The following is a 57,671-nucleotide window of genomic DNA, read 5'->3' as shown; positions in this document are numbered from 1 at the left end:
GTGCCTTGACGGCCCGCTTGCAGGACCTGGTAATCAGCTTGTCGATGACGATGTTATTTTTCATCTGATCTGCCCGTCCCGGGTCGGCTCCTGTCTGGTCCAGAAAATCTTTTGCAAAATCCTCCGCCTCGGAAATGGACATGAAGGCCGGGATTTCGCTGATTTTATAAGTATCGGGACCAAAGCCTTCAATCGTGTATCCCATATCTTCGAGAGGATGCCGCCAGGAAGCTTCCGCGGCCGTAACTGCAGGCTCCGTATCCAGAATAATCGGCGTCAGGATCGGCTGGCGGACTTTCTTTTCCGTCAGATAGGCACCGACCAGTTCTTCATAGAAACAGCGTTCGTGAGCCGCATGCTGGTCGAAGAGATAGAATCCATCCGGACCTTCGGCCATGATGTAGGTATTGAAAATACAGCCCTTTAATGTCAGGTCGGAAAAGGAAAACGGCGCCGGACCTTCCGGCTGCAGGTCAAAATCCAGAAGTGGATCCTGAGACTTTTCTTTCTTCGTGGACGCCGCGTCCGCAGAATTCTTCTCCTGCTTTTCAATCTGCTCTTCTTTTTCTTTCCGTCTTTTTTGGAGAATCTCTTTCAGATCCAGCTGGGAGGCGTAATTCTGCCAGGATTTCAGGGCGGCAGAATCTCCTGCCTTTTCATATTTTCCGTTTTCTGAACCGGAAGAACTCCGTGAATTCTGTGGACCGGACTTCTGACTGCTGCCTTTTTCTCCAGAAGAGACGGAGAAACTCTCCTGAACGTTGTCTGCAGTGAAATGAAGGTCAGTCTGCCCGGGCCGTCCGCTGCCAGAAGACCCGTCAGAAAACATATTTCCCTGTGTCATGCTTTTGTATGACTCTGATGTGCCCTCCTGCCTCAGATAGTAGTCCTGCACATCGACGGCGGCGTCCAGTGTCGCAAGTGTCTGCTTTACAGCGTGTGTCACGGCATCCTGAATCAGCCGGTCATCGTGGAAGCGGACTTCCTTCTTGCTCGGGTGGATGTTGACGTCCAGACTGCCCGGATCGCTCTCCACGAGGAGAAAGATGACCGGATAGCGACCGTCGAACATCCTCCGTTTATAGCCTTCAGTCACTCCGCGCTCTAAAACTCTGCTCTTTACGACTCTGCCGTTCACGAAATAGGTCTGATTCCGGCGGCTGGGCCGGGTCAGGGACGGCCGGGAAATGCAGCCGCTGATGCGGATGCCGTTTTCCTCGTATTTCACCGGAATGAGGTGTTCATAGTCTTTCTGGTGGTAAACGGAGATGATCGTCTCCTTCAGGTTTCCGCTTCCGGATGTTGCAAAGACCAGACGCCCGGAATTGACGACCTGAAAGCGGATTTTACAGTAGGCGATGGCAAGCTCAGAAAGCAGTTCGATGATGCGGCCGCTTTCTGCAGAATCGGATTTCAGAAACTGTTTTCTGGCAGGAGTGTTGTAAAAGAGGTCGCTGACGACCATGGAGGTCCCCACCGGGCAGCCGACCGGGTCATTGCTCAGAACTCTTCCTCCGTGAAGAACGACTTTTCTTCCGGCAGCAGAACCTTCTGTTCTGGTGATCAGGGTGGTTCTGGTCACAGCCGCGATGCTGGCAAGAGCTTCTCCGCGGAATCCCAGACTTTCAATGGAATCCAGATCTTCTGCCTTCTGAATTTTACTGGTGGCGTGGCGGAGGAAAGCGGTTTCCGTTTCTCCAGAAAGAATTCCGCAGCCGTCGTCCGTCACCCTCATGTATTCCTTGCCGCCGTGGCGGATTTCTACCGTAATTGCAGAGGCTCCGGCGTCGATAGAGTTTTCAACCAGCTCCTTGATCACTGAAACCGGGCGGTCGATGACCTCTCCGGCCGCGATCTTGTCCGATACGTTTTTATCTAAAACATGAATCAAATGCTTATTCCTTTCTGCGTTTTTCTGATAAAGCCAGCGTGAAATTTCCTTCCATCCGGCTTGTATGCATAGAGCACTGTCTGCTTCTCTAGTCCTCTTCTTCCGCCAGTTTCTGCAGGATTTCCAGCTCATGGATGGCCTGGGAAGGCGTGATTTCCATGAGGTTGAGTTTGCGGATGCGGTCCAGTGCCGGGTTCAGCGGGCCGCTGAAGAGGCTCAGCTGAATGCCGGATCCAGCTGAATTTTTCTGATTTTCCTCTTTTTCCGCAGGCGTTCCTTCTTCCACGGACCTGTTTTTATCCCATGCACGAACAGATGTTTCCAAGGCTCCTTCTTGCACAGCCGAAGCTTTTGCCGCCTGAGAAATCTCTGGCGCGCCGGAGTCATCGGACGCCGCAGACAGAATCTGCTCTTCCGCATCCTGCTCCCCGCCTTCCAGCTGAGAAAGCTTCTCCTCTGCGTCCTGAAGCAGGGCCTCCGGAACGCCGGCGAGTCTTGCCACATGAATACCGTAGCTCCTGCTGGCTGATCCCCTGACGATCTTATGCAGGAAGACGATTTTTCCTTCTTCTTCCAGCACATCGATATTATAATTCTTCACGCCCTGAATCTGGTCCTCGAGAACCGTAAGTTCGTGATAATGCGTCGCGAACATGGTCCGGATCCGGCGTTCATCGCAGCAGAGATATTCCACCACTGCCCAGGCGATGGAAAGTCCGTCGTAGGTGCTGGTTCCCCGGCCGATTTCATCCAGGATGATCAGGCTCCTTGCCGTGGCGTGGCGGAGAATATAGGCCAGCTCGCTCATTTCCACGAAGAAGGTCGACTGCCCCTGGGCCAGATTATCCGACGCGCCGATGCGGGTGAAAATCCGGTCCACTACGCCGATGTGGGCGGACTCTGCCGGCACAAAGCATCCGATCTGCGCCATCAGCACGATCAGCGCCGTCTGCCTCATATAGGTTGATTTTCCAGACATATTCGGGCCGGTGATGATCATCATAGAAGAATCGCTCTCATTCATCTCCGTGTCATTGGACACGAACAGGCCCTTTTCCGTCGTCTGCTCGATGACCGGATGGCGCCCGCCCTGAATATCCAGAACGTCGCTGTCGTCTACCTCAGGCCGGATATAGCCGTAGCGAAGACTCACATTGGCGAAATTGCAGAGAATGTCCAGCTGGGCAATCGCCTGTGACGTTCTCTGGATCTCCCGGATCCACTGCTCGATCTCATGCCGCAGGTCCGTAAACAGCGTGTACTCCAGATCATTGATCCGCCCTTCCGCATTCAGTACTACGCCCTCCTGCTCCTTCAGTTCCGGGATGATGAAGCGCTCCGCGCCTACCAAGGTCTGTTTTCTGATATAGTCCTCCGGGACCTGATCCAGATTGGAGCGGCTGACTTCGATGTAGTAGCCGAACACCTTGTTATAGCCTACCTTCAGATGCGTAATGCCTGTTCGCTCCTTCTCTCTTCCTTCAAGCCCTGCGATCCAGGCTTTTGCGTCCTTGATAGAGTCCTTCATCTGGTCCAGCTGCTCAGAATATCCCCGGCGGATCAGTCCGCCTTCCTTAATGACGGCCGGAGGGTCTTCCACAATGGCCTGCTCAATCTTATCGTGAATTCCGCCAAGATCCGCCATACTGTCTTTCAGTTCATTCAGAAGAGCACTCTCTGCGTCCGCCAGAGCCGCCTTGATCTGCGGCAGCGCGCCGATGGAGTTTTTCAGCGCGATCATGTCCTTACCGTTGGCATTTCCGGAAGCGATTCTTCCCGTCAGACGTTCGAAATCATAGACATGCTTCAGAGATTCACGGATGTCCCCCATCATTACAGGATGATCCGCAATTTCCTGCACCGCGTCCAGGCGGCTGTTGATGCGTTCTGTATCATTCAGAGGCTCCCTCAGCCAGTGCTTCAGCATGCGCGCTCCCATGGCCGTGCCCGTCTTATTCAGAATCCCCAGAAGCGACCCCGCCGTCCTCTTGTCATACAGAGTTTCCGTAATCTCCAGATTCCGGATCGTCGCCTTATCCAGCGACATGCGTCCGCCGATTTCATAGAAACGGCAGTCCGTGATCTGTTTCAGCCCCTGCTTCTGGGTTTCAATCAGGTAGGACAAAAGAGTACCGACCGCAAGGATACAATGCGTTCTGTCGTTCAGGCCTAATGCTGTCAGCGAACCGTCTCCGAACTGCGCGCGGATGGTTTCTTCCGCCGCAGAAAGGGAAATTTCCTCCGGATAGGGGTTGATAAAGGCTCCGGTCAGATGCTCCGCCTCCTTGGGATCGTGTTCCTTTAACAATTCTTTATTGGCCAGAATCTCTCTCGGAGAGATGCGGACCAGTTCATTCAGAAGATCCTCATAGAGTCCAAATTTCCCGATCTGCTCCGTAACGGCCAGTTCGCCGGTTGAAATGTCACAGTAGGCGACGGACATTCCCTGGCTGTCCATGTAGACGCAGGCCAGATAGTTATTCTCATCATCTTTCAGAATCTGTTCAGACGTCACTGTTCCCGGAGTGACCACGCGGATGACGCCGCGTTTTACCATTCCTTTGGTTTTGGCCGGGTCTTCCAGCTGCTCGCAGATCGCCACTTTATAGCCCATCTCTACAAGGCGTGCTGTATAACTGTCTGCGGCATGAAAAGGGACGCCGCACATCGGCGCCCTTTCCGGAAGCCCGCATCTCTTTCCGGTCAGGGTCAGTTCCAATAGTCTTGACACGAGTTTGGCGTCGTCAAAGAACATTTCATAGAAATCACCGAGACGGAAAAACAGAATACAGTCCGGATACTGTTTATGAATGTCTAGATATTGCTGCATCATCGGTGATAAAGCCATGTATTCTCTCCTCTTCGTTTTCTCTGTGCTGATTGTATGTTTATACCCATTTCCCGAAGCTTTTCTTGCGGTAAGATGTATTTAATTCGTTTTCTCTGCAAGGCAGTCAGAACCAATCCCATATGATGACTCATGGAAGGATTGGTTCTGTATCTTCTTGCTGTGTGATTTTTGTCTGCTCTGATTATACTCCGGAATCCCGCTCGGCGTCAAAGTCTGTGTAATATATGCAGCTGTCCTGGGATTTTGCCTTATACATGTAGCGGTCCGCGCGGTCGACAAGTGTATCCATATCGTCTCCGTCTCTTACTGCGGTAATGCCCAGCGACAGTGTAACATTCAGCGTATCCCCTGCCCGCGAGGTCGTGGAAAGCGATTCGGAAATATGACTGATCCGCTCTGCGATGGCGAGCATATCCTCAGGATCAGGTCAGTGCTTCCATGATTCCTCTGGTATTATTTAGTCCTGTAACCGGATCTATAACCGGAATCAGGTCTGCTTTTCCGTTTGCCTGATTTAATTCATCCGCGTCGATGAAGAATCCTGCAAGACCGATGATTTCTCCGCCTTTGTAGAGTGGATGCTTCGTGGCCATGATAGTTCGGTTAATTCCACGGGAAATACATTTTTCCGGATAGTATTTGGAAGTTTTTCCGCTTCTCAGGACATCGTATTCCTCGTTTTTATAGGTATCCTCATCGACATGCCAGGTCATGTCTTCGTCGGTCTTTCCGATAATGTCATTGACAGAATCCAGACCATAGTAGTCGAGGAAACTCTGGCTTGCGCCTAAGAAACGACGGTGAATATCCTTCCAGAAAAAGTTCAGGGTAGAATGCTGCACTATGTTGTCCCAGAGAAGTGCTTTCTCTTTTGTGATATCATCCGCAGCTTCATCGGAATAGGAAGACTGATACTGAAGACCTGTCTTTTCATTTTCAGAGCGGAGAACAATCTCTACGTCTTTCGTGTCAATCGTCCGGACTGTCATCAGGGCGACATCTGCCTTCATCTTCGGAATCCTCATGAAAGCGTATTCTTTCCAGACATAATTCCCGGTGTCTTCTCTGGTACGGAAAAATGCGCGGAGCATACTACGTTCGGATTCAGAAATTCTCTTCGACAGTGTCTCGGGATCAGAGAAGGCGGTAAAACGTTCATAATCTCTTGGATAAATTCTTTCTTTTGCGTAGCGGAAGAATTTCAGCCGGAGATCAAACGTGGAATGTTCCTGTCCGGTGTCCAGAACGACATGGCGGATTTGATTTCCCTTGATGTCGATCAGCATCACATCGTCATAAATATAGTACAGGTTTTCCAGCAGAATCGATGTCTGGGACAGATTACGTGTAAAGGAGACCCCCGGCATATTGCCGGAAGCCTCCTTTGGTGTAAACAATAACAATACGGTTACAGAAACGGCAGATGTCATCTCTGTGCATATATTTTTTTATCCGTTCTGTTTTACAGACAGCTGCTCAGCCCTGATCCTTACAACAGCTGTCGCTTTGACTGCTGCATCAGGAAATTCCCAGTCTGAGCGGTCTGTATAACGGCTCATAATCAGCTGTAGAATTCTCTTCTTCTCTGCAGAATCCAGAATTTCTTCTGCCTTTCCTTCTGCTATGAAACTCTGGAAGAATTCTGTATGTCCGCAGGCTGTTTCATGACTCTGCGTTCCATGGTCGCATTCTCCTTCCACGGCAGCATAACCATTTTCACGAATCAGAGAAATCTTTTTTCCCTCAGCCGCGCCATGAAAATAGAAAGTAAAATGGCCATTATCGTCTTCAAACCCAAAGTTTACCGGAACGACATAAGGACGTTTTCCGTCACATAAACCAACATGCAGAATTCTGCATGCATCGATAATTTCCCGGATTATTCCGGTATCCGTTACTTCGCGGTCTTTTCTTCTCATCGTCATACCTCATTTTTCCAAGGCTGTGCGCAGGCAGATGATCCCTTCACCACCGAAGCATGATCCGCGGAATTTACGATCTTTTTGCTGCGTCATTCTGCGCCTTATTCATCTTACAGCAGTCCGGAACACCGTGCTCGCCGTACTCTTTTTTGTTCTTTTCTCCCAGGCGCTTGATATAGGCGTCCCAGGAGGCTTTGATTTTCTTTCCGATTGACATTTGTTATTCCCCCTTGCTCATTCAGCTTTTGTCCTTTCACTATAGCATGATATACCCAGTATTGAAATAGGCATAACGCTGAAGCAGGGTGAAATCTGTGTGATGTTTTCTGTCATCCCGCAATGAGGGAATTAATGCTGCATCTTCGCGTACTGCTGCTGGATCTGCCGGTAGAAATCGCCGATATAGTAATGGCAGAGAATCATGGCCGTGTCCATGATCTTGTCGCCGCTGAACTCGAAGTCGTAGGACTGCTCACTGTTCTTAAACTGCCTGCCGATGCACTGGTAGACATGGTCGATCAGATCCGAGGAACGGTAAGTCTTCCACTCTTTTGATGTCAGATGACGCTTCCAGAGCTGTTCGGAAATCTTCACGGATACAACCAGGCAGTACATGGCGTACAGGTCCTGCTCCAGAAGCTCCGTAAAGCGTTCATCGCTGTGCAGCTGCTGCATGAGCTCGGTCAGTTCGGTCTCAATTCCGGCGTAGGTCTCCATGAGCGGCTGATACTGCTGCGGGCTTCTGCGCGCAGCCAGCGACCGGCTGTACCAGGACATTCCTTCCGACCCGTAATCCAGGGCAATCCAGCTGAGGTACTCGGCGCCAGTGAACAGGTACATCTCCAGACGTTCCTTATTCTTCTCTTCTATCTCCGGAAACCCCTCAGAATCGCGGAAACGTACCACGTCGTCCAGCGTATTCTGGAAGAATTCATTTAAATCGTAATTCATTCTGTGTTTTCTCCTTGCGTCACTTTTAGAAATCTGTTTATCTATTCTATCATAGATACGTGTCCAGCGGACAAAAGTTTTACACGCAAGATAGTGTTAAGAGTTGCGGGAGTGTTTGTTAATAGATCTTCAGGCATTTTCTGTGAGCTGTACGCAGCCTGTGCCTGGAACGTCTCTCGGCTCCCTTCGCGCATGCTCACGCTTCCGACTCCGCCGGCCCTCCGGAGTCAGGCCGTCGATCGTCTGGCAGCGAGGCGCTCAGAAGTCCAGGCATCCGGCTGCGTTACAGACTCACCTTCAATTAGAGAATGTCAATGTATTCTCCGGCCAGCGCCTTGTTCATGCTGCGGACAGCGCAGAACTTTCCGCACATGCTGCAGGTATCGCTGTGATCATCTTCCGGAGCGCGGCTGTCACGAATCGCTTTCGCAGTTTCCGGATCCATGGCCTCCTTAAACTGAGTCTCCCAGTCCAGTTTCCGGCGGGCCTCTGCCATCCGGTCATCCTGATCCCGGGCTCCCGGAACACCTTTTGCGATATCTGCCGCGTGAGCCGCAATCTTGCTGGCGATGATGCCGGTTTTTACGTCCTCGACATTCGGAAGTGCCAGATGCTCTGCCGGTGTGACATAACAGAGGAAGGCCGCGCCGTTCATGGCGGCAATGGCGCCTCCGATTGCTGCTGTGATATGATCGTAACCCGGAGCAATATCTGTAACCAGAGGTCCTAATACATAAAACGGTGCTCCCTTGCAGATGGACTGCTGCAGTTTCATATTTGCCGCAATCTGATCCATCTGCAGATGACCCGGACCTTCCACCATGACCTGAACATCCTTATCCCATGCGCGCTGCGTCAGTTCGCCGAGACGGAGAAGCTCTTCTAACTGACATCCGTCTGTTCCATCGGCCAGGCAGCCGGAACGGCAGGCGTCGCCGAGACTGATGGTGACATCGTATTCCCTGCAGATGTCCAGAATTTCATTGAAATATTCATAGAACGGATTCTCCTGCCCGGTCATGCTCATCCAGGCAAAAATCAGACTTCCACCGCGGCTGACCAGATTCATTTTCCGGCCGTATTTCTTCAGCTGCTCGATGGTTTTCCGTGTAATTCCGCAGTGAAGCGTGACAAAATCCACGCCGTCCTGGGCATGAAGGCGGACAACATCGATGAAATCATGTGCGGAGATTTCTGCAAGATCCTTCTGATAATGAATAACTGCATCGTAAACCGGAACAGTGCCGATCATTGCCGGGCATTCCCTGCAGAGCTTCTGGCGGAATGGCTGGGTGTTTCCGTGGCTGGAAAGGTCCATGATCGCCTCTCCACCCATGTTAACCGCACTCATGACCTTCTGCATTTCAATATCGTAATCCTTACAGTCCCTGCTGACACCGAGATTGACATTGATTTTGGTTCTCAACATGCTTCCTACTCCGTTCGGGTCCAGGCAGGTATGCAGGCGGTTCGCCGGAATGACGACCTTTCCGCTTGAAACGAGCTGAAGCATTTCTTCCACAGAGCGTTGCTCCTTCTCTGCAACGGTTTTCAGCTCCGGTGTCACGATTCCCCTGCGCGCAGCGTCCATCTGCGTAGCATAGTTTCTCTGACATCCGGCGCCTGCTTTCATTTCTGAAGCTGTTAATGTGTTCTGGTTTTCCATGATAAACTTTCCTTTCTTGTCTTGCGCGTGTGCGCTTTGTTACAGAACAATAACCATTAATTTTCTTCCGCGACAGAAAGTGGTGCCCCCCGGTCTGCCGCGACGCACAGCAGGACAAAGGAAAAAACGGCAAGGAGTTTACCCTGCTTTTAAAAAAACAAACCGGAGTCCTCACGGACTCCGGTACACGCAACATATAACAGATTAAAGTCATTTCCTACGATGGCATTATCCATATCAGGTGTAAGGGTCGCACGCATCGGCGTGCCTCTCAGCTGTCCGCTCCCCTATGTCTTTCTATGCAATTGAGTTGACTATATCACGAAATGCGAAATTTGTAAATCAATCCTGAAAAATCCATAATCCGGACGGTAGACATAGATGAGTACGCGGTTTTTCTTAAACGACAATGGGATAACGCGTATGCCTTTTCCGGAAAGGTCATGATTTAAACGCTTCAGCTCTTTCAATACTTCGTTTCTGTCATCAAACCTGTAATTAAACAGGTTGGCTGTTTTCAGCCCGGTGATGACCGGAGAACAGTGCATCAGAATGGTTTCTTCAGACATGGATGATTCACTCCCTTCTCGGCAAAATATAATGGGCAGAGGGGACGGCGGATCGGTAATCCCCGCACATTCAGAGGAGGTCTGTGCAGGTGAGCCCTTGTTGACCTGGCTGCCCTCTGCCCTGCCCGGCAGTCTGGTTTTCAGAATTTCTGCTCCAGATCCTAAGCGACAGCAGCGCCCAGCTTCTCGCAGGAATCAAGAGCGTCAGAATCAGGCGCTTCATTGCAGATGACACTGTTCGCTGCAAGAGAAATCCCATCTCCTTCGCATCTCTCTTCCCAGGAGGTCATCCAGGCGCCGCCGCCCCATCCGTAAGAACCGAACAGAGCAACCTTCTTTCCGCCCAAGCTTCCCTCGACTGAAGTGAACATAGGGTCGAATTCGGATTCTTCTAAAACTTCTGCACCCATTGCCGGGCAGCCAAAAACGATGCCGTCATAGTCCTTTACCTTATCTGCATTGAAGTCTGCAGCCTGAATGACATCGACCTCTGCACCAGCCTTCCTGGCACCGTCAGCGACTGCATCTGCCATCTGTTCAGTATTTCCTGTTCCACTCCAGAATACAACTGCTACCTTGCTCATAATATGTACCTCCCTGTCGATATTGAATAAGCTCAATGATGAAAAAATCACATCATAAATTAGTTAGATATATCTAACTAATATGTACACATCAGCATTTAATTTCCCTGCTGACACTATGTAGTTTAATGCATCTAACCCATGGAGTCAAGGGAAATATGTGTATTTATATTGGCACACATATAGGCTGCGATTGTATAAGGCGCCTGGAGCACAGAACTGCTGCAACAGGCTCGGCTGAACATAGGGTAACGAGCTTCTCCTCTGCTGATATTTATTGGAGATTCTTGCGCTCATCAGCTGGAGTTTCCATATATCAGCCTGTAGGTAGTATTTCACTGTGGAAAAGAGGCCATTGCCCAAGTTAATGTTATACCTCATGGCAATGGCCCGCTGCTTTCCTATTCAGTTCCCGTTCTGGCTCTTGATCTTCTTTATGAACCAGAACTTTTCCGCCTGCCTGGCAGGCATCGCAGATGCAGAATTTTCCTCCATGGGCTTTCGCTTCCTTTGCAGCTTTCAGGAGGCCTGCAGCTTTTTCTTTTCCAAATATTTTTTCACCTGCCGCGGATCCCGCAAGAGCGATCAGATCATCAATGGATGTCACATCATCTTCCAGCTCCGCGATCAGTTTCTTCGCAGCCGCTTCTTCTCCTGATGTTCCTACAGCATCCAGATATTCTTTTCCGACTTCTTTCAGTTCTTCACAGCAGGACGGCGCTTCAATTGCCTTTTTAACTTCTTCTTTGATTTCGTCTTTTGTCATCGTAACACACCTCCAATTATTCTCTTTTTCTCTCCTGATATTATACCGTTTTACCAAAATTGATTCAAGAATAATAAGAATATAATAGAACGGGTGAAATCAGAGACATTCACGAAAGATTTCCAGGATTTCCGCATGGGTCAGCGCCCGGTACCCGCCATGGTTAATTTCGCAGGAATAAGCGATTTTCTTAAGGTCACAGGATTCGTCGATTCCAATTTCATGAAGGGCTGTCGGCATGCCAATTTCTCTGATGAAAGCGGCCAGGGCATCGATTCCAGCCAGGGCAAGCTGCTCCTTCGTTTTCCCATCTGGAGAAATTTCCCATACATTGACTGCAAACTGACTGAATTTATTCAGCCCGTCTTTATAGATATGACGGTAGTAAACCGGATGGAGGACGGAAAGCCCTTCCCCATGGTTGCAATTGGTATAGGCGCCGAGCTGGTGCTCCATCATATGACATTCAAAATCTGTGCTCTTCCCCATTTTAATAATGCGGTTTTCTGCCATGGTGGATTCCCACATCAGGTTGCTTCTGGCGGTGTAGTCCTCTGGATCTTTTATGGATGCCCGCAGGTCGCGGATGACGCCTCGCATCAGGGCTTCGTTCAGATCATCGGATACATTCGGTTCATCCGGCGCGCCGAAATAAATTTCCATCATATGGGAAAGACTGTCAAAGCCTCCGGAGATCATCTGTTTTTTCGGAAGGCTGAAGGTGTAGACAGGATCCATCAGAGACAGTTTTGCATTGCAGGCATGGTAGTCCCTTCCCAGCTTTTCTTTTGTCTCTTCATTCGTGATCACGCCTTCCCCATTCACTTCACTGCCTGTTCCGCTCGCCGTCACAACGATGCAGACCGGAATCGGAGTAAAATCAACGGTTCCCTGATGTCTCCAGAAGTCATTCCATGCATCGCCGTCATATCTGGCCGCAAGAGAAACAGCCTTGCTGCAGTCCATGACACTTCCGCCGCCGACAGCCAGAATCAAATCAATATTATTATTATGCGCCAGCTCTGCACCTTCCATGACCTTGGCGTAGGTTGGATTCGGCATGATTCCGGAGAATTCTGTAATTTCTTTCCCTGCTGATTTTAAAATATCAAGGATCTCATCATATACACCATTTCTTTTAATAGATCCTCCTCCATAGGAGAACAGGATATGCTTTCCGTACTTCGCAAGAAAGCCCGGAAGATGCTTCCGGACGCAGCCTCTGCCAAAGATTACCTTAGTTGAATTGTCGAACTCAAAATCTCTCATTTTCTTTTCCTCATTGCTCTAGTTTGACTATGCCATCGGGATTTCCGATTCCGGATGATATGGGCAGCGTTTCCGCAGACATTCGTGGTTCTCCGCATAAAATGTGCAGGTGATGGTTTCTGGAAGTTCCATCCGGATTCCCGTTTTTCGTTCTGTAAATTCAACGGCTGTGCGGATGGCGGTAAAAGAATTGCGCTTGCAGCAGCGAGGACCGCCGTAAGACGCGATTTTCGCCAGTGCCTCGGATGTGGCTTCATTGCACCATTTCCAGGTCTCTGTAGATAGTGGTGTGGATTCTGTGATAATGCTGATGAACATGCCGACACTTACTGCCGCGCCGCAGCAGCCCCAGAATCCGCAGGATCCTCCCGGATACTGCTTTCCGCGCTGCACCATTTCTTTTATTGCGGACGGGAGATTGATGTCTGCTCCGGCGTTGTGATATGCGGTAAGCAGCGCAGCGCCGACCATGACATGATGCTCAGGACCATGCATGTAGATATATGGATCCTGCATGATCGTCTGGGCAATTTCAATGGGATTCCTGCTTGTTATGCTGAGACAGACTTTCTGAATCGCTTCAAGCCCCTTTTTCTCGTGGCATTCATCACAGACGAAGTGGCCGTCTTCGCAGCAGGCATAACTCATGAACTTCCGGTGGCAGAATGAACATTCCATCTCTTTCGGCTCCTTGAAATACACAAGGGGCTTTCCGCAGACCAGACAGGCGTTAACATCTCTTGACATCATTTTCCTCCTCTTTTTTTATTTTCTTTCTTTGTTCTGTGAAGATCTTCTTCCGCTTCGTTTTTCTCTTCCAGCCGGGCCAGGGCTTCTTCCAGTTCCTCGATTTCTCTTGCCTGATTCATGAAGTCTGTTTCCTTTGTCTTGCGGTGAATGATAAAACGCTCGTAAATCTCGGCTGAGGCCTTATCTCCTCGCAGGGTAAAGTAGCCGATGATGGAGAAGACGAGTGCTCCGATGAAGTTGACAAACAGATCTTTCATGGTGTCAATCAGGCCGAGATCCAGGTATCCGTCAACGCCCAGGTCCTTTCCGTTGACCGTGACATGGTGGATGTGCCGGATAATGACCGGTTTCTGCGCTGCATGATTCAGCTTGACGCTGGAAATCATGTGGACTACCGTATCCTTCTGCATATCCAGATCGAACAGATGATCGCATCCGAATTCGATAAACTCCCAGCAGACGCCGATCGTCATTGAAAAACAGAAGGCGACGATGGCCACGTAGGCCGGAGAAAGCGCGAAGATGATTTTCTCGTTTTTATTCAGAATCAGGACCAGTGAAAATCCGACTGCCGCCGCAAGGAATCCGTTTAATGTATGCAGAATCGTATCCCAGAACGGGATTTTCGTATAATAGGCATTAATTTCACCAAGTATCTCTGCTGAGAAAATAAACAGGAGTATAATAATCTCCAGCGTCTGCGGGATCTCTACCTTCAGTCTGATCTGCAGAAAAGTCGGAAGTGTAAGCAGAGCCAGTGTCAGAATAGCCATGTAAACCGACTCGTAGTTTCCCCGCAGAAACTCACGGATGATACAGAGGATGATCAGTGCGCGCAGCGCGGAATATACGATAAACGTTCTTTTATTCTGATGAATTTCCTCATGATATGCATGGGCAAATTCGCGGGCAGTTTTCTTCTGTTTACTCGCATGAAGAAAATGTTCTCTCCTGCGATTGCTGAATTTAGCCATTACGATACCCTCTATCTGTAAGAATTACCTTTACGTTCAAATCTTCTGTTTCGGTACAATCGGTACTTCCGGCACCAGATCAATGCAGCCGATCTCGCTGTCTGTACCGACACGGATGGGAATCTGAAAATATCCGCTCCCTGATGACACGATGCACTTCACGTGGCGGACCTGCGTATAGCCATGCCTGAGTGCGCCGTGATAGCGCAGACGGATCAGAAAATTACATGGAAAATACTGTCCGTTATGGGTGTGCCCGGCCAGAAGCAGGGAGAATCCCATCTGTTCTGCCTCGATGATGCTGTCCGGATAATGATCCAGAAGAATCACCGGTTTCCTGGCACCGTTATCGATTTTGGCATTTCCCGGAGTATGATACCATGAACGTATATCCGGGCGCTGTTTCAGCACATTCCCGGTTCGGCCCGCCAGAATGACCTGCCCCAGTTCCTCTGCCTGATTATCAAGCAAATGGATTCCTGCAGTTTTTAAAAATTCTTGAAATCCGGGATCATCCGGTGCAGGATCATGATTTCCCGCAACCGCATAGCTTCCGTATTTTGACTGGAGCCCTCTGAGAATTTCTGCCAGATCGGTAAGATGCGCACACTCTCTGACATCATTATGGTTGAAGAGGTCTCCGCTGATCAGCACTAGATCCGGATGCATGGCATTGGCCTGTTTTACAATTCTTCTGATCTGCGGCCGCCCGATGACCGAACCTATATGGAGGTCAGAAAGATGCGCAATCCGGAGCGGCCTGTCCAGCCCTGCGATCGACACCGAATACTTCACCGTTTTCAGCTCATTTGCGTGAATCATTCCAGAAACGATGATACAGGCTGAAGCAAGCGAAGCCAGCAGCACATCGTTGTAATAATCCAGTGGATGTATACGGATGGCCGGAATTTTCTCGAGCAGCACCAGCATGTCCAGCGGAAACAGGACGAGAAACAGGTAGACGATATAGGCACAGCAGAGTCCGGATATCCAGATCGTGATCCTGAAAAGCGAAGAGAAACTTCTGCTTTTCGGGATTTTCACCGCTCCCTGAAACAGAAGTAGAAATAAAGTTACAGCAAACACGGTAATCGCGCTTGCTGTAAGATTCAGGCCCAGATAATGCCAGATCACATATCCCAGCCGTTCGCTGACGTACCAGGATACCCCTGCCGTAAGCAGAATATAGAGCGTGATCTCCATTTTCGGTTTTACCCGGATAAAATTCTCCTCCATACGACTTCCTCCCCTTTCTATCTATGATATACCCTGTTCAGGATCTGACCAATGGTCAGAATCGTGAATATGTCAAAGGAAAGAGAAAGCAATGTGATCTCCGCTGTTTTTCTATGATCTGGAAATGGCAGAATCATGGGAATTCATGTTATTCCTTCTCCTCGTAAAAATAAGCTTCGTTAATTTGGTATTTTTCCAAGAACTCATCCAGGCTGTCGGCGATTTTTGTATTGCCGTCATATATTTTGCCCAGATTCCACGATGAAAATCCAATTGACAGAAAGTAGTTTTCACAGATCTCAAAAAAGATCAGTTTGTCACTTTCTGATTCACTGTAGAGGTCAAGTTCCGGATTGTCTGCAAACTGCCCGGTCCGGCTTCTGAATTCACAGATGCTGGAAGGATCCATCAGGCGATTGAAGTTTTCTCTATCAGAATGCAGGAATCCATAGCCGGCTTCCTTATAGAATTGGAGCAGATCGGCCGGAAATGTAATGCCCATTTTCTTTTGCGCAGCATCTATTACAGAATTTGAAATGTGATAGAAGGTATTACTATCACTGTGTACTGTTGCTTCAAACATTATTATCTCCTTGTTAGTAGTAAATCGTGTTAATTGGTGCATCTGCAGCATGAATCTTTCGGTGATCGTAGACCGGACATGGTGTAATGTTCCACGGTTCGTTCGGGCCGCCATGGCTTAATTCAATAATATGGTGAGCGTCGTGGCGGTCTCCTGCTTTGCGAATAATAATTCCATTTTCGTTAAAGACATCTTTCGTGTAATGTGGCCAGGGATGATTGTGCATTTCTTCCCATCCTTTGATGATTTGTCCTTGTGACGAGCGCTCCCGTGTAGTTGCCCTTCACTTCTGCGGAGTAGTCGGATTCATCGATCAGTTTTTCCAGTTCTTCTGACAGTGTTTTGAAGTCCGGGTATTCCTTCTCCTCTCCGACAAAGGTTGAAGAGCCAAGATCCCAGCCTGTTTTTTCATATGCCCGCAGAATGGCACCCTTAAAAAACGCAGGCATGGCATCATACATCGGCCAGCAGGCGCTGAATATTTCCACCAGCCCGTCCACATGCTCCAGCACATGAATGGAATCCGGAAACATAAAGGGATTCAGGTGAATGAGCGGCGCAATCCCAGGATTCGTGGAATAGACATTCACGTCTTTCCAGCTGCCGAATACATCCTTGTATTCTCCTTTTGCCGGCTCCACAACAAGAAACGGAATGTTATCCTGGTGGAATTCTGACAGCATCTGATAAACGGTATTGCTCTTTCCCGAGCCGGTAGAGCCGGTGATGAAGGTATGCATGTTCAGACTCCGGTTGTCCAGCTCCACTGGCTTATCGGTAATCTGGCCCAGGTCAAAAATACGCCCGAGTGTAATCCAGTCTTCCGGACGTCTGCTCTTGTTTTTCCGGATCAGCTGATAAGATACAACTTCTTTACCGAATTCCGCATGTTCGATCACCGGAAGTCCGGATACAGATGCTCTTGGAAGCTCCAGGTGAAGACCAAGCTCTTTTCCGCTCACTGCCTCTGCCGCACTGGTGTAAACCGCTCTGCCGTCTGCTGAACCGTAATAGAACTGCGGATGCTGAAATCTGGACAGATACAGGGTCAGGTCATGAAATTGGCCTTCCATTTCCGGATCGCTGCTTCTCCAGGAATTGATGGCTGATACCTCCCTGCCAGATCCTTCGCCGTTCATCAGAGAGCGGTAGTTGCTGGAGGCGATTTCTGCTGCAGACATGTCGTCCGAAATGAAATATCCGGCTGTATTCCACATTCCATAGCACTCAAATTCGTTTACCCGCTTCAGGCTCTCATTGATGAGCTGAAGAAGATCCGTGACCCTTTTATTTTCCACTGTACTCGATGATGCTCTTGAATCACTGCTGGTGATCTGTTCTGTCGGAGCCAGAGAATTTATGAATCCGCTCATCTGACCGCCAAGCTGTCCGCCGATCATGGCGGCGACTCCGCCAGTAGCTGATTTACCGCCCAGTGCCCCGCCGACAGCCATTCCGGCTATGGAGGTAATCGCTCCGCCGATCATGGCGGCCTTTTGTTTTCCGGTCAGCTCTGAAAACGATTTTCTTCTGGCTGTTGAAGAAGACTGTGTGCTGGAGTACTGCACCTTCTGATAAGGTGATAATTTTGTGTAAAGGTCCTGGTAATTGTTTCTGAGAATCTGGATATCCTTTGGATTCTGATTTTCAGCGATCAGAATTCCTGTAAATGGCCTTTCGGACATGGCCAGAACCAGTTTTTCCAGTCCCTGTACATATTCTTCGTTATGCTCTTTCTGGGATTTTCTGCTTCCCACGACACTGACGGATGCCACGCTGTGCTGCCTGGCAATTTTCTTTGACAGTTCTGCGATCTGGAACCTGTCTTTATCTATAATTTTTATTCCCGGGAAATGTCCGATCAGCGCGTTTTTCAGCGTGTCTCCAAGGGTTACCGATGACCGTTTCTGTGTTTCATCGATTTCCTCATTTCTGACACCCAGGTAGAAATCAGTCTTTTTCCCGTCAGAATCCATGATGATAAAAACGGAAGCACGATAGGTCGACAGGGTATTAAAAACCGTCGTAAATTTATCGATGACCGACTCTCCCTTCTTGTACACCATCTCTGTAATCTGATACAGACGAACATTATCAATCAGATCATCTTCCAGTGGCTGCAGATTTCCGGCGGGTGCAATTTCCATTTCACTCAGCCTCGTCAGATAGCTTTTCCGCAGCCCCTCTTCCATGATTGCAAGCCGGTCGTCCAGAGAAGGCTCCCGAAAAGCCGGATAAACTTCATCCTTGTTCTTCATTATTTCATCCATTTCTTTAATCCCTCTCTATTGCATCAAGCTGGTCCGATAATCTGCCCAGCCAGTCCAGGTCTTGCTGTAATTTCCTTTCTTCATCGGAAAGCTGGGAAGAAAGAAGATCATTTTTCTTCATGTTCCGCTCAATCTGCTTCTGAAGCTTCTCCATGTATGCCTGGGAAAGCCGGTCATAATACTCCTGGAGCCTGTCAAACTGTCTTTTCAGGATCCGGTCAATGACAGGACGGACGATGGAGCAGGCGGATTCTCTCCATTTCTGAATGTAATAGTTGACAACATGTTCCGGGTGCCCGGTTTTATCAAAAATCCCTTTTACCATGACATCTTTTTCTTCTTTCAGCAAAAGAAGCTGACTTTGAACTTCAGGAATTTTCTCTGGCTTCTCTTTTTCCAGAGGTATTTCTTCTGGATGAAATGCTGCAATTTCTGCCGCAGGAGCATACCATTTATTTAATTCTTTATCGATGTCAGTTTTTGATTTCCGTACTGCAGCTGCAAAGGCTTCCGTGAATTTCCGGTACTGATCATGCAGCAGTCTGTTCAGGTCATCGGCGTATCTGCGGGCATCTTCAGTTTTCGATATCTTGGTCCTCCGATGCTGCCATCCTTCGATGCGCGAAAGAAAAGTCTGCTCTGCTTCTGTCCAGGAATCATCCACAGCGATATTATCCCGGTTTTCAAATTTATCCAGGCAGCTTTTATAGACGGCAAGATTACGAGCATTCTCTTCCATTTCTTTATGGACAGCCTGATTGGATGCTTTGCTTTTTTTCACTTCCATCTCCAGATGCTGGTGAATATTCTCCTTAATCCCGGTGAAGGTGTGCAGAACATCAGAAATATAACTGGTGACTGGATACAGCATCATATATTTCTGAATTTTCTCATCCTTAATGCCAGCAATAACCGATGGATCGTGGACACCCAGATCCTCAATAATTCTGCGCACTTTCTTTTCGTCAGCATTATCCGGAAAAATGAAAAACAGCTGATGTCCAGAGATATCTTTTCGCTTGAGGATCTGAGACAGATTCCTCTGAAAGGCATCCGAGGCATCCGCATCCGCCCAGAAGGCGATCGGTGTGTCAGCAAGCTCTGTTCCATTCAGCTCCCGGGTATCCTCAATATTATCGACAATGATTTTCATCTGGTGGATATCTTCATCGGGAAGAAAAGGTCCGTTAATCATCACCAGGTTAATGGTCTGTTCAAATAATTCCTGGTGGTCATCTCTGCATTCTTCAAAGTTAAAATTTCTGTTCCGGTTCTGATCGAGCCAGTCCAGAAGAGAATAGACCTCATCCAGCTTCTTTTCTCTTCCCTCAAGTTCGTTTTTGAAAAACAGCATTACTTCGGTATCACTGATACCGGTCTGCTGAAATGCCCTTTTTGTCTCTTGAAAGTCAAGTTTTGTCCCGGAAAAATCAAGCCCGAATCCATAACCATTCATTTCCGCGCAGAAGATTTCAGGAATCTGGCTGACCCAGTCCTCCAGCCTTCCCGCCGTATATTTTTCGACAAGGCTGTTCATTCTCGGGCTTCTGCCATTGAAACGTATTTCTGTGTGCAGAGAATACGGATTATAGAGTAGTTCTGCCTTAACCATATCGTCTCCTTTTATTCACATCGCTTCGTCTGTTTTCCCTGATACATCTTAATCAGCGCTTCAACAGGCAGCGGCCTGCTGTACAGGAATCCCTGCAGCCAGCCGGTATACAGCCAGCGGAATCGGAGATTTCCTCAATGTTTTTTAACTGTCTCTGGGAATTTATAGATTTCCATCGTTCCTTTTCCTCGCTTTATTCATTCCGATTCATCTTATGCTGTTTCTTAAACTCGTACATCTTCCGGTCTGCCTCAGCCGCGGCATAGCGGAATGTTTTCCCGCTGTTTTTCCCGACATAGCTGATTCCATAACTGAAGCTGCCGGCATATCCCTGGGAAATGTCACCGGTGAGGAGATTTCTTGCGCGTTCGATTTGTCGTCTGGCGATCTCCTCCGTACATCCCTTTATGTAGAGGACAAATTCATCCCCGCCAAGGCGGAACATGACATCTGTAGACCGGAACTGTGACCGGATCACGGCCGCCGTTTCCCGGATATACTGGTCTCCGGCGTCATGTCCTAAATTGTCATTGACGTACTTCAGATTATCGATATCGATGAAGATAATACAGTAACTCTCATGATCGCTGAGATCCTTGATGAAATGGTCATAAAACTGCCTGCTCCCTGCACCGGTCAGCGGGTCTGCGTAGGCTTCCTGCTCGACCAGAGAAATCCGCCGGAGCTCCCTGGCCGCCGCGTACGACCGCTGCGCCGTGACCGCAGCCAGCGCTGCCAGTACAATCACAATCGATATTTCCAGTCTGCGCATCGTATCAAGCATGTTCTCAGAATAATCCTGCACGATGGCGACCGTCTTGCTGCACAGCTTATAGTATTCCTCGTTCGCATCGAGAAGTTCGTTTACATTATCCCGGGTATGTTTATTACGCAGCCTTCTGATCTCGAATTTCACTTCATCCCAGGATTCCCGCTGCTTATATAAATTACTGCGGTAAGACGGATTCGAGAGGGCCATGGAAGTCTGATTGCCCTGAAGCGAAGTATAGAGCCGGTCGACATAGCGAATGGATTCTTCCGAAGAGCGCCTTGCAAGCTCCAGACTGACCGATCTCTGACTGCTTCCCCGGATAATCCCTGTATAGTTTACTATCTGCGATGATATTCTGATTTGATAGAAAATGCCGACAGAAAAGATAAGCAGGCTGATGAGGGTCAGCAGCAGAATTCCCTGCAGAATCTGTTCGATATATGGGATCTTTCTCATTTGTTCTTCCTTTTTTCATGCTGCTGCGGTATTTTTTATCAGCAGCTTTCTATCAGAACGACCGCCCTGAACAGGCGGAAGTTCTGACGTATCAATATGCATAACATTGATTATAAATCAATATCGCAGAGAAAGAAATGATTTCAATCAAAAAATCGTGCTGTGCAGACGTAAATTCCTTCTTACATCGCAATCGTCTTATTCGCGTCCGGCAGCAGGTCTGCAGGGATCGGGCTGTGCAGGCGCCAGTTGAAGCTGACCGGCATTTCGCCGCTGTGGCTGACATAATTAGCGTTTCCAAGGAATACGTAGGGCATCGTGTAGCCATTTTCCGTCTTAAATTCACGAACGAACAAGGAAATGTTTCCGCCGTTCTCCCGGTGATGGATATAGCGTTGAATCTTGGCGCTTTTCTCCTTGTCCCTGCTCTGGCTCTGCCAGTGGAAAAGGTCCGCGCTGATGGCATAGTCCTCATACATGGTCGATGGTGAGAATTCCTTCTCTGATTTATTCAGGTTGATTAGGAAAATATCGGTCTTCAGATCCGCGAAATACTTGACGCCTTCCCGGAATCCCGGCGCCGACTCTTCGTTGTAATAACCGAAAGCCGCAAGAATCTGGTTTTTATTATAGCGGCAGTGTACGTCCAGAGGGCACACGAATGCATATTCATTTTCCTCTGCGACAAAGTTTATATGTGCAAGCTTGTAACGCAGAACTTCCAGTACCTCATCCCGGATAAAATTTTCTTTCAGTAGGGTCTCAATTCCTTCATCGCAGGAAGGAAATCCCTCTTTCTCCGGATCCTTTTGATAAAATGTGTAGTACAGCATATTCCGCATCTTCTGCTCACATTCATTTTCAGGACGTTTTCCTTCCTCCAGATAGGCAAGCCAGAACTCAAGAAGACGTTTGGAATTCACATGCAGAAGTCCTCTGAACTGCCGGTATACGCTGTCCTTAACGTCCCGCCTATCCTCGGTTAGCCCGGCAGCCATTTTCAGGCGGTGCATGGAAATGCTGCCATTACTTTTATAGAACTCCTTCAGGGACAAATCATACGCGGCAAGGAAATTCTCCAGATTCAGCGGCATGCCGAAATCTTCCTCAAATGTGCGGACATGCTCGATCAGCCGTGCTTTTCCCGTTCCCTGCTGCTTGATATTTTCAAGGATATAATCCCTGGCCTTCTTTTCCAGCTGAATGCAGCATCCTCTCGGTAGATCCGCAAAGCCGTCTTCCACCTGTTTCTGTACAGATTTTCTGCGCCTTCCGGTCATGGCACGCAATTTTATCGAGTAGTTATAGTGGCGGTCTGCCTGCCCGACAAAATCAAGGACGGTTAGACAATCCTTTCCTTTTGAAAGTCGGAGTCCTCTTCCCAGCTGCTGGATAAATACGGTTGCACTTTCTGTCGGACGGAGAAACAGCACCGTATTTACCTCCGGAATATCTACACCTTCGTTATATAAATCGACGACGAAGATAAAGCGGATTTTCCCGCTTGCCAGGTCGTTTTTTGCCCTGTCTCTTTCATCGTCCGGGCTTTCCGCGGATAAAGCCATTGACGGAATCCCCTGACGAGTAAAATATTCCGCCATATATTCTGCGTGACGGACGCTGACACAGAAACCCAGACCTTTTATCATTGAAATATCTGTGCAGTAGCGCTGGACACTCTTCAGAATCAGGCTGGCACGTCTCTGATCGGCAGTGTAGACATACAGGTTTTCCAGTTCATGCACGTCATAGCGCCCGTTCGTCCATTTAACGTTTCGATAATCAACGTTATCTGCAATTCCAAAATACTGGAAGCTGCTGAGCAGGCCGCGGTCGATGGCTTCTCCTAAGGAAATTTCTGCAGCGATCCGGCCTCCGAAATACTGGAGAATATCTTTTCCGTCCATGCGCTGAGGGGTTGCCGTCAGGCCCAGAAGAATCTCAGGGTTATAGTGGCCGAGCAGCGTCTGATAGGAGTTCGCTGCAGCGTGGTGAAACTCATCGACAATGATGAAGTCGTAAAAATCGGAAGTCGTCTTCTCGGCAAGGTGCGATGAATTAAAGGACTGGATGCTGATGAAGAGGTGATCGATTCCATCATCCGGAGTATGCCCTCCCACAAGCAGCCCGCCGAAATTAAAGTCATTCAACACTTCTCTGAATTTTTCCAGACTCTGTTCCAGTATTTCTTTTCGATGTGCGACGAATAATAAACGCGCCGGCTTCCCCTCTTTTCTGCGTTCCTCTGCAAAGCGCTTGTAGTCAAAGGCCGCAATAATGGTTTTCCCTGTGCCTGTTGCCGCGGCAACTAGATTTCTGTTTCTTCCATACACTCTGCGCTCCGCATCCAGACGATCCAGAATCTCCTGCTGATAGGCATATGGGCGGAAAGTCAGCTGCAAATGGTGCTGCATTCCACTCTTTTCCGGCGGCATAAGCTCTCTCTGCAGTTTCTTACAGCAGTCAGGAGAATTTGGATCAAATGTTTCAAACGATGGATCATTCCAGTAACTTTCAAAGGATGCGCTGAACTTCTGCAGGATATCAAAGGATTCTTTTTCTGTAACTTTGACGTTCCACTCTAATCCTCCCGTCAGTGCAGGGCTGGAAAGGTTGGAAGATCCAATGTAGGCCGTAGAAAACCCAGTCTTTCTGTAGAAGAAATAGGATTTTGCGTGCAGACGGGCATGGCTTGTATCATAATTGATTTTTACTTCTGTATGGGGAAGTTTGGCAAGTTCTTCAATCGCCTTATAGTCCGTAGCCCGAACGTAAGTCGTTGCAATGATGCGGAGCTGCACGTCATCGCGGTCGGTAAACTGTTTAAGTTCCGGAAGCAGAACACGAATTGCACTCCACTTAATAAAGGAAACCAGAAGATCCACCCGGTCTGAAGTCACCAGTTCTTTTTTCAGTTCGTGCAGCATGCTCGGTTCATTCCTGGAGCCAGTGAACAGGGAGTTTTCAAGAATCGATGTTTCCGGACGCGGCGCTTTAACAGCAGACAGCGCCCGCAGACTATTCATTTTCTTATACAGCGCAGTCAGGATTTCCCCTTTTTCCGTGATCTTACTGTCCAGAACAGTATCTTCATCCGCATAGGAAGCGATCTCATCGATAATGTTATTACAAAGGGTTATCTGGTCAAGAAGTGCATCTGCATCTTCTCCTGACCCGTGCCCTTCCCGCACAATCCGAAGTCCCTGTTCAATCACTCCAGACATGTAAATCGTGAGAATTTTTCTGGCATCATCTGCATCCAGATGATCGATGTCAACGTCGTACTGCTCGGGGTTCAGCTTCTCCAGATACCCCTTCAGCCTTGTGTTTACTATTTGTTCGTAAATTCCTTCAGGAAGTGTCTTTTCCATTGTCTTCACCGTTATTTCAAATAAATTACGATCTTGCTGCTGTGTTAACAACTCCCATCTATTTTACCAGCTTACCCCTGCCTGGGTAAACTGCCATGTGGAAATTTACTGAACATTTTTCTTTTAATTTATCTGCGGGTATAATAGTGAGTAAGAGAGATGACAGAAAGGGGCAGAATTGGCATGGTGGGCAGAAACTTAAAGGATCATCAAACAGAGAAGCACAGCAGCCGCCGGGTGAATATGGATTTTCGGAGTTACCCGAAGGTGAAGGCCCGCCGTCATGGAAAGGCTGAAATCGGCGCAGATCCTGCGCATAAGAAAAAGCATGTCTCTTTCCATCTGCAGGCACCGAAACTTCCGAAAATGCCGACCCTCCCGAAACTTCACCCCCTGACCAGAGAGCAGCTCCGCAGAAAAGCGGAGGACTTTGTGAAGCCATATAAACAGGAGGCGGAGGACATCGTCAACCATAAAGAATCGATGGAAGACCTGCTCATCAAGGCGGATAAGAAACTGAAGGAAATCCCGAAATACGGTCGCAAGATCGCCTACATTCCGGAAATGACGCTGCTTCTGAAAAGCTGGATCACGCGGGAATACACGGACATCGGTCTGCCCCAGCTGATCCTGATCATCGCCGCCCTGCTCTACTTTGTCTCGCCCCTGAACATTATCCCGGACAGCATCCCGGGCCTGGGCATCCTGGACGACGCCCTCGTTGCCGGCTTCATCATGAAATGGTGCCAGAATGACATCGATAAGTACATGAAATGGCTGAAAAAACAGCGTATGGACGGAAACTCAGATGGACAAAATAAAACCGGCAGGGAGTCAGACGCGGAAGCCTCCGACCATGAGAAAATTCTGCCGGGCAGTGAACCATCCCCTTTCTTTCAGAAAAGCGGCTCGGAAATAACGGATGAAGCCAGTTAAATGAAAAGAAGGCAGCTGCACCGCGCTCTTCAGCAGAGCCGGGTGCGGCTGCCTTTGTATCTCTGTAAACTCAGCCTGGAAGAATCTGCATCAGATGTATTTCGACCCCTCCCGGATGCTGAGCGGCGCCATTTCACTGCGGTATTCTCTGATGAATTCTCTCACCCAGTCCGGGCTCGTCTTGGAATAGTCACGGAGGGCCCAGCCTATGGCCTTGTTGATAAAGAATTCTTTACTCCCGAAATTGTTTACAAGAATCGATTTAAGTAAATCTGTATTTGTATTTTCTTTTCTTCCTCTCTGATGGTCGATGGCGGCCCGGCGGACCCAGAAATCGGGATCTTTCGACCATCTCAGCATCAGCTGGTCCACTTCCAGATTTGGAAATTCAATGTTTCCGATGATTTCATCCAGAGAATCCACGCTGTCCCACCACTGTTTTGATCGGAGGTATTTCTCCAGATGCGGAATGTCGGATACCGTCAGGTATTTATGGAGCCTGAAAAGGTAATCTGCCACAAAATACTGCATTTCCCGGTGTTCATCCTCCCAGCAGAGGTCCAGAAGTTCCCAGTTTATTTCTTTTTTCTTCTTTTCTTCCTTTAAGATTCTTTTATAGCAGGCTCTTCTGGCTGCGGCCTTGATGCCGTAGAAAACGAACTGATTCCGCATATAGGCAGCCATATGAACAGCGTCATCAGGATTCGCGGCCGCGCGGAAGTTCTCGTCGAGCTCTTGGAAGATTTGTTTTGTCCCGGTCATGGTGGTTCCCTTTCTATATGGTAAAGTTCTGGCTATTTCCTGCTGCTGACCAGCACGACGATGACCAGAGCGGCCATGCTGACGGCTTCAGTGATCAGCGGAATCATGGCGGCGTAAAAGGCCCGGTCCGCCTGCATCCGGTAGTAGGCGACATACAGGACCATGCTGATGACGTATGCGGCGGCAATGACGATGGTCATGAACATGGTCTGCGGCATGCGGAAGACGGATGCACCTGCCAGTGCGCTGACGGCGTTGATTTCCAGCGCGGCCCAGCCGGTGATCAGAACCAGCTCCGTGGTCACGATCCGGTGGAAGACTCTGGTCGTCAAAAGCAGCATGACAAGGTAGAGTGCGGCTGCTGCAATAAGAATCAGAGTTCCGCTGAATTTTCTGCTCCCCTCTCCCGGTAGATGATTGGATCCGCTGAGGGACAGAATCATGCCGGTGACGCCGCAGACTGCAGTGATCAGAAGCAGCGCGCCGTTCAGGCCGGACGCGCGGTTTACGCTGACGCCCGGACGGTAGGAAATGCTCCACCAGATCAGGTAGAACACGCAGCAGATGACCAGCAGCATCTGGCCGGTTAAGAGTTTCTGCAGCGGGCTGTTCATTCTGCCTTCACCACCTCACTGGGGGTTTCTGCTTCTGCGGATTCGGCAGAATTGGACGCTTCAGCAGCTTTGGATGTTTCTTCAGGGCCAGCGGCTTCCGCACTTTCTGCCGGAACCCCTTCAAAGGAATAGTCGAAAATCGGATCGGCTCCGGTCTCCCCTGCCTTCCAGCTGAGGAAGTGATTGATAAAGTCAGCGGCGCGGCCGCAGCCGATCTGATAATGCTCTATCAGTTTTTCATTGCTCTTATCACAGGCCGGGTTTCCGTCTGGATTGATGATCATGCCGTGAAGCTGTGGGTAGACGCCGCCGATGTGCATGAGCAGGTAGAGGAATTTCCGTTTGGCCGGATTCTTGCAGAGCAGGATACGGTTTTCTTTTACCATATCGATCAGGGAACGGAGAATTTCTTCCTCTGAAACCCCCGGGTAAAACGGCGCGATCACTCTTGCATTGAAGGTAGAAGGATGAATGTGACGGGTCAGAGAATGGCTTATCGGGTTCAGGCCGTCCTTCAGCATCAGGTAACGGTCAAACTCCCCTTCGATTTCGGTATGCTGAAGATCCGTCGCAGCGGTCAGTTCATTCACATAGCCGTGGCAGCTGACGTCCAGGGCAAAATGCGCCAGCACGCCATAAATATAGGCAAGGGATGCATCTTTATGGGAGCTTTTATCCATTGTATTCGCGCAGCGGCTGAAAAATTTCCTTCCTGACTCCTGATGCAGGAGATTTCCGATTTTATTCACCCCGTTTGGATGAAGAGCGTCGTAATAGAATAAAATATCCGGGCCGTGAAGACCGGCCTGGTAAAGATGAAGATTTTCTTTAATGATTTCCCGCTCCTGCGGATTGAGCCGGCTTATGATTTCTTTTCCCAGCCGGCAGTGTGCATAGGTTGAAGGCATGGGCTTTACCTCTCTTTCTGTCTGGTTTGACCGTGTCTGCAGATGAAGCAGACGTTGTGGCGTGATCAATTGCGGGATGGACTCTGTGATGCCTTTCGGAATGCAGTACGGAATCCATTCCGGTCAGGCGCCCGTAAGTGCTTCTGTGGTCACACCCGGTTTACTTCTCTATTGTAATTCCCTGTAGAACAGAACGCAAATGTGATCGGGCCAGAGATGGTGTCAAGCGCTAGTGAGATGCTATGTTGACAGATCTCCAGCCTGTTTACTGTGAGCTGTACGCATCCTGATGCATGGACTTCTGAGCGTCCCGCTGCCAGACGATCGACGGCCTTACTCGGGAAGACCGGCGGAGTCGGAAGCGTGAGCATGCGCGAAGGGAGCCGGGAGGCGTTCCAGGCATCAGGCTGCGTCATCTTCTCACATTAGTGGCTGCCCTGATTTTGCTTACAGAATCTGCTGCGTTTCCAACTGCCGATGCATAGTCATATTACGGCCTAAAATAAAGCAGATCGCTTTTGTATACAGTATCCTGCTGCTCGTTTTTCCCTCCTCAAATGCAATGATTTCACTTCTTCAGCTGTTCAGCGCACAATTCTGTGGGCAGAAAAAAGAGCCACAATGATACGCTTTACGCTGTTTTATCATTCTGGCTCTCGATGATTGTGATGTAAATTCAGTGGATGAACGGTTATTACCGTTAAACTTAAGGAATATGCATTGGAGAATCTTCTGCCTGCAGCAGTCTCCCAGCCCTGTTATCTTCCCTGCAATCTCCTTATGCTTCCATCTCTGCGTTGATCAGATCTTCGCTTTCTTTCATGGCCTGAAGGGTTCTGTCCATGAGATCGTTCAGTTCCCAGCCGAGCATCTCTGCTCCCTGTTTAATCACATCTCTGGAACATCCTGCAGCGAAGTTCTTGCTTTTGAACTTCTTTTTCAGGGATTTCAGCTCCATGTCTTTGGTGCTCTTCGATGGGCGCATAAGAGCTGCAGCCCAGATGAGGCCGGTCAGTTCATCGACGGCGAAGAGAACTTTTTCCATCTCCCGCTCAGGCTTGGTGTCAACGGTCAGCCCGTATTCGTGGGAAACGATGGCGTGAATCATGTCCTCGGAAACTCCGGCTTCGCTAAGGATTTCCGGTGCCTTAATGCAGTGCTGCTCCGGATATTTTTCAAAGTCGATGTCGTGAAGCAGTCCGACGATTCCCCAGTATTCTTCTTCATCTTCATAACCAAGTTCTCTCGCGAACCAGCGCATGACGGCTTCTACCGTCAGCCCATGCTGGATGTGGAACGGATCCTGGTTGTATTCTTTCAGCAGTTCAAGTGCGTCGTCTCTTGATATCGCAGACGTCATTCCTGTACCCCTTTCCATGGCCCGGCCTGAGCCTGCCATGCATTAAACAATATGCAGGGATTCTTTCACCGCCGTGCCGGGCGGAAAAGAATCCCCTATCATGAAAAATTTGCATGCAAAGTTGATTTACATTGTAATGCCTGCCAGATAAAATTGCAAGCTCTGTGTCTGTTTTCAGAAGGCGTGCAGAAAGCTGCGGCCTTGCTGATTAAGCTTTGACGGCAAGCGTGCAGGATGGAATCCCGACTGCAGGAATCTGTGCTGCGACGGAATCTTCCTTCACCGTAATGGAATACTGCTTGTGAATCAGGCACTCGACCGGATCTTCTGTAGTCAGGACGACAGCCAGGCGGTGCCCGGCCGCAACGGTGTAGCGCTGGGCATTCAGGAAGATATGGTAGTCGTGGAATTCCCCTTCTTTCAGCTCGATGCTGCTCTGCGCGGTTCTCGGATCATAGCCGGAGTCCGGGTTGCAGAGGTCGATGTAGGAACGGGAAATCACCTTGTATTTTTTGTCCACTGTTCCGAACTTCACCTCGTCAAAATTATCCAGGCAGCCGCCATTTACCAGGGTACCACGGGATAGGGTGACCAGCGGAATTTCATTTCTTTCCGGATCGGTTGTCTGGATGCTGCTGAACGGCTCGTCGCTGATATCGCAGAGCAGAACGGTCATCTTTACATCATCCATGTGGCCGCAGTCTGTTCCGGTTTTCATGGTCAGCGTGTCCGCATCGTTGGCGTTTTCTCCGTGGAAGAAATGTTCTGCATCCCCACTGTGAAGGGCGGCACTGAACTGGACTTCCGTCGTTCCCTGAATGGTCAGATCGGATTTCAGCGGATCAGAAATCAGACGCTTGTTCATATTGGAATTATGGAGGCTCATTCTTTCATCGTAGTTTTCCGCGGTGATGCTGGCTTTCTTCCAGTCTGTGTCGATTACCGCGTTTTGGCCGCTGATGCTCTCCAGCGTCACACTGCTGCCTGCATTCCAGCTTTCCGCCGTATGCCAGATTTCCTGATTCCGGTTGTCCTGGACCAGAAGGTTCGGGAAGTTTTCCGCACCGTTTTCGATATCATAGAGATAATGAGAATACCACTCATTGCAGATGTCATCATAGGCCCTGCCCTTGATTCGGAATCCGTAACCCTTCAGCCCCATCGTCGGCGTCATGTGATAACCCTGATGAAGGACCAGTTTAGCAGTCTTCCCGGCTTTCTGGAAGGAACGCAGCATCATTTCAAACTGCTTGGTGGAGACGTTTTCATCGTTCAGACCGTGGATGATCAGTGCAGTGCAGCGGATTTTATCCGCGTCCGTTGTGTAATTCCCGCCGCCCCAGAACTCTGGATCATAGTCGAAGCCGCAGCGGATCTGGTCCAGGCTCATCTGATAGTGGTATGCGGCGATTTTCTCCAGCTCTTCCGGATTTTTCTCCGGGTCGTTGTAATTACTGGAGCAGTAATATGCTAGGAAGCTGTTCAGAACCTCTTTCGGCCAGTAGCGCTGCGCGCCCTGCTGATTCTGCTGACTGTACCAGTCTGCAATTCCCGCCACCGGAACGATGGTCTTCAGTCCCGGAACGCCGGTCACGGCAACGGCAAAAGGCATGGTTCCGCCGTAGGATCTTCCGGTCATGGCCACATTTCCATTGGACCAGTCGGCGAGGACCTCCACGTCCGAATGTCTGCTTAAGTATGCCTTCCGGTCACCATGGAGCCATTCCACAATCGCTTTAAACGCTTGCTGTTCATATTTTGTCCCTACACATTCCAGACCGTCTGATCCCAGGGTGCCAAGACCTGAGCTCTCCACAACGGCGAATCCCCGGATCAGGTAATAGTCATACAGATCAATATTATCATAACAGTACTTTACGCCGCTGACGCTGCCCTTATCCTCGTAATACCAGTCGGAAGGGTCGGCCTGAAGAGAGGCTTCCAGGGTCGTGACCGCTGAAGATGCCTTACGCGGCGCAGGAGACTCAGAAAGCCGGCTCGTATCAAACGGCGGCCAGACCTTATCCTGCACTTCTTTCATATGGTCGTAGGCATCTTCCTGAATGCCGGTCGTGTACGGCCGCGCCTCAAAGATCGTCCCCGCCTTATATTTCCCTTCCGCAGCGCTCCTCGGGATCTGCACAAAAGCCTTGACCAGGTCCCGCTTTCCGTCCCCGTCCAGGTCATAATCTGTCTCCACATAAACACAGCAGCGGACGATACTGCTGGTCTTCGGATCATAATCTTTTCCCGTCTTTCCATCCGTAAACGGAAATAGCGGCTGTGTCATACCGTCCTTGAAAACAGGGACGCCAGTAAATTCTTCTTTCATCTGTTTCACCTCTTCTTATCGGATCTCCGCCGGCCCGAGTTCGTTCACCCGCCAGCTCACTTCTTCATATGGTTTCATCTTAGCAGAATATGTATGTTATTTCAAACCATCAGAATAAAAAATAACTTTAACGGTTTAACGTACTGCATGGGAGAAGTGCGGGGGTAAAGACGCTAAAACAGACCCGGAAAAGCTCCGGGTCTGCCTGTGTATGTGTGACTGAACTGTTATTCTTATTCTATGCAGTTTTATTCTGCTCCGACTTTCTTTTCTCTTTTTCCATTTTCTTTTTCAGCTTATAATCTGGATGCTGCGGAAGATAATGATTGAAGTAATCATCGTGGACCTTCTTGATGGTTCCCGTCAGGGCGAACAGGGCCAGAATGTTCGGGATAACCATCATGGAATTGAAGCAGTCTGCCATATTCCAGACCAGATCTACCTGCGCCAGCGATCCCAGGAATACACAGACCGCAACCAGGCATGCGTAGGGTTTTACCGCCTTTGGTCCAAACAGGTATTTCACATTGGTCTGGCCAAAGAAGTACCAGCCAAGGACGGTAGAGAAAGCAAAGAAGAACATGCTGACAGCGATGAAGATGTTTCCGCCCTTTCCAAACAATGTGGAATATGCGTACTGCGTCAGTTCCACGCCTGTCTTTCCTGTCGGAATGACCTTGGTTGTGATAATAACCAGAGCCGTCATCGTGAGAATGACGAATGTATCGATGAATACGCCGATAATTGCAACGAATCCCTGCTGAACCGGATGGTCAACCTTAGCAACTGCGTGCGCGTGAGGCGTGGAGCCCATGCCGGCTTCATTCGAGAATAAGCCTCTTGCTACACCCTTTGTCAGCGCCAGGCGGAGTGTCGCGCCAGCTGCACCGCCGACGACGGCAGATGGATCGAATGCGCCGACGAAAATCGATTTAAAGGCATATGGAACATTTCTCCAGTTGTAAATAATTACGATCAAAGAACCGATGATATAAAGTAATGCCATAAATGGAACGATTTTCTCTGTTACACTTGCGATTCTGGATATTCCACCGACAAATACGAACAGTGCAATTGCTGCAACGACCAGACCGACGATCCACTGTGGAATATGAAATGCTGTGTGGAACGCAACGGCAATGGAATTGGACTGTACCGCATTTCCCATGAATCCAAGCGCCAGGGTAATCAGAACGGCGAATATTCCTGCCAGAGCTTTTCCGAATTTTCCCGTGAATGCTCCGCGAATATAGTAAACCGGACCTCCGGTAACGGCTCCGTCCTTACCGGTTGTCTTGAACTTCTGTGCCATGGTTGCCTCTCCGAAGATTGTCGCCATGCCTAAGAATGCAGCGAGCCACATCCAGAAAATTGCTCCCGGGCCGCCAATGGCCAGAGCGGTAGCCGCGCCGGCGATGTTTCCGGTACCCACCTGCGCGGCGATGGCAGTCGCCAGCGCCTGAAAGGATGACATTCCAGAATTGTCTGCTTTTCCCTTCTTACTGAACAGACCGCTGAACATGCTGTGCATTCCGCGGCCGAAGCCCCTGATCTGAATAAAATGCAGACGAAGAGTAAACCAGATTCCTCCGCCCAGCAGCATGACGATCAGAATGTAATCTGAAAGATAATGCTGCACCGTCAGCACAATCGAATTTAAAGTGCTCATATAACCCTCCTTTGATAATGAAATAACAATGTACTGAGTATAACATTGTTATTTCTTTATCACAATGGGCAATCATGATTATTAAATTAAATAGTAAGATTTTTGCATAAATTGTAAATAATCTGTGCGGTAAAGGCAAATAAAATCAAAAATATTTATCATATCAATACAATATGATTCCATATATATAATTCCTATATTTTACTCACGTATACAACTGAAAGAACAGCAGCCTTTCTTCCGACTGCTGTTCCACTATGAAAATATCTGATCGTCTTGTAACACTCTCACTTTGTCTTTTTTGAGGATTCCTTCACAGGTCCTATCCCAGGATCTCCCCGTCCAGCTTATTCCCGACATCTGCGTGATGCGCGGAAATCCACTTTTCAGAGACTTCTCTTCTGGAAATTTCCCCCTTATCATTTTTCAGCACCAGGACGGCATGCGGGCCGTCCGGCGGGCATTCTTCACAGCCGTAGTCGGCTTCTTCAATATCAATGATTTCGTATTTCATGTTTTTCCTCTTTTCATCCCGGCAGCACGGCGGACATAGAATCAGCTCTATTCTTCTCTCCCGTCTCCGCAGTCTCCTGTATTTTCAGAGTTTTGGTATCCGTTGAAGCTTCCGATGTTGATCCGGATTCCGCCGCCGCCCATGAGCAGCGCGCCTGCAAGTGCTCCGGCTAATACCAGAGAGACTCCGGTCAGGATTTTTTCTTTTTTCGTTGATCTCTGTGGTTCCTGTAAATTCTGTTCCATATCCATGAGGTCTCCTTTATTATGCATTCTGAGTTTCCGTCTTTTGCTGTGGAGCCAGCGGCATCGGCATGCTGTTTCAATATGATGAATACAGTATCCCGAAATCAGCATAAGCAGCTGCGTGCGGTTCGTTCGCTGAAGTCAGCTTTCCGTCCTGTCGGCAGGTCATTACCCAGTCTCCGTATTACCTGTCACTTTAGTTCTGCCTTAATTCTGCCGACCATTTTAGTCATTGCCTCAGTCTGCCCGCTGTCTTAGTCCTGGCGTCCGCCTTTGATTCTTCCGGAAGGATCAAACTGGGTCAGATCGCGGACAACTTCCGATGCGGCCATAATACCTGCTGCTGGCGGAACGAAAGCTGTGGAACCCGGAATATCCCGGCGCTCGGTGCACTTTCTTTTGGTTCCCGGCGGGCAGATGCAGTGGAACCTGCAGGAATTATCATTGTCTTTCAGCGGACGAATCGGCGGTTCAGTAGTAAATACCACTTTCAGCCTTCTGACGCGCCGCTTCTTCATCTCCTTGCGCATGATTTTTGACAGCGGATCCATGCTTGTCTTATAGATATCGGTGATCTGAAGCTTAGACGGGTCTACGCGGTTACCGCAGCCCATGCAGGAAATCACCGGGACACCGGCTTCCTTCGCTTTCATGACGATATCGATCTTGGCGCTCATGGTGTCCAGAGAATCCACAACGTAGTCAAATGCGCTGAAATCAATGCTGTCCGCGCTTTCTCCAGGAAGATAGAAGACTTTATGCTTATTCACGACGATGTCCGGATCGATCTGATGTATACGCTCTTCTGCGGCATCTGCCTTATACATGCCGACGGTTGCGCGGGTCGCCAGGATCTGGCGGTTCAGATTGGTCAGGCAGATTTTATCATCGTCGATCACATCGATGGTTCCGACTCCGCTTCTGGCCAGGGTCTCCACAACAGAGCCGCCTACACCACCGATTCCAAACACCGCGACGCGGCAGGAACGAAGCTTGTCCAGCGCTTCCTGTCCCATGACTAATTCTGTTCTTGAATACTGATTCAGCATATTATATATTCCCTTCTCTCCCGTTTCCGCCAGGCCTCTGCGCCGGTAAATCGTCGGCGCTGCCGTACTCATTGTGCGTCTGCCCGGCTTCTGATCAAGCCACCCACAGATCCGGAAACTCTTTTTCTTTTATAATCATATCAATGCGATAGGCATCTGTACTATCTTATCACACGGTTTTTCCTTCTTCAATCACCGCCGGAAATTTCCCGCGGAACAGGATCTGAAAATCTGTAAATCCTGCAGAAAAAATTCATGCAGGGTATGTTTACCCCATAAAGCCGCAGAATACGCATCTCCGCCGATTTTCTGTATAGTGAGACGGGTTGATAAATTTTGTATACAGGAAGCTTTTCGCTTTATTCCTATATTTATAGTGGTATAATGGCTATTACGTACAGTATTTTTGAAATTTACCACAAGAAACGATTGCAGACAAGGTGAATATATGACAAACACTGAAAAACCACATTTAAGGAAAAAAGCCTTTCGCGCGGCTTTTCCATTATCAATTCCTGTGATGACCGGATACGTATTTCTGGGTATGACCATGGGCATCTACGGAGTGTCGCAGGGCTTTCCTGCCTGGCTTCCCCCGCTGATGGCACTGACTATCTATGGCGGCTCCCTGGAATTTGTAACGATTTCCATGCTGCTGGCGCCATTTGCTCCCCTGGCCTGTTTTGCCATGGCCCTGATGATCCAGGACCGCCATCTGTTTTACGGCCTGGCCATGCTGGACCGCTTCAAGGGTACGGGATGGAAGAAATTCTTCCTGATTTTCTGGATGAGCGATGAGACCTTCGCGGTATCCTTTTCCGCTCCCCTGCCAGATGGAATCGACCGGGGATGGTTCTATTTCTTTCTGTCTCTGCTGGACTATATCTACTGGTTTATCGGCGTTACCATCGGAGCGGCGGCTGGTTCTCTGATCCCCTTCAAGGCGCCGGGCCTCGATTTTATCATGACGGCCATGTTCGTCGTGATCTTCATGGATCAGTGGCTGAAGGAAAAGAAGCATTACACCGCCATTATCGGCCTGCTTTCTGCTGCGGCCTGCCGCCTGATTTTCAGTGCCGATTCTTTCATGATTCCGTCCATGCTCCTGATTCTCGCATTCCTTACTGCATTGAAAAAGCCGCTTGAACGCGCGGGAGGTTTTATCGAATGACCCTTACTCAGCAATTCATCATCATCGGCTGCTGCGTCGCAGGCACCATGATCCCCAGATTTCTGCCATTTCTGGTCTTCTCATCCCGCCGCCCGACGCCGAAGTTCATACTATACCTCGGCAAGGCCCTTCCATCCGCAATCTTCGGCATGCTGGTTATTTACTGCCTGAAAGACGTGAAATTCACCAGCGGAACATATGGCCTTCCGGAGCTCATCTCCATCGCCGTAACCGTTCTGATCCACCTCTGGAAACGGAACATGATGCTGTCCATGGCCGCCGGAACCGCCTGCTACATGATTCTGATCAATCTCGTGTTCTAGGATCGGGATTTCATCCGACAAAATTTTTCCTTGCAAGAAAAAACGCTGCACCTGCAGTCTTCTCTGTCCTCGGTACTTGTTAAGATTACCGGAAGAAGATGCTGCGGCGCAGCGGTTTTTGTTCTTTTTGTCCCAAGCTCTACTGGCGGCGTCCCTTCAGATGGATATCCAGCTGCGGATAAGGTATTTCAATGCCTGCCTCGTCAAAGGCCAGTTTGATCCGCTCGTTCATATCCCACTTGGTCTGCCAGTAATCCTCGGTTTTTACCCAGGCTCGGAAGGCCAGCACGATGGAGCTTTCCTTCAGAGAATCCACGTAAATCTCGCGTTCGTCTTCTGCAATGCGCTCGTCCTGGTCCAGCAGACTGGTCAGGATTTCTTTAGCCTTCTGAATGTCCGTGCGGTAGGATACGCCGATCTGGACCTCCAGCTTGCGCCGCGGAAGCGCGGTAACATTGACCACTGCGTTGTTGGTCAGACTGGAGTTCGGAATCATCACCGTCTTATTATCTACAGTATAGAGCGTTGTATAATACATCTCGATTTTCTTGACGGTCCCTTCATAGCCCTCGCTCTGCACGATGATGTAATCCCCCGCGCGGAAGGGTTTCAGGAACAGAAGCAGCACGCCGCCGGTGAAATTCGATAATCCGCCCTGGACGGCCAGAGAAATCCCGACACCGGCAGAGGCAATCAGTGCGGCAATCGAAGACGCTTCCACGATGTGAAGCTTGATGATGATGGTGATGACTGCAAAGGTCAGTGTTCCGTATCTCGTCAGGGACAGGATAAAACTCTTCAGGGACGGATCCATGCCAAATTTTGTGAATTTTTTGTCCAGCCAGGAGCAGAATTTTTTCAGTATTTTGCGCAGAATGACATAGATCAGTATGGCCAGAGCAATCCGAAACAGGAACTGCGCGGCCTGCCCGCCTGTGTGCCTGATCCAGGCCTCCATCTCTTCCATTGTCGGCAGCATATATCCTCCTTGAAGGAACTGCCGGCTCCGGCAGTTACCATTGTATGCGTGTTTTGCGTAAATCGGGTTTTAATAGAAATAGCAGGTTCCGCGGTTGAATTTCTTCGCATTATAGAGGGCGGAATCGGCATTCCGGTACAGTGTTTCTGAGAATCTGAACTCGGAAAACGCAGCGCCGGCGCTGATGCTGGCTGCCGGGATAACCGCTGTATCTGTTTTCAGCTTCTGGTTGATTTCCTGAATTCTCCTTGTCAGAATCTGGATGCCTTCACTCTTTTTCATGCCTGGAATCAGTACAGCGAACTCATCGCCTCCCATCCGGATTACAAAATCTTCCGGACGGAATGCTTTTAACAGCAGATTGGCCGCCCGCTGCAGTACAACATCACCGATTTCATGGCCGTAGGTGTCGTTCAGCAGCTTGAAGTAATCAATATCAATCATGACGAAGCAGAATGGTTTCCTGGACTTTCTGAATTCCCTGCAGAGAGACTGATAGCCGGAGCGGTTGATCAGTCCGGTCAGAGAATCATGCTCCGCCACATAACTCATCTTATGCTCCTTCAGCTTTTCCTGGTTGATATTCATCACCGTATAAAGCATGTGCTCAACATTTCCAGCTTCATCATATTTAGACGGAATCAGAATGATCTTACACCAGCCCAGCGTCTGCCCGATATATTCCATGGACACGATGCCCTCTTTTTTCAGGCGCTCAGCTACCGTTTTCGGATTCACAAACTGATAAACCTGTTTCCGATAGTCGCTGCGGACAGAAACTCTGCAGTACTGCGGAATAATTTTCCGGTAATCGAGGACTGGCGCATTCATATACGGAAGGACTGCCTTCGGCATGACAATCGGATGAACCTCGTAATTGACCAGGTCTACACTGACAACCGCAAAAAATAACTTTCCAAGCGCCTTCAGGACCTCCTCGTTTCTCTGCGGCTCATCTTCTGCCCTTTTTCCAAACCATCCGCGGACATCCTGCTCAATATAGCTGCTCATATCTTCTGGCATGACTACATCATGAGGAGCTTTTTCCGCATGGTCATATTCCTTGCTTTCTGCAAGCGGAACGTCGGCCGGGCGTTCCTTTGATAATCGGGTCTTTTCCGAATCGGAATGTTCCATTTTCTTTTTTCCTCTCCCTCTTCTGTTATCCGCTTTTCTGTATCGTTTTTTATCCATATTCTTTCTTAAAATATTTTAACTGCAATAATCCAACATCACATCTCTAAAGATAGTACATCGATCTGAACAGATTATCAATCATTTCTTCATCCGTATATGGAATGCAGATATACCCACAGGACAAAGGCAGAACGCGCAAGGAGTGCAGCCCTGCAATGCGGCCGTTTCTATGTTAATATATAAAGAAAAAACAGAAGATCAGAGTCTGGATAATAAATAAAGGAACAGAAATATGAAGCATAAGTTAAAGAAAGTACAGCTTGGAAACACCGGAATTGAAGTCACACCGGTCGGTATGGGAACCCTCACCATGGGCTTTTCCCAGAAAAATCTTCCGGTTGAAGACGGCGCGGCGGTCATCGTCCACGCCGCGGAAATGGGAATCAATTTTTTTGATACCGCCCAGTACTATGACACATACCGCTATCTGCGGCCCGCTCTGGATGAAATGGAACGCCGCGGCATCCCTTCTCCGGTCATCTGCAGTAAGACCCTGGCTCCGGATTATGAAGGAACGGTTTCTGCTGTTCACGAATGTCTGGAAAAACTGAATCTCTCCAGTATCGATATCTTCCTGCTTCATGAAGTCAGAGGCGTCACAGATTTTCTTTCTCGTCAGGATGCCTGGAAGGCTCTTCAGGATCTGAAAAAGGAAGGATTGATCCATGCTATCGGAATTTCCACCCACCACGTGGATGCCTGCCGGGAAATGGCAGATGAACAGGCCTGCGATGTCGTTTTCCCTCTGATCAACAAGGCCGGACTGGGAATCCGGAATGAAGAAAACCCTGGAACAAGGGATGAAATGGAAGCGGCCATCAAAGTCTGCTCGGATGCCGGAAAAGGAATTTTCACCATGAAGGCCTTTGGAGGCGGAAACCTTATCAGGGACTACCGCAGCTGTCTGGATTATGTCTCACACATCCCGGGAAATAACGCGGTCATGATCGGCATGGCAGATTTCGATCAGGTGGATAAAGCAGTGGACTACTTTACTGGCGATCTGCATCCGGATTACGAGCCGGACATCACGGGAAAACATCTGATGGTGGATCAGTCCGACTGTGAAGGCTGCGGAACCTGCAAGGCCCGCTGCGTCAGCCAGGCGATTTTCTGGAATGAAAACGGCCTGGCCGAAATCGACCAGACCAAATGTGTGCACTGCGGTTACTGCGCTCCCGTTTGTCCGGTACGCGCCATTATTTTCCTTTAGCATCCTTGTGGATTCACTATTTGCTGCTGTAATAAGAATCCTGGCTCTGCACAAGCTGAAGATTCGATGCCGCGCTGTGGGCGCTCATCATGGTAAGAAGGTTATTACTCAGGATTTTCCTGTCAATTCCGTCCTGATCCCCTGCTGCAAAGGAAAGCATCGCATTGCAGAGCAGCGGCCAGAGATTCTGTACCGTTTTTAGCTGCGAAGCAGATAAATAGGAGACCGGCAGGGCCGGAAGAGTTTTTCCTTCTTCTTCATAAATCTGCTTTTCGCCATCTTCATATCCAGTGCAGAGATTCCAGAGGCGGTTCTCGATCTGCGTTTTTTCTGCATCGCTCAGGACCTTCCATGAAGAAATCGTCTGGTCATAGAATCCCAGGGTTTTCATTCTCGAACCAAGGTCAGATACGGAGAGCAGGAAGCCGGCCAGCTTCAGGCCGCTCATGGAATTCAACATCGGCAGCAGCTCCTGCAGCGCCTGCTGCTGGGTTATCTGTTTTCCGTCTTCGCAGGAATAAAGCTTCTCTGCATAGTTTTTCCGGTAGGATCGTTCTGTGTTTCCGATTGACCATAATAATATATCGTCTATAATCTTGCTGCTGTCTTTTGCCGAAAAACCGCTGCCGTCCTGAATCGTGTGATCCGTGCCATAGCGCCGGAATCCCATGCCGGCAGGCGCCAGATATGGGACAAGATCGGAAGAATTGATGACATTATGAATGTTTTTATATGTCCCCTTTCCTGCCAATCCCGCCTGAGGTGCCTCGAAATCATAGGCATAGACGGATGACCCGCCATATTTCTTACTGAGCCTCTGCGCGGTCAGATTGGCGGCTCCGCCGCCGCGGGAATAACCGGTTATTAAGAACTTCAGCTGCTTCTTCTTCAGATGATATTTCTTTACATAGGCGTTCACACCGGCGGTGACTTTAGATGCAGCGTCAGAGAAGCCCTGGGCCTCTCCAGCAGTCCCCAGCGTAACATTTCCGGCCCATTCCTTTCCGTAGCCTTCACCGCGGATGATGACAGGAATCAGCGTGTACGATACCGATTTCAGCTTTCCTGAGGAAGTTTTCTTTTTCAAGATAATTTTCCTCTGCCCCAGCGCGTATCCGATGCTGCTGATATTATCTGCTTTTCCATAAAAAGCCGGCCTTGGATAGGATATCTGAATGGTATTTCCCTTGCAGAAGCTTTTCAGCATAGCAGAAATGTTGGAGCTGCCATAGCCGTTTCCGCTGCCGGATCCAGTTGAAAAGCCCGCCAGTGAAAGACACATGGAAAATGAAGCAAGATGGGTGCTGTAACGGCTGGAAGAGCCGGAAAAATACCCGTCGGAATAGTAGAACTGGCTGTTTCCAGAAGTGTCGGATGTATATCGGAATCCAGCCCGGTATACAGGATAGCGGATATTCTGCGAAAATGCGGCTGTCCGTACTTTTTTCAGCCCGGATACTGTGGATGCGGCTTCTGCTGATCCACTTGTTGACCATAACGGAATTGCGGTAACTATAAGCGCCGCGCTCAGGAAAACGTCTGCGGCTTTTTTTATTTTACTTTTTATCATATTATCTCCTTCATCTGCTGTAAGCTTATCATGAAAGCAGATGAATACTCATACCGAAATGCAGTTGTCGAAATAAGTACCTGTCCGAATAAATAGTACGGCCGCGCAGACAAGACTGTCCTCTTGCCCGTTTTTCTTTTGTCCCTGCAGAAAATGTTGAAAATGTGTATAATACGTCAGGGAAGGAGTATTGAAATTGAGTTTACAAAATTTGATTCTGGACTTTACACATATCTATACGGAAGAAATTCACCAGAAAATTCCGGGAATCCGGCGAATTGACCTGAGTGACATTGAAGGAACGGAAATGTACTGCTCTCCGCAGGCATACAGACAGCTCAGGCAGCGGCTTGCCGGTTACGGACCGGAGGGCATCCACTTCATTGACAACGGTAATTATCATTATATGACGCGGCTGTTTACTGGAAAAATCCGCCGGCCTTACATTCTTTTTCTGTTCGACAACCACACAGACATGCAGAGGCCGATGATCGACGGTCTGCTGAGCTGCGGAAGCTGGGCGGCGGAGATGCTGAGAAAGGATCGAAACCTCCGGCAGCTCATCTTGGTCGGGCCGCGGCTGAAGCAGGTCCGCGCCATCCCCCGCTCTTTGAAAAGAAAAATCATCTACATCAGCCGCTACGAACTGGAACGGAATTCCGCACAGGCAGAGTTTGCGAAGATCCGGCGCGATCTGCCTGCCTATATTTCCATCGACAAGGACGTTCTGTCTGAGTATTTTGCGCGGACCAACTGGAATCAGGGAACGATGTCCCTTCCGGTGCTGAAATACCTCATCCGCGATATCTTCGATAATGTAAAGGTCATCGGTGCGGATATCTGTGGCGAAAACACCTTGCAGGAGCCAGCATCTGAGCTGTCTAAAGACCTTGCGGTGAACCGCAGTACGGACGATGTTCTGTACCGCTTTCTGGACCGGCTGATGATCGAGGAGCATGCAGACCGTTTGGAGACAAAGCAGACGCGCGCAAGGTGACGCAGGCTGTCCGGATTGCCTGCAGATTTCCTGTCTGCTATCTGGCGCTGATCATCATGACAGATCCGGATCGCTGACTTTCAGCAGATTGAACATAGAAAAACCGGACGAAATATATCCGTCCGGCAGTCATAATTATTTTTCTCTTTCACGGATCAGCTGATCCCGCGCGCTTTTCACGGCACGGATATGATCCGGCCCGGTTGTGCAGCATCCGCCGACCGCAGATGCGCCCAGTTTATACCATTCCAGCGCATAATCATGGAACTTTCCCGGACTGCCGTTCCCTTTCCAGATTTTTCTCCGCAGGTCGTAAACCATTCCGCTGTTTGGATAAACTGCCACAGGAAGTCCGGATGGAAGGAATTCGGTGATCAGACTGCTGATATATTCTGGAAGGGTGCAGTTGACTCCGATCATTTTCAGCCCCGGGAAACGCCCGCGGTCAGAGAACAGCTTCACGCACTCTGCAATGGTCTGGCCTTCACTGGTATGATGGCCGTCCCGGCAGGAAAAACTGATCCAGTAATCGGCATGAAGAGATTCTGCCAGATCAGCCTCGATTTCTGCCTCATGAAGGGAAGGCACGGTTTCAAACAGCAGCAGATCAGAGCCAGAGTCCAGAAGAATTTCTGCCCGTTCACGATGGAAGGCCAGCAGCTGTTTATCTGAAATTCCGTAATTCCCCCGGTATTCACTGCCGTCTCCCAGATAGGCGCCGTAGGGACCGCAGGAGCCCAGGGCCAGAGGATACGGGCGTGAAAAAGACGTTTCTCCGGATGTGCCTGCCCCGGATTGATTAACTGGATTATCCGCTTCGGGCTGATCTCTGTGTTTCATGATTCCGGACTCCTGTGACGTCTCCGCGTCAGTCTCCTTGTAAGCCTGCCAGAATTCGGTCCTGGCTTCTTTTAACAGATCCATTGACCGGCGGATCAAAGCTTCTGCCTGCCTGCTGGTAAAACCGTGCTCCCTCAGTCCTTTCATGGAAGCCTGGTAGCTGCAGCTGATTCCCATATCCGCTCCTGCCCAGAAATAATCCAGATGGACCTTTTTCACCAGTTCCGGACTTCTGATCAGCGCCTCGGCTGTCCAGAGTCCGCCGTTTTTTATCGGAAAGCCCAGCTTTTCCAGAGCTGTCGACATAGAACCGTCAATGACCAGCATTTACAGTTCCTCGTTTACCTTATTAAGGCCAGGCGCATCTGGGAATTTGTTTTCTGGAATCGGCATTCCGTTATAATACGGGCTGTTCGTATTAATGCATTCATAAACGATGTTGATGACATCGATTTCCCTGTATCCCTTCACCTTCAGCAGCGGAAACGGTTCGCCGAAAGTTTCTTCATATTGTCTGAGCAGCATTTCAAGCATAGTTAACTCTCCTTTTATTCCTAATCAGTAACAACCTCTTTATTATACCATCATCTGCCGCATTTCAGAAAGAAACACAGGAACCTGTCGGATAAAACCGACGACCCCTGTGTTTGTATGCGTATATTCAATAATCCTATTAAAGAATTTTCGAAAGGTGATGTTTTTCTCCGGCTAACTTGCCATGCTTTCCTCTGGATACTCTTTTACATGCTGTCCGGCCCTCCTGGCGAGAGTATCTTTTCTTGCATCTCTTAAGAACAATACTGCCGTAAAGAGTACGACAAAAATTACCATCCAAGTGAGAATGCTCAGCGGCAGTGAACGTACAACGAAATATGCGAGCAGAACACCGACACATCCAAAGATGGAATCTCCAATCGATGCAACCATGTCATAACGTGCCTGCTTGATGAATACCGGAGCATTTCCGAATGCCATCAGATAAGCACAGCTTCCCATCATAATTGGAAATGCAGCCTTTACATTCATGCCGAGAAGTGCAACTAGTGCCATGCATGGCGCATATAGTCCAACACCCAGGCTCATAAGAGCCCCGAGAATGAAGTTGCAGACAACCGCAGCAATAAGCTTGGTCCCATGCAGACTGAGCGCCGTTCCTGTAACACCGAACGGTCCGATCTGTGCCTGTTTGCAGGCCATGATCAGACCTAGTCCGATCAGTGCGATCCCCATTCCATAGCGGACAGCTGTACGGTTCCATCTAGTCACAATTTTAGCTCCGATCAGGGATCCCAGTGTTGCTGCTACCAGCATGGAAATCAATGTTACCGGGTCAATAGATACAAGTCCGAAAAACAATATCGCCTCTACCAGTACCGCCGGTGTATTACCAACATTGATTGTTCCCGGTATATTAATGTCATCACAGGATTTTCTCAGTTTAATTAATGCGGACTGCGGTGCAAATGCACCAATTCCCAGTGCATCAAAGAAATTTGGCACCAGGCCGACCATGAAACTGTTCCATTTCCAATATTTTTTCTGCTTATCCCACTCCGCTTTTCCCTCGGGTGTTTGTTTCTGCTTATGAACGCCTCTTGCAAGCAGAACGACATCAAAAATAATCCCGATGACACAGAGAATTCTCAAAATTGTTGTTGCAGTCATTTTGTCCTCCTTCGATTTGCATGATAAGCAATTTTGAACTTTCTAAATTTAATGATATCCGCGAATATTATAGTCTTACTTAATTAATTTGAGTTAATTACATACAACTCATCACATACACAAATTTCTCATTTTTTAATTAGAACGAGTTTTGTACCATGTTCTAAACCAAAGTCTACTTCATTGATTAATATTTGTCAATAGATTTAGTTGCAATTGTACCAGATGTAAAGCAAATTAATTTGAAATTCATTGCCATTCCTTCACGGAATTATGGTAGTCTGTATCTGTCTTACAGATATAAGAAAGGAAAATACAATTATGGAATCCATTGATGTATATGACAGCAGCCGTAACTTCACCGGAAAACAGATTGACCGTCAGATGGAAAAGCTGAAGCCGGACGAGTACATGCTCTATGCCCTTGCGCTCATTGAAAACACACAGGGTCAGTTCCTCCTGACCCGCCGTGCACTGACTAAGAAATGGGCAGCAGGTGCCTGGGAAATTCCGGGAGGCGGTGTCGATGCCGGAGAATCCACAGAAACTGCCATGCTCCGCGAAGCAAGAGAAGAAACCGGACTGGACCTCAGTTCCTGCACCCGGCAGCGCATTCTGACCTACCGCAACGATGAGCCGGAAAGCGGCGACAACTATTTCTGCGACATCTATCTCTGCCATGCTGATTTTCAGCCGTCCGATATAAGGATCTAGAAATCCGAAGTTCTGGATTTCCGCATGGCATCACCGGAAGACATCCAGAAGCTGCAGGAAACAGACAGCGTTCTCCACTATGAGCGGATTATGGATGCCGTAGAAGCGGCAAGAGAGCTGAAACTGTAATTCGGGAGCGATCATTCTCCCAGGCATAAATCGTGCCGGATTTTAGGCAGTACTGGACTACTGAAGAGTCCGCAATGCTAAGATGTCATGCGGGAATCCGAGAACCTGGTTTATCGCTGAAAAAGGTTTACGGATTTCCTTAAAGATAATTTTTCTGTGGATTAATAACATCTCTTCTCCGGCCATGTATATATGAAACCTGCTGAGAGCGTTCTGGCTGATACCGGGCATCTTTCAGCAGGTTTTTGTTGTAAACCGGAAACTGCAAAATAGAAACTATCGAGTAAAACGAGTCTGAAAACGGGTCGATGTAATAGCGTATTAAGAAAACGGGTCATTATAGAAATGGTCTGAATAAGGGAAACCGTACAGGAATAATCTCTACAACGGGTTTTGACCGGAACACTCTCTATAACTGGACTACTCGTGTATACAATATACTTATACATAGATTATTCCACTGATTTTAATACAAAGGACCTGAAAATGGTCGGGAACAGCGATCTGAAGGCATGCTTTCCCGACCCGACGCAGATGACGGTCGGGAAAGCATGCTCAAACCGTCGATTTCCCGACCTTTCAAAGTTGTGAACTTCGGAAAAATACCCTGAAATGACGATTTTTCCGAAGATATGGTCTTCTGGGATCACGATTGTTTTCAATCACTGCCCGTTCCCGCTCTGCCATATATACTAACCATGATTATCATGCCAGCGGTGCGTATATACTTGCATATTATTTTATTTTTATACAATTCGTGCAGGATCGTATACAATTATATTTTCTGAAGGTCGGGAAATGACATTTTTGGACCGATTTTCCCGACTTTTTATAGCAAAACTGCGTTCTGATTTCATCATAATCGAGACCTGTATCTACGAATTGACAGAATTTACAGTTATTATTGCAACCAGAGTCAACTAAGTAAAAGCCGCAGCCACGAATCACATTTTGCAATTCGCTGCTGCGGCCTCCTCTGACATATTGGGTTATTAATTCATTTACTCCAGCTCGAACGCACCGGTGTACAGCTGATAATACTGGCCTTTCTGATCCAGCAGCTGTTCATGGGTTCCGCGCTCGATAATCCGTCCATGATCCAGGACGATGATAACATTTGAGTTCTTAACTGTCGACAGGCGGTGCGCGATGACGAATACGGTGCGGCCCTTCATCAGAGCATCCATGCCCTTCTGAACGATCTGCTCAGTACGTGTATCGATGGAAGAGGTTGCCTCGTCGAGGATCATGACCGGCGGATCTGCTGCGGCGGCTCTGGCAATGGCGAGCAGCTGACACTGGCCCTGTGACAGTGTGGATCCGTCTCCGCTCAGCATGGTCTGATAGCCATCCGGAAGACGCTCGATGAAATCATCGGCGCCGGCGAGTTTTGCGGCTTCGATACACTCTTCATCGGTCGCGTCCAGTCTTCCGTAGCGGATATTATCCATGACGGTTCCGGTAAACAGAACGGTCTCCTGAAGGACAATGCCCAGTGACTTTCTCAGTGACGGCTTCTGAATGTGATGGATGTCGATTCCATCGTACAGAATCGTTCCGTCAGAAATATCATAGAAACGATTGATCAGGTTGGTAATTGTTGTTTTGCCTGCACCCGTGGCACCGACGAAAGCGACTTTCTGTCCTGGTTTTGCGTAGAGGGTCAGGTCATGCAGGATCGGTTTCCCTGCCTCGTAGGAGAAGTTCACATGCTCCAGTCTTACATCGCCTTTCATCGGGCGGTACTGAGCTCCACCGTCTCCATTGGTCTGTTTCCAGGCCCAGAAACTTTCCTGGTCGTGCGGATTGACCGTCTGGACTTCGGAAACGCTTCCGTCACCCAGCTGCTTTACCCGTACCAGTTCAACGGTCCCCTTGTCCTCTTCCGACTCCTCATCAAGGTGACGGAAAATTCTTTTTGCCCCGGCAAGGCCCATGACGACGGAGTTGATCTGCGGGGATACCTGCTGGATGTTTCCGGCAAACTGGCGGCACATGGACAGGAACGGTACGATGACCGCGATAGAAAACGGCAGTCCGGAGATGCTCACATTATGTGCGTGCCACTCCAGCATCAGACCGCCGGCAACGGCAACGATGACGTACAGAATATAGTTGACGTTGTTCAGAATCGGCATCAGGGTGTTGGAATACTTGTTTGCCTTATAGGCTGCCTCGTACAGTTCGTCATTCTGTTTATCAAAGGCCTTCTCTGCCTGCGGTTCATGGTTGAAGACCTTGATGACTTTCTCTCCACCGATCATTTCTTCAATCACACCTTCTGTATCCGCCACGGATTTCTGCTGGGCGATGAAGTATCTGGCAGACCGTCCGCCGATTTTCTTTGTGATGGTAATCGTGACCACGGATCCCGCGATGATGATCAGCGCCATCCAGATGCTGTAATAGAACATGATACACAGGATGGTCAGGATGATCACCAGAGAAGACAGAAGCTGCGGGAAGGACTGGGAAATCATCTGCCGCAGGGCTTCAACATCGTTGGTGTAATAGGACATGATGTCTCCATGTTTGTTGGTATCAAAATACCGGATCGGCAGCGTCTGCATGTGGTCGAACATCTTGTTCCTTGTTTTTGCCAGAGATCCCTGGGTAAAAATCGCAAGGAGCTGGTTGTAGGCAATTCCAGCAATCAGGGAGCAGCCATACATGACGGCCAGAATGGCGACCAGCTTCATGATCTGCGGTCTTGCCTGACTCCATGGAAGATGCTGATTCCAGCAGACCTGAAGAACCGCAACGACTTTCTGAATGAAAATCGATGGAACCGCGGAAACGATCGCATTGAAAATGATCAGGATAATCGCACAAGGAAGCAGGACCGGGTAAAATCCTCTCAGCATTTTAAACAGCCGGCGTACGACAGAGCCGTATCCGGAGTTCTGTTTTTCCTCCATCTTTTTCTTACTCATCTGCTCCCTCCTTTCTTTTCGCTTCGTCATCCGGAATGGATTCTGTTCCCTGTTTATTCTGGGAAAGATAAACTTCCCGGTAAATCTTATTGCTCTTCAGAAGCTCCTGACTCGTTCCGACCGCATTGATCCGGCCGTTGTCCATGACGACGATCCGGTCTGCGTCTTCAACGGAGGACGTTCTCTGCGCGATAATGATTTTGGTGGTATCTGGCAGATAGGTACGCATGGCCGCGCGGATCAGCGCATCCGTCTTCGTATCAACTGCTGATGTAGAATCGTCCAGGATCAGGATTTTCGGCCGCTTCAGAAGAGCACGCGCGATGCACAGACGCTGTTTCTGTCCGCCGGACACATTGCTTCCGCCCTGCTCGATCCAGGTGTTGTATCCATCCGGCATGCGGTCGATAAATTCATCTGCGCAGGACAGGTGACAGACCTCGCGGACTTCTTCATCCGTGGCACTTTCATTTCCCCAGCGGATGTTATCGGTGATTGTCCCGGCAAACAGTACGTTTTTCTGCAGAACCATCGCGACATTATCTCTGAGGGTGACCAGGTCGTAGTCCCGGACGTCTCTTCCGCCGACCCTGACCTCTCCTTCTGTCGCCTCATACAGCCTTGGAATCAGCTGGACCAGAGATGATTTGGCTGAACCGGTTCCTCCGATTACGCCAATCACTTCACCGGAGTGAATGTCCAGGCTGATATCGCTGAGTACCGGACGTTTTGCGTCTTTCTCATACTTGAAGCTGACATTGTTAAAGGAAATCGAGCCGTCTGCGACTTCCGTCAGGCCGTTTTCCGGTGATGTCAGATCACTCTCTGTCTGCAGAACTTCCGCAATTCTGGCTGCAGATTCTGCGGCAAAAGTAACCATGACAAAAATCATCGACAGCATCATCAAGGACGCAAGGATCTGAAAGTTGTAGGTTAGAAGAGACGAAAACTGTCCGATATCCAGGACTTTCCCCTGATACACAATAATTTCCCTTGAACCAAAAGAAATGAAAAACCGCATGCACAAGATCTTCTGCACATGCGGCTGCGAATGAATATGTATATGGTATAATACAATGCAGATCATCTCCGCTTTTGTATTCTCCTGGTTATTTCCAGACCTCTTCTGCAATCTCCTTTACCAGGCGCAGCTTATTCCACTGCTCCTCAGCAGTCAGCTTGTTCCCAATCTCACAGGAAGTGAATCCGCACTGCGGACTCAGGCAGAGATTCTCCAGAGGAACGAATTTCGCCGCTTCGTGGATTCTGCGGATAACGGCCTCCTTATCCTCAAGCTCTGGGCGCTTGGTTGTGATCAGTCCCAGAACGACCTTTTTTCCATCCGGAACCTGTGCCAGGCAGTCAAAACTTCCGGAACGTTCATCATCAAACTCCAGATAGAAGGCATTGACATTCTCTTTTGCGAAAACGTACGGTGCAACCGTATCATACGGACCGCTGCAGGCGTAGGTGGAATGATAATTACCGCGGCAGATATGGGTATTGTCCGTCAGATCCTGGAGCAGACCTGGCTTCTGGACGAGCGCTATAAAGGGAAAGGCAGCGGGAAGCTCCACTTCTGCGTCTCCTCACAGCATTACTCCTTTGTAGTGGAAGCCTTTGTGAAGCTTCTGAAGCAGACAGGCAGCAGCCGCTACGAATTTCATATGCGGGAAACCCAGACCTGGGAAATTATTGAAGACGTGGCGCACCTCAGGAGTGAAATTGGTGTTCTCTAGCTGAACCGCTACAACGAAACCGTCATCCGGAAAGCCCTCCGGGATAAGGATCTGGTAGTCTGTGACCGGGCTACCCTGTTTAACATGCTGATCGGACTCAACGGTTACACCATCTGCAGCGGAATCATCAGCGAGGAACTGAACGGGCCGAACATCGTGGCCCGCCCCTTGAAGGTCGATGATTACATGCAGCTGGGATACATTCTACCGAAAGAGATCCGTCCTTCCGCACTGACTTCAGAATACATCCGGATTCTGAAGCGCCTCACCGCATAAACCATCAACTTTTCATCCAAAACGCCCAGAGTATGTTATACTAATAGCGGAATTGAAACACAATTAACAATAAATAATACTTTATGGGGAGGAATTATTATGATGCAGATTGAACAGCTGAATGTAAAAGGAACTAGTGCTCAGGGAGTTATGCTGTGCGCTCCGGGCGGAGAAGGTCATCCGAATATGATCGTCGTTCAGTGCAAGGCCGGCTATCTGATGTGCGGATACCTGAACATCGACGCAGCGGAGAAATTCGGCGATGCAGCCGTTCTGGTGGGCGGAGCTGACTTCAAGGCTGTTCTGGAAAATCCGATCAAGGGCATGACGACAGCGGCAAAGGAAGCCGGCGTCAAGGAAGGCATGACCGGAGCAGAGGCTGCTGCAGTTCTGAATAAGTAAGCCTCGGAACAGAAGGTTTGCAGAATTTATTTACGGTAAATCACGTCCGCATGGACTCGAAAAAAATTAAAAACAGACGGAATTCTCAATGCACAGAATCAGCTGTACAGATCAGTTCCGTCTGTTTTTTACGTTTCTGAATTATTATCGATCGGGAATCCCTATCCGAAAAGAGGTCAACGCTCTAGTTTTGCATGCTGTCCGGGCCGCAGGCATCTCGTTAAACATGGATAAACGACCACTTGCAATGACCATTAGCGCGGGCAGAAACACCGACCGGCTTACTCCTTGTCCAGTTCTTTTTTGCCCAGCCATCCCAGGATCTGATCTGCAAATTTCTCCGCATGCTCCTGCTTCTCTTCGTCCATAAAGGGCAGCTGCAGGTTCTTATGCCGCTCGCAGAGCATGCCGCGGTAGGTCAGCCGGGAATGTTTACAGAGGCGCTTTACGCCTTCTTCAAACAGGTCTGCGCCCTTCTCCACCGGATAGCCGCAGCTGGAAATAATTGCAACGGATTTTCCCGCCCACAGTGACGGTCCGATATCGCCGTCGTAATACATGTTCAGCGCATACGCCGTCCGGTCAAGAGCCGCCTTCATCGGCGCCGTGCAGTACCAGAGATAGATCGGTGTGGACAAGAGCAGCAGATCGCTGTTCATGATGGAATCGTAGATTTTCTGCATGTCGTCCTTCTGAATGCAGCGGACCTGCGTCCAGTCCTTCTGACACCAGCGGCAGGCCAGACAGCCCTTAATATCCATGTCATAAAGCGTAAACTCATCGATTCCAACGCCTTCATTTCTCAACCTGTCCGTGACGATTTTCGTCAGCGTATTGGTATTTCCTTTCTTTCGCGGGCTGCCCTTCAGACAGCAGATTCGCTTCATCTCCACTCCTTCTTTCTGCACGTATTTTTCTGTCTGTGTTATACTTAAACTGCCTGATACAACAAACCAATCTGAGGAGCAGACATTATGACTTTCCATTTCAGACGGATATGCTGCATTGTTTTTTCTGCAATTCTAACTACCTGTTCCGTTTTTATTCCTGCCTCTTATGGGACAAAATCCAATGCGCAAGGGGATTCCCGCAGCCCCGCGGCTGCAGGACTTAATCTGGACGTTGCCAGAAGATATTACCCCGTCAGCACCATAAAATCCCTGATCCGCATGGTCAGCCGGGAAGGTGGACGTTATCTTCAGCTGCATGTATCCGATAATGAGAACTATGGAGTCGAAAGCCGGATCCTGCATCAGACTGTTTCCTGCGCAGCCTGCAAAAACGGCATTTACACCAATCCGGCATCCGGGAAGAAATTTTTAAGCAGCAGGCAGATAAAAGAGCTGGCCTCTTACGCATCAGCGTATCATGTCTCTCTAATCCCAGAAATCGATTCTTACAGGACCTCCGGGAATTATTTTTCGCAGAACAGCTCGATGGACTCTCCTGCCGCGCCTTCTACGAAGGCAATCCGGACCGGAAACGGCGGATTGCTGGCGATGACAAGGTCCTTCGGCTCCATGGTAACTGGGAATCCGGCCTTGCGTACAGCTTCCACGCAGGCATCGACCTGATCCGTTGCCAGCGCAAAATGATCCACCGGTCCGACCTTTCTTCCCGGCTCGGCATCTGCGAAAAACTCGATCAGGCCGTTTCCGGCGTCAACCATGCAGCCGCTCTCTGTTCCGCTTCCCCAGCGGCGCTTGACGGTCAGGCCCAGAACATCGGTGTAGAATGCGACAGCCTTATTCATTTCCTCTTCTCCACAGCAGCGAAGTGCAGCGTGGTGAATGCCAGTAATTAATTTTTCTTCCTTGTTCATAAGATTTTGTCCTTCCTTTCTTTCTGTTCCTCTCTTCAGCTCCGGGTATGGAATCAGCGGATCCGGCTTTTCTTCAGCCCTGACCGGATCCCCGATCATCTTCTCCATCCAGATCATGTCGTACCAGCGGCCGAACTTGCTGCCGCAGTGATGGAATGTGCCGATATTTCCAGAATGCGGGACGCATCCTGAATTTCTGCATCTCTGATTGTGATCAATTTATTCCCTCTGTATTTCTCAATCTCTGCTCCCTGAAGCAGCTTCCCCGGGCATACATTTTCTGCGTTGCCCGGGAGTTGTTCCCCGGACATTATTTATCCTGTGTCGGTTTCGATACCGCGCGGTATTTCATGCCGCTGCCGCTGGAAAAGTCATAAATGTTATTGCGGACACCCGGACCGCCGTTTGTATTTTCCTTTTCTCTTACGATTCCGTACATTGCGCCTTTCGAGGATGACCCGTAGTATTTACAGAGGCCCTCCAGCTCAAAAGACTTCTTTACTTTGGCCTTTGCATTCGGATCTCTCAAAGCCGTGCATTCCTGCACCGGATTGAAGATGATGCTGTCCGGTCCGATGGCCACGCCTGCCGTCGACATAATAACGCTGGCGTTGATAGCTGTGGAATGCCCGCTGTTGTCATCATCCAGCCTCTTGATGCAGAGTCCGGAATACAGTGTTCCGTTTTCATAATAAGCACCGGACTGGTAAATCGAAAGATACTTCTCGTTTCCTACCAGATCGCTGAGATACTGACTCGGCTTGTCTACGCGGAAACTGAGCGTAAAGCTGTTCGTGTCATCAAAAAACGTCTTCCCGTTGTACGGCACCATTTCTGAAGTACCGTCCGCGTTATCCTGTTCCTTGCAGACATAATAGGTGAAATCTCCCAAGTCGATGGCATCTCCGTCCGGCTGTTTCTGGATTGTGTCGCTCTTATCCGCGGTTTTGCAGATCAGGAAGGTTTTGCTGGATTTATCATAGGTAATGCTGCTGATCCGCATCTTATCCGGTGTATTCATGTCAATTTCCTTAGGAATTGCGCCGTAGAACACTTGCTTTGCATTCACTTTCCAGATCCGTTTGGATACGTCCGCGATATACAGATTCTTTCCATCCGTTGTCAGGTCATTCGGATGGCGGAATCTGAGATTGGAAAACGCGGGAACTTTTTTTGTGTCATCCAGAAGAGTAAGCTTTCCATCGATCCACTTCCAGCGCGTCAGGCGGAGCTTCCGGACATCGTATGTCCCGCTGGCCAGTGAATGATCAATGCTGGAAAATTGCGCGTACATGGATTTTCCGATGCAGACAAACCCGTCGGAATCACCCGTGTAATATTTACCATTGTAATCCTTCAGTCCGTTTCCCGTACTCTTCTTTACAGCCTTATTCGTCTTTCCGGTTTGTTTTCTTGCCTTTTTCTTTGCCGGTTTCTTATTTTTCGTCTTTTTTGAGGTCTTCTTTGTCGATTTCTTACTCGTTTTCTTTGTCGTTTTCGTAGTTTTGAACACGCTTCTGCTGATTTTCACCGCCGCACCGGTACTTTTTGCCGCTGTATCTGCCGCATAGGCCGGGGCCGACATAAACAGCGCCGACGACAGGGTCAGCAGAATCGCCACTGCGCGTGCGCCTCTATGCTGATTCATCATGTTCTCATCTCCTCCATGCCTTCATTATACACAACCGGGGGACAAAGGCAAAACGGCAAGAGGCCGAAACATGGGAAATTTCCCATGCCGCGGCCCCTGAAAATTTACTTCTCTGTGATTTCTGCTTTAAAAACCATAATTGTGTCGGCATCGGAACAGCAGAATTCCGCTGTTCCCTCTGGCTGACCCGGGATGTTTCCGCCATAGCGGAGAATATCGATGTAGGGGAATGCGCAGTGCATCGCCATCGGGCAGATCTTTCCGCGGTCTTCATCAAAATCGAACACTTCTCCGACGTGGTGACCGCGGTGGCAGCCCAGCTTTCCCCTGCGGTCGGTAACGGTAATTTTAATTTTCGGTCGTCTGGGCATTATGGTCTCCTTTCTCCTGCTCCCGCTCTTCATCCATATGGCGGTAAGAATCTCTTGCCGCAGCGTAATAGTTCGGGTAAGTTGTGCGCAGATAGCGCGCGTTGCTTACCCAGTTCACCATAAGACTCTGGAGAACCTGGGAAAAATCATCTTCCAGATGGCCTCTGGCTTCAGCCGGAATATCTTTCCACTCACCCCGGAGTCTGAATTCATCGATCAGATGGAAAATTCCCCAGAGCAGGTCGGTAAACTGCTCGTGTTCCATCAGCATCGGATTGGATGCCAGAACCAGAAGCGGGGTCTGGTGGCTCAGGATCAGCTCCCTGCACTGATTATAGGCATCTTCCGTAATATTCACGGAAAAATCGATCTGTTTTATGTGTTCCTGCAGACGTCTGACATCGGCGTCACACTCCATTGTTGTGCTGGTAAACTCCGTCAGACTGCAGCCCTTCGACATGGACTGCAGCAGGATCAGCATCAGCTTTTCTCCCATTTCCGTAAAAAACGAACTGGTCAGCATTCTGGTTTTCGCGATCTGCTGGCGATGCTCATTCCGGTTCATGACCTCTCCGACCATGAGCGTTGCAACGGCGATGGTAATCGGCATAAACGCGAGATCCTGCATCAGATAGAAAAATGTCGTGTGCGGATCATGGAAAACCAGAATCTGAAGAGCATAGACGCAGGCTCCCGCAGCAAGCAGGATCACCATAGTCTGGTTAAGGGACGGTTTTTTCATGAATCATTTCCTTCCTATTTCAGGACCAGTTCCTGGAACTGTCCATTTGCAATTGTAACGCCGATATTCTTAATGCAGACCTGGCCGGCAAACTTTACCTTTCCACGCATTTTCAACATCGCTTCCAGAAAGTCCACGGAACCGCCGAAATCATGCACGCGGGTCTCCGCAAATCCGGTATCCAGCAGGGCAAGAGCCAGCTTTGGGCAGACTTGTACGATCAGGGAATCGTCGATGTGTTCTTCCAGTCTCTTCATAAATGGATAGAGGATATCCTCCGCGGACTGCGCCGTCATGCGCGGTCCCAGAATGTCCACCGCTCCTGCCGAATCGGAAAGTGTAATGATTTCCACTCCGTATTTTTTCGCTTCTTCTACATATTTAATCAGCTGATCTTCAAGTTTCGTCATGGCTTTAACCAGATCCTCTTTCTGCTTGCGGGCAGCTCTGAACACCTTGCCTGCATCCATCATGGAAGTCAGCTGCGTCCATGGACCGGTAATTTCCAGACATACATGCTCACCCTCATCTGTAAGAATTCTGCAGGCCTCCAGCACTTCATGAATTCTACCCTTTGAGAAATCGATATCCGGCAGCCTCATGACATCATCAATGGAATCACAGATCGGCTCCGCCGCGCGCGGCCCCGTTACCGCATTTCCGTAATTAATGGCTGCGCCCATTGCCTCAATTTCCACCGTCCGGCAGAACGGCAAAAGACAGAATCCCGCATGATCGTGTTCTTTGACTGCTTTCGCCAAGACCGCCATCGTCTCCCGATGCTTGTAGGCATCCGGAAAATCCAGATCCAGACCGTCCGTTACTTCCGGACTGATTCCTACGGAATTGGAATAATTGCATTTATAGTTCCTGATTTTCTGCATGCTGTTCTCTCCTTCTTTTCATGATTCTAATCATCACATATATTCACTGACTGCTGCTGCGCCGGATTATCCATACCGGCCGGTTCTGGTTCAGAAGTTGTTTCTGCTGTTATGGGTATATTTTAACACGCATCACCAGCCTTTTTAATCGTAATTATTAGCTGCGTTCCCGTCAATTGTATTCATAGTAAACCACTGCCGTTTTTATCAAATAGATATTCATACTATATATATTATGTTTATTCATTGTACTTGACCCCGTATTTTTCTGGTCCGTCATAATCTTGATTATTTTACTTTTTGCCGAACTTCCGTAAATTTCATCACATACTTACCACAAAACGCCGAACTCTGACTTGAGTGGGCGCAGAAATCAGCACAAAAGTGGGTAATTATTTACTCCCTTCGCAGATTACATCTGTTTGTCCGAGCTGTCACTGCAGACTGGCTTTCCAGGGCGCCCCCGGCTGCTCCCGCTTGCTGTGCATGGCGGCATCTGCTAGAATACTTTCAGATTATCATTTTCAGGAGGTTTTTATGATCCGCTATATTTTCGCCGTTTTCGCCGGCGGCTGCAGTTACGGCATGCTGTCCACATTCATCAAAACCGCGTACAGCCGCGGCTTTTCCCAGTCGGCTGTCATCAGCAGCCAGTACCTTATCGGGATCATCTGCATGTGGCTGGCTTTTCTTTTTACGGACAAAGTGAGAATCAGCAAGAGGCAGGCCCTGCAGCTCCTGCTCTGCGGAATTCCTACCTCCCTGACTTCGATCTTTTATTATAAATGTCTGGAAACCGTCCCGGCATCCCTTGCTGTTGTTCTGCTGTTTCAGTTCATCTGGATTGACACCCTGTTTGAAACCATTCTATACCGGAAACTGCCGTCAAAAAGAAAACTCGCAGCTGTAGCAATCCTGATCGCAGGATCACTGCTTGCTGCGGGTGTAATCAATTCTGGCGAAACGATTCAGCTGGGAGCCGGCATTATCTGGGGCCTGCTCTCCGCCGTTTCTTATGCTGCAATGATCCTGTTCAGCGGGACTGTGGGTGTCGGCATCCCGCCGGTTGAAAAAAGCACCATCATGACCACCGGCGGATTTATACTGATCATGATCTGCTATCCGCCGGAATTTCTTGCAGCACCCATGCACTATCTTCCGATGCTGCCGC

At 49.1% G+C, this 57,671-nt stretch carries 51 protein-coding genes, 3 pseudogenes and 1 riboswitch (2 of these 55 running past the window's edge); of the genes and pseudogenes, 10 read left to right on the top strand and 44 right to left on the bottom strand.

What is annotated here, in order from left to right; all coding sequences use genetic code 11:
• From mutL to ACI77B_RS08905, 20 genes are all read right to left on the bottom strand, one after another.
• On the bottom strand, window positions 1–1,891 hold the 5' portion of the coding sequence (mutL, locus tag ACI77B_RS09000) for a DNA mismatch repair endonuclease MutL (RefSeq protein ID WP_409336503.1). 146 nt of this gene lie to the left of the window's left edge; 1,891 of the gene's 2,037 nt are visible here — the first part of the coding sequence; the start codon lies at window positions 1,889–1,891; the stop codon falls past the left edge of the window.
• A gap of 88 nt (window positions 1,892–1,979) precedes the next feature.
• Window positions 1,980–4,739, bottom strand: a complete 2,760-nt coding sequence (gene mutS, locus ACI77B_RS08995; RefSeq protein WP_409336502.1) for a DNA mismatch repair protein MutS — start codon at window positions 4,737–4,739, stop codon at window positions 1,980–1,982.
• Between the two features lie 184 nt (window positions 4,740–4,923).
• The gene (locus ACI77B_RS08990) at window positions 4,924–5,154 is read right to left on the bottom strand and encodes a diguanylate cyclase domain-containing protein (protein ID WP_409336501.1); all 231 of its coding nucleotides are present in this window, start codon (window positions 5,152–5,154) and stop codon (window positions 4,924–4,926) included.
• A 10-nt stretch (window positions 5,155–5,164) separates the two neighbouring features.
• Entirely contained in the window at window positions 5,165–6,109 is a 945-nt protein-coding gene (locus ACI77B_RS08985) for a hypothetical protein (RefSeq protein ID WP_409336500.1), read from the bottom strand.
• An 81-nt stretch (window positions 6,110–6,190) separates the two neighbouring features.
• Window positions 6,191–6,667: a pyridoxamine 5'-phosphate oxidase family protein gene (locus tag ACI77B_RS08980; RefSeq protein ID WP_409336499.1), complete on the bottom strand. Its 477-nt coding sequence runs from the start codon at window positions 6,665–6,667 to the stop codon at window positions 6,191–6,193.
• Between the two features lie 67 nt (window positions 6,668–6,734).
• Window positions 6,735–6,881, bottom strand: a complete 147-nt coding sequence (locus tag ACI77B_RS08975) for an LDCC motif putative metal-binding protein (RefSeq protein WP_178262756.1) — start codon at window positions 6,879–6,881, stop codon at window positions 6,735–6,737.
• A 131-nt stretch (window positions 6,882–7,012) separates the two neighbouring features.
• Window positions 7,013–7,615 carry a hypothetical protein gene (locus ACI77B_RS08970; protein ID WP_409336498.1) on the bottom strand — a complete coding sequence of 201 codons (603 nt, stop codon included), beginning with the start codon at window positions 7,613–7,615 and terminating at the stop codon, window positions 7,013–7,015.
• Window positions 7,616–7,916: 301 nt separating this feature from the next.
• Entirely contained in the window at window positions 7,917–9,248 is a 1,332-nt protein-coding gene (thiC, locus tag ACI77B_RS08965) for a phosphomethylpyrimidine synthase ThiC (protein ID WP_409337722.1), read from the bottom strand.
• 230 nt (window positions 9,249–9,478) lie between these two features.
• A riboswitch (TPP riboswitch) is annotated at window positions 9,479–9,580 on the bottom strand.
• 15 nt (window positions 9,581–9,595) lie between these two features.
• A complete protein-coding gene (locus tag ACI77B_RS08960; RefSeq protein ID WP_409336497.1) occupies window positions 9,596–9,850 on the bottom strand; it encodes a DUF3793 family protein in 255 nt (84 codons plus the stop codon).
• A 161-nt stretch (window positions 9,851–10,011) separates the two neighbouring features.
• The gene (locus tag ACI77B_RS08955; RefSeq protein WP_178262753.1) at window positions 10,012–10,434 is read right to left on the bottom strand and encodes a flavodoxin; all 423 of its coding nucleotides are present in this window, start codon (window positions 10,432–10,434) and stop codon (window positions 10,012–10,014) included.
• A 370-nt stretch (window positions 10,435–10,804) separates the two neighbouring features.
• A complete protein-coding gene (locus tag ACI77B_RS08950) occupies window positions 10,805–11,200 on the bottom strand; it encodes a molecular chaperone Hsp90 (RefSeq protein WP_409336496.1) in 396 nt (131 codons plus the stop codon).
• A 99-nt stretch (window positions 11,201–11,299) separates the two neighbouring features.
• Entirely contained in the window at window positions 11,300–12,469 is a 1,170-nt protein-coding gene (locus tag ACI77B_RS08945) for an iron-containing alcohol dehydrogenase (RefSeq protein WP_409336495.1), read from the bottom strand.
• A 27-nt stretch (window positions 12,470–12,496) separates the two neighbouring features.
• Window positions 12,497–13,219, bottom strand: a complete 723-nt coding sequence (locus ACI77B_RS08940; RefSeq protein WP_409336494.1) for a DUF5714 domain-containing protein — start codon at window positions 13,217–13,219, stop codon at window positions 12,497–12,499.
• Window positions 13,216–14,193 (bottom strand): hypothetical protein, encoded by a 978-nt coding sequence (locus ACI77B_RS08935; protein ID WP_409336493.1) that lies wholly within the window; start codon window positions 14,191–14,193, stop codon window positions 13,216–13,218. Before ACI77B_RS08935 ends, ACI77B_RS08940 begins: the two co-directional genes overlap by 4 nt.
• Window positions 14,194–14,229: 36 nt before the next feature.
• A complete protein-coding gene (locus ACI77B_RS08930; protein ID WP_409336492.1) occupies window positions 14,230–15,429 on the bottom strand; it encodes a metallophosphoesterase in 1,200 nt (399 codons plus the stop codon).
• Window positions 15,430–15,577: 148 nt separating this feature from the next.
• Window positions 15,578–16,012 (bottom strand): SMI1/KNR4 family protein, encoded by a 435-nt coding sequence (locus ACI77B_RS08925; protein WP_409336491.1) that lies wholly within the window; start codon window positions 16,010–16,012, stop codon window positions 15,578–15,580.
• Between the two features lie 182 nt (window positions 16,013–16,194).
• On the bottom strand, window positions 16,195–18,282 hold the full coding sequence (locus ACI77B_RS08920) for a helicase HerA domain-containing protein (RefSeq protein ID WP_409336490.1): 2,088 nt from the start codon (window positions 18,280–18,282) through the stop codon (window positions 16,195–16,197).
• 4 nt (window positions 18,283–18,286) lie between these two features.
• On the bottom strand, window positions 18,287–19,894 hold the full coding sequence (locus ACI77B_RS08915; protein WP_409336489.1) for a hypothetical protein: 1,608 nt from the start codon (window positions 19,892–19,894) through the stop codon (window positions 18,287–18,289).
• A 193-nt stretch (window positions 19,895–20,087) separates the two neighbouring features.
• Window positions 20,088–21,122, bottom strand: coding sequence for a GGDEF domain-containing protein (locus ACI77B_RS08910; RefSeq protein ID WP_409336488.1), 1,035 nt, complete (start codon window positions 21,120–21,122; stop codon window positions 20,088–20,090).
• A 182-nt stretch (window positions 21,123–21,304) separates the two neighbouring features.
• Complete coding sequence (locus tag ACI77B_RS08905; protein WP_409336487.1) at window positions 21,305–24,493, bottom strand: DEAD/DEAH box helicase; 3,189 nt, start codon at window positions 24,491–24,493, stop codon at window positions 21,305–21,307.
• Window positions 24,494–24,736: 243 nt separating this feature from the next.
• Here ACI77B_RS08905 and ACI77B_RS08900 point away from each other — a divergent pair, with 243 nt between their 5' ends.
• A complete protein-coding gene (locus tag ACI77B_RS08900) occupies window positions 24,737–25,429 on the top strand; it encodes a YkvA family protein (protein WP_409336486.1) in 693 nt (230 codons plus the stop codon).
• Between the two features lie 90 nt (window positions 25,430–25,519).
• On the opposite strand, the gene ACI77B_RS08895 is transcribed toward ACI77B_RS08900, so the two are convergent.
• The 9 genes from ACI77B_RS08895 to ACI77B_RS08855 form a co-directional block, all read right to left on the bottom strand.
• Window positions 25,520–26,191, bottom strand: coding sequence for a DNA alkylation repair protein (locus tag ACI77B_RS08895; RefSeq protein ID WP_409336485.1), 672 nt, complete (start codon window positions 26,189–26,191; stop codon window positions 25,520–25,522).
• A gap of 32 nt (window positions 26,192–26,223) precedes the next feature.
• Window positions 26,224–26,805, bottom strand: coding sequence for a hypothetical protein (locus ACI77B_RS08890; RefSeq protein WP_409336484.1), 582 nt, complete (start codon window positions 26,803–26,805; stop codon window positions 26,224–26,226).
• Window positions 26,802–27,713, bottom strand: a complete 912-nt coding sequence (locus ACI77B_RS08885) for a zinc dependent phospholipase C family protein (protein ID WP_409336483.1) — start codon at window positions 27,711–27,713, stop codon at window positions 26,802–26,804. Before ACI77B_RS08885 ends, ACI77B_RS08890 begins: the two co-directional genes overlap by 4 nt.
• Before the next feature lie 778 nt (window positions 27,714–28,491).
• Window positions 28,492–29,073, bottom strand: a complete 582-nt coding sequence (locus ACI77B_RS08880) for a hydrolase (RefSeq protein ID WP_409336482.1) — start codon at window positions 29,071–29,073, stop codon at window positions 28,492–28,494.
• Between the two features lie 208 nt (window positions 29,074–29,281).
• On the bottom strand, window positions 29,282–31,405 hold the full coding sequence (locus tag ACI77B_RS08875; protein ID WP_409336481.1) for a CocE/NonD family hydrolase: 2,124 nt from the start codon (window positions 31,403–31,405) through the stop codon (window positions 29,282–29,284).
• Window positions 31,406–31,643: 238 nt separating this feature from the next.
• A complete protein-coding gene (locus tag ACI77B_RS08870) occupies window positions 31,644–33,074 on the bottom strand; it encodes an alanine/glycine:cation symporter family protein (protein ID WP_409336480.1) in 1,431 nt (476 codons plus the stop codon).
• 322 nt (window positions 33,075–33,396) lie between these two features.
• Complete coding sequence (locus ACI77B_RS08865; protein ID WP_409336479.1) at window positions 33,397–33,588, bottom strand: hypothetical protein; 192 nt, start codon at window positions 33,586–33,588, stop codon at window positions 33,397–33,399.
• A 47-nt stretch (window positions 33,589–33,635) separates the two neighbouring features.
• A complete protein-coding gene (locus tag ACI77B_RS08860; RefSeq protein WP_409336478.1) occupies window positions 33,636–33,833 on the bottom strand; it encodes a hypothetical protein in 198 nt (65 codons plus the stop codon).
• Window positions 33,834–34,087: 254 nt separating this feature from the next.
• A complete protein-coding gene (locus ACI77B_RS08855; RefSeq protein ID WP_409337721.1) occupies window positions 34,088–34,882 on the bottom strand; it encodes a tRNA threonylcarbamoyladenosine dehydratase in 795 nt (264 codons plus the stop codon).
• A gap of 520 nt (window positions 34,883–35,402) precedes the next feature.
• Here ACI77B_RS08855 and ACI77B_RS08850 point away from each other — a divergent pair.
• Both ACI77B_RS08850 and ACI77B_RS08845 read left to right on the top strand, forming a co-directional pair.
• Window positions 35,403–36,053 (top strand): AzlC family ABC transporter permease, encoded by a 651-nt coding sequence (locus ACI77B_RS08850; protein ID WP_409336477.1) that lies wholly within the window; start codon window positions 35,403–35,405, stop codon window positions 36,051–36,053.
• Window positions 36,050–36,376 (top strand): branched-chain amino acid transporter permease, encoded by a 327-nt coding sequence (locus ACI77B_RS08845; RefSeq protein ID WP_409336476.1) that lies wholly within the window; start codon window positions 36,050–36,052, stop codon window positions 36,374–36,376. The genes ACI77B_RS08850 and ACI77B_RS08845 overlap by 4 nt, the downstream gene beginning before the upstream one ends.
• A 139-nt stretch (window positions 36,377–36,515) precedes the next feature.
• Here the strand turns inward: ACI77B_RS08845 and ACI77B_RS08840 are convergent, their stop codons facing one another.
• Window positions 36,516–37,355 carry a mechanosensitive ion channel family protein gene (locus tag ACI77B_RS08840; protein WP_409336475.1) on the bottom strand — a complete coding sequence of 280 codons (840 nt, stop codon included), beginning with the start codon at window positions 37,353–37,355 and terminating at the stop codon, window positions 36,516–36,518.
• A gap of 69 nt (window positions 37,356–37,424) precedes the next feature.
• Window positions 37,425–38,492 (bottom strand): GGDEF domain-containing protein, encoded by a 1,068-nt coding sequence (locus ACI77B_RS08835; protein WP_409336474.1) that lies wholly within the window; start codon window positions 38,490–38,492, stop codon window positions 37,425–37,427.
• A gap of 292 nt (window positions 38,493–38,784) precedes the next feature.
• Between ACI77B_RS08835 and ACI77B_RS08830 the strand changes: the two genes are divergently transcribed.
• A complete protein-coding gene (locus ACI77B_RS08830) occupies window positions 38,785–39,765 on the top strand; it encodes an aldo/keto reductase (RefSeq protein WP_409336473.1) in 981 nt (326 codons plus the stop codon).
• Window positions 39,766–39,781: 16 nt separating this feature from the next.
• Here ACI77B_RS08830 and ACI77B_RS08825 read toward each other — a convergent pair whose 3' ends face one another.
• Window positions 39,782–41,335, bottom strand: a complete 1,554-nt coding sequence (locus tag ACI77B_RS08825; RefSeq protein WP_409336472.1) for a lipase family protein — start codon at window positions 41,333–41,335, stop codon at window positions 39,782–39,784.
• Between the two features lie 196 nt (window positions 41,336–41,531).
• Here ACI77B_RS08825 and ACI77B_RS08820 point away from each other — a divergent pair, with 196 nt between their 5' ends.
• A complete protein-coding gene (locus ACI77B_RS08820; RefSeq protein ID WP_409336471.1) occupies window positions 41,532–42,332 on the top strand; it encodes an arginase family protein in 801 nt (266 codons plus the stop codon).
• A 135-nt stretch (window positions 42,333–42,467) separates the two neighbouring features.
• On the opposite strand, the gene mmuM is transcribed toward ACI77B_RS08820, so the two are convergent.
• The 3 genes from mmuM to ACI77B_RS08805 all read right to left on the bottom strand — a co-directional run bounded on the left by mmuM (window position 42,468) and on the right by ACI77B_RS08805 (window position 44,837).
• Entirely contained in the window at window positions 42,468–43,499 is a 1,032-nt protein-coding gene (gene mmuM / locus ACI77B_RS08815; RefSeq protein WP_409336470.1) for a homocysteine S-methyltransferase, read from the bottom strand.
• Window positions 43,500–43,706: a hypothetical protein gene (locus tag ACI77B_RS08810; RefSeq protein ID WP_409336469.1), complete on the bottom strand. Its 207-nt coding sequence runs from the start codon at window positions 43,704–43,706 to the stop codon at window positions 43,500–43,502.
• 174 nt (window positions 43,707–43,880) lie between these two features.
• On the bottom strand, window positions 43,881–44,837 hold the full coding sequence (locus ACI77B_RS08805; RefSeq protein WP_409336468.1) for a TSUP family transporter: 957 nt from the start codon (window positions 44,835–44,837) through the stop codon (window positions 43,881–43,883).
• 321 nt (window positions 44,838–45,158) lie between these two features.
• Between ACI77B_RS08805 and ACI77B_RS08800 the strand changes: the two genes are divergently transcribed.
• Entirely contained in the window at window positions 45,159–45,551 is a 393-nt protein-coding gene (locus ACI77B_RS08800) for an NUDIX domain-containing protein (RefSeq protein ID WP_409336467.1), read from the top strand.
• A 1,130-nt stretch (window positions 45,552–46,681) separates the two neighbouring features.
• Here ACI77B_RS08800 and ACI77B_RS08795 read toward each other — a convergent pair.
• The 3 genes and pseudogenes from ACI77B_RS08795 to ACI77B_RS08785 form a co-directional block, all read right to left on the bottom strand.
• Complete coding sequence (locus tag ACI77B_RS08795; protein ID WP_409337720.1) at window positions 46,682–48,598, bottom strand: ABC transporter ATP-binding protein; 1,917 nt, start codon at window positions 48,596–48,598, stop codon at window positions 46,682–46,684.
• Window positions 48,599–48,605: 7 nt separating this feature from the next.
• Window positions 48,606–49,634, bottom strand: a pseudogene (locus ACI77B_RS08790) (ABC transporter ATP-binding protein); the annotation flags it as partial.
• Between the two features lie 88 nt (window positions 49,635–49,722).
• Window positions 49,723–50,139, bottom strand: a pseudogene (locus tag ACI77B_RS08785) (5-methyltetrahydropteroyltriglutamate--homocysteine methyltransferase); the annotation flags it as partial.
• A 297-nt stretch (window positions 50,140–50,436) separates the two neighbouring features.
• Here ACI77B_RS08785 and ACI77B_RS08780 point away from each other — a divergent pair.
• The gene (locus tag ACI77B_RS08780) at window positions 50,437–50,628 is read left to right on the top strand and encodes a hypothetical protein (protein WP_409336466.1); all 192 of its coding nucleotides are present in this window, start codon (window positions 50,437–50,439) and stop codon (window positions 50,626–50,628) included.
• Between the two features lie 99 nt (window positions 50,629–50,727).
• Window positions 50,728–51,030, top strand: a complete 303-nt coding sequence (locus ACI77B_RS08775) for a DUF1805 domain-containing protein (RefSeq protein WP_409336465.1) — start codon at window positions 50,728–50,730, stop codon at window positions 51,028–51,030.
• A gap of 281 nt (window positions 51,031–51,311) precedes the next feature.
• Here ACI77B_RS08775 and ACI77B_RS08770 read toward each other — a convergent pair whose 3' ends face one another.
• Window positions 51,312–51,917, bottom strand: coding sequence for a flavodoxin family protein (locus tag ACI77B_RS08770; protein WP_409336464.1), 606 nt, complete (start codon window positions 51,915–51,917; stop codon window positions 51,312–51,314).
• An 87-nt stretch (window positions 51,918–52,004) separates the two neighbouring features.
• Between ACI77B_RS08770 and ACI77B_RS08765 the strand changes: the two are divergent.
• Window positions 52,005–52,412 (top strand): annotated as a pseudogene (locus tag ACI77B_RS08765) (family 20 glycosylhydrolase); the annotation flags it as partial.
• Between the two features lie 32 nt (window positions 52,413–52,444).
• Here ACI77B_RS08765 and ACI77B_RS08760 read toward each other — a convergent pair.
• The 5 genes from ACI77B_RS08760 to ACI77B_RS08740 form a co-directional block, all read right to left on the bottom strand.
• The gene (locus ACI77B_RS08760; RefSeq protein ID WP_409336463.1) at window positions 52,445–52,969 is read right to left on the bottom strand and encodes a VOC family protein; all 525 of its coding nucleotides are present in this window, start codon (window positions 52,967–52,969) and stop codon (window positions 52,445–52,447) included.
• Between the two features lie 193 nt (window positions 52,970–53,162).
• Complete coding sequence (locus tag ACI77B_RS08755) at window positions 53,163–54,503, bottom strand: hypothetical protein (protein WP_409336462.1); 1,341 nt, start codon at window positions 54,501–54,503, stop codon at window positions 53,163–53,165.
• Window positions 54,504–54,607: 104 nt separating this feature from the next.
• The gene (locus tag ACI77B_RS08750; protein ID WP_409336461.1) at window positions 54,608–54,874 is read right to left on the bottom strand and encodes a TIGR04076 family protein; all 267 of its coding nucleotides are present in this window, start codon (window positions 54,872–54,874) and stop codon (window positions 54,608–54,610) included.
• Window positions 54,852–55,616, bottom strand: a complete 765-nt coding sequence (locus ACI77B_RS08745) for a hypothetical protein (protein ID WP_409336460.1) — start codon at window positions 55,614–55,616, stop codon at window positions 54,852–54,854. The genes ACI77B_RS08750 and ACI77B_RS08745 overlap by 23 nt, the downstream gene beginning before the upstream one ends.
• A gap of 14 nt (window positions 55,617–55,630) precedes the next feature.
• Window positions 55,631–56,500, bottom strand: coding sequence for a uroporphyrinogen decarboxylase family protein (locus tag ACI77B_RS08740; RefSeq protein WP_409336459.1), 870 nt, complete (start codon window positions 56,498–56,500; stop codon window positions 55,631–55,633).
• A gap of 537 nt (window positions 56,501–57,037) precedes the next feature.
• Between ACI77B_RS08740 and ACI77B_RS08735 the strand changes: the two genes are divergently transcribed.
• On the top strand, window positions 57,038–57,671 hold the 5' portion of the coding sequence (locus ACI77B_RS08735; protein ID WP_409336458.1) for an EamA family transporter. Its footprint extends 248 nt past the window's final position; the window shows 634 of its 882 coding nt (coding positions 1–634); the start codon lies at window positions 57,038–57,040; its stop codon lies off the right edge, out of view.

The sequence above is a fragment of the Eubacterium sp. F2 genome (assembly GCF_046244355.1).
GTDB lineage: Bacteria > Bacillota > Clostridia > Peptostreptococcales > Anaerovoracaceae > Aminicella.
The sequence above is the reverse complement of the archived record's forward strand: the minus strand, read 5'-3'. Positions and strand labels throughout refer to the sequence as shown.

What these genes read in the sequence shown, in the direction of transcription:
- ACI77B_RS08750 (WP_409336461.1), bottom strand. Translation starts at nt 54,874, where the DNA reads ATGCCCAGACGACCGAAAATTAAAATTACCGTTACCGACCGCAGGGGA.
- ACI77B_RS08755 (WP_409336462.1), bottom strand. Translation starts at nt 54,503, where the DNA reads ATGATGAATCAGCATAGAGGCGCACGCGCAGTGGCGATTCTGCTGACC.
- ACI77B_RS08810 (WP_409336469.1), bottom strand. Translation starts at nt 43,706, where the DNA reads ATGCTTGAAATGCTGCTCAGACAATATGAAGAAACTTTCGGCGAACCG.
- mmuM (WP_409336470.1), bottom strand. Translation starts at nt 43,499, where the DNA reads ATGCTGGTCATTGACGGTTCTATGTCGACAGCTCTGGAAAAGCTGGGC.
- ACI77B_RS08920 (WP_409336490.1), bottom strand. Translation starts at nt 18,282, where the DNA reads ATGGATGAAATAATGAAGAACAAGGATGAAGTTTATCCGGCTTTTCGG.
- ACI77B_RS08835 (WP_409336474.1), bottom strand. Translation starts at nt 38,492, where the DNA reads ATGGAACATTCCGATTCGGAAAAGACCCGATTATCAAAGGAACGCCCG.
- ACI77B_RS08855 (WP_409337721.1), bottom strand. Translation starts at nt 34,882, where the DNA reads ATGCTGAATCAGTATTCAAGAACAGAATTAGTCATGGGACAGGAAGCG.
- ACI77B_RS08870 (WP_409336480.1), bottom strand. Translation starts at nt 33,074, where the DNA reads ATGAGCACTTTAAATTCGATTGTGCTGACGGTGCAGCATTATCTTTCA.
- ACI77B_RS08960 (WP_409336497.1), bottom strand. Translation starts at nt 9,850, where the DNA reads ATGTCTGAAGAAACCATTCTGATGCACTGTTCTCCGGTCATCACCGGG.
- ACI77B_RS08985 (WP_409336500.1), bottom strand. Translation starts at nt 6,109, where the DNA reads ATGCCGGGGGTCTCCTTTACACGTAATCTGTCCCAGACATCGATTCTG.
- ACI77B_RS08800 (WP_409336467.1), top strand. Translation starts at nt 45,159, where the DNA reads ATGGAATCCATTGATGTATATGACAGCAGCCGTAACTTCACCGGAAAA.
- ACI77B_RS08860 (WP_409336478.1), bottom strand. Translation starts at nt 33,833, where the DNA reads ATGGAACAGAATTTACAGGAACCACAGAGATCAACGAAAAAAGAAAAA.
- ACI77B_RS08910 (WP_409336488.1), bottom strand. Translation starts at nt 21,122, where the DNA reads ATGAGAAAGATCCCATATATCGAACAGATTCTGCAGGGAATTCTGCTG.
- ACI77B_RS08940 (WP_409336494.1), bottom strand. Translation starts at nt 13,219, where the DNA reads ATGATGTCAAGAGATGTTAACGCCTGTCTGGTCTGCGGAAAGCCCCTT.
- ACI77B_RS08895 (WP_409336485.1), bottom strand. Translation starts at nt 26,191, where the DNA reads ATGACCGGGACAAAACAAATCTTCCAAGAGCTCGACGAGAACTTCCGC.
- mutS (WP_409336502.1), bottom strand. Translation starts at nt 4,739, where the DNA reads ATGGCTTTATCACCGATGATGCAGCAATATCTAGACATTCATAAACAG.
- ACI77B_RS08875 (WP_409336481.1), bottom strand. Translation starts at nt 31,405, where the DNA reads ATGAAAGAAGAATTTACTGGCGTCCCTGTTTTCAAGGACGGTATGACA.
- ACI77B_RS08980 (WP_409336499.1), bottom strand. Translation starts at nt 6,667, where the DNA reads ATGACGATGAGAAGAAAAGACCGCGAAGTAACGGATACCGGAATAATC.
- ACI77B_RS08745 (WP_409336460.1), bottom strand. Translation starts at nt 55,616, where the DNA reads ATGAAAAAACCGTCCCTTAACCAGACTATGGTGATCCTGCTTGCTGCG.
- ACI77B_RS08890 (WP_409336484.1), bottom strand. Translation starts at nt 26,805, where the DNA reads ATGAACAGCCCGCTGCAGAAACTCTTAACCGGCCAGATGCTGCTGGTC.
- ACI77B_RS08830 (WP_409336473.1), top strand. Translation starts at nt 38,785, where the DNA reads ATGAAGCATAAGTTAAAGAAAGTACAGCTTGGAAACACCGGAATTGAA.
- ACI77B_RS08775 (WP_409336465.1), top strand. Translation starts at nt 50,728, where the DNA reads ATGATGCAGATTGAACAGCTGAATGTAAAAGGAACTAGTGCTCAGGGA.
- ACI77B_RS08825 (WP_409336472.1), bottom strand. Translation starts at nt 41,335, where the DNA reads ATGATAAAAAGTAAAATAAAAAAAGCCGCAGACGTTTTCCTGAGCGCG.
- ACI77B_RS08950 (WP_409336496.1), bottom strand. Translation starts at nt 11,200, where the DNA reads ATGACAAAAGACGAAATCAAAGAAGAAGTTAAAAAGGCAATTGAAGCG.
- ACI77B_RS08905 (WP_409336487.1), bottom strand. Translation starts at nt 24,493, where the DNA reads ATGGAAAAGACACTTCCTGAAGGAATTTACGAACAAATAGTAAACACA.
- ACI77B_RS08770 (WP_409336464.1), bottom strand. Translation starts at nt 51,917, where the DNA reads ATGAAGCGAATCTGCTGTCTGAAGGGCAGCCCGCGAAAGAAAGGAAAT.
- ACI77B_RS08975 (WP_178262756.1), bottom strand. Translation starts at nt 6,881, where the DNA reads ATGTCAATCGGAAAGAAAATCAAAGCCTCCTGGGACGCCTATATCAAG.
- thiC (WP_409337722.1), bottom strand. Translation starts at nt 9,248, where the DNA reads ATGAAAGCAGGCGCCGGATGTCAGAGAAACTATGCTACGCAGATGGAC.
- ACI77B_RS08935 (WP_409336493.1), bottom strand. Translation starts at nt 14,193, where the DNA reads ATGGCTAAATTCAGCAATCGCAGGAGAGAACATTTTCTTCATGCGAGT.
- ACI77B_RS08740 (WP_409336459.1), bottom strand. Translation starts at nt 56,500, where the DNA reads ATGCAGAAAATCAGGAACTATAAATGCAATTATTCCAATTCCGTAGGA.
- ACI77B_RS08885 (WP_409336483.1), bottom strand. Translation starts at nt 27,713, where the DNA reads ATGCCTTCAACCTATGCACACTGCCGGCTGGGAAAAGAAATCATAAGC.
- ACI77B_RS08865 (WP_409336479.1), bottom strand. Translation starts at nt 33,588, where the DNA reads ATGAAATACGAAATCATTGATATTGAAGAAGCCGACTACGGCTGTGAA.
- ACI77B_RS08850 (WP_409336477.1), top strand. Translation starts at nt 35,403, where the DNA reads ATGACCGGATACGTATTTCTGGGTATGACCATGGGCATCTACGGAGTG.
- ACI77B_RS08805 (WP_409336468.1), bottom strand. Translation starts at nt 44,837, where the DNA reads ATGACTGCAACAACAATTTTGAGAATTCTCTGTGTCATCGGGATTATT.
- ACI77B_RS08760 (WP_409336463.1), bottom strand. Translation starts at nt 52,969, where the DNA reads ATGATCTGGATGGAGAAGATGATCGGGGATCCGGTCAGGGCTGAAGAA.
- ACI77B_RS08915 (WP_409336489.1), bottom strand. Translation starts at nt 19,894, where the DNA reads ATGGTTAAGGCAGAACTACTCTATAATCCGTATTCTCTGCACACAGAA.
- ACI77B_RS08845 (WP_409336476.1), top strand. Translation starts at nt 36,050, where the DNA reads ATGACCCTTACTCAGCAATTCATCATCATCGGCTGCTGCGTCGCAGGC.
- ACI77B_RS08925 (WP_409336491.1), bottom strand. Translation starts at nt 16,012, where the DNA reads ATGTTTGAAGCAACAGTACACAGTGATAGTAATACCTTCTATCACATT.
- ACI77B_RS08990 (WP_409336501.1), bottom strand. Translation starts at nt 5,154, where the DNA reads ATGCTCGCCATCGCAGAGCGGATCAGTCATATTTCCGAATCGCTTTCC.
- ACI77B_RS08880 (WP_409336482.1), bottom strand. Translation starts at nt 29,073, where the DNA reads ATGACGTCTGCGATATCAAGAGACGACGCACTTGAACTGCTGAAAGAA.
- ACI77B_RS08900 (WP_409336486.1), top strand. Translation starts at nt 24,737, where the DNA reads ATGGATTTTCGGAGTTACCCGAAGGTGAAGGCCCGCCGTCATGGAAAG.
- ACI77B_RS08780 (WP_409336466.1), top strand. Translation starts at nt 50,437, where the DNA reads ATGCTGATCGGACTCAACGGTTACACCATCTGCAGCGGAATCATCAGC.
- ACI77B_RS08945 (WP_409336495.1), bottom strand. Translation starts at nt 12,469, where the DNA reads ATGAGAGATTTTGAGTTCGACAATTCAACTAAGGTAATCTTTGGCAGA.
- ACI77B_RS08955 (WP_178262753.1), bottom strand. Translation starts at nt 10,434, where the DNA reads ATGAGCAAGGTAGCAGTTGTATTCTGGAGTGGAACAGGAAATACTGAA.
- ACI77B_RS08795 (WP_409337720.1), bottom strand. Translation starts at nt 48,598, where the DNA reads ATGGAGGAAAAACAGAACTCCGGATACGGCTCTGTCGTACGCCGGCTG.
- ACI77B_RS08930 (WP_409336492.1), bottom strand. Translation starts at nt 15,429, where the DNA reads ATGGAGGAGAATTTTATCCGGGTAAAACCGAAAATGGAGATCACGCTC.
- ACI77B_RS08840 (WP_409336475.1), bottom strand. Translation starts at nt 37,355, where the DNA reads ATGCTGCCGACAATGGAAGAGATGGAGGCCTGGATCAGGCACACAGGC.
- ACI77B_RS08970 (WP_409336498.1), bottom strand. Translation starts at nt 7,615, where the DNA reads ATGAATTACGATTTAAATGAATTCTTCCAGAATACGCTGGACGACGTG.